Origin of the sequence: Micromonospora sp. NRRL B-16802, assembly GCF_001279555.1 — a bacterium.
In the GTDB taxonomy this organism is placed as follows: Bacteria; Actinomycetota; Actinomycetes; order Mycobacteriales; family Micromonosporaceae; genus Micromonospora; species Micromonospora profundi.
In genome coordinates, this window is the sequence record NZ_LGEB01000053.1 from 399416 (window position 1) to 455178 (window position 55763).

The following is a 55763-nucleotide window of genomic DNA, read 5'->3' on the forward strand; positions in this document are numbered from 1 at the left end:
GACCCCGATCAGTACGTTCCGGGCCCCCTGCGGGTCCTCGCGCTGCACGCAGCCGGCGGAGTCGGCGGTCCGCAGGTTGACCCCAGCCCGTTGCCACGCCTCCTGCCCGGTCGCCGGGTCGCGGGCGGAGATGGCGTAGTAGCAGGTGCCGTCCTGGGATCGGGCGGCGATCCGCAGCATCCGGCCGCCCACCACGGAGAGCCGCTCCTCCCGACCCGGCTCGACGTTCTGGAGCACCCGTCCGGTGGCGGTGTCCACGACGTGCACGCGGCCGTCGACAGGGAAGCCGAGCAGCGGTGGCACCGGCTCGGGACCGGCCACCCCGTCGTCGATGCGGGTGGCGGTCAGCCGGCGGGTGCCCCGCAGGCCCGGGTTGTCGGCGAGCAGACCGCTGTGCACCCCGGGCAGGAAAGCCGTCCACAGTGGCTTGGTGCCGCGCGGGTCCCAGGCGCTCAGGGTGCAGTCGGTGGCATCCGTGCAGCGGGCGTCAAGCAGCAGGTTGCGGTACGTCCACACGGCCACCGCGTCGTCGTCGCGCCGCCGGGTCGCGCCGGTGGTCGGGTCGAGCAGCTCGTACCCCTTGACCAGGAGCTTGCCCACGGCGACGACCGGGTCCCGGTCACCGCCGGCGACCGCCGACCAGTCCGCCTTGCGCTCCCAGAGCTGGGTGCCGGTGGCGAGGCTGCGGGCCTCGACCCGGGTACGCTGCTCGACCACGACGGCGTCGCCAGCGATTGTCACGCTGCGCGGGGTGCCACCGACCCGCTGCTGCCAGACGACGTCCGGCTCGGAGATGGGCTCGCTGCGGTCCACCCAGTCCCAGATGGCCGGAAACGGGTTCCACACGCCGGTGGCGGCGAGGGCCACGACCACGGCGAGGCCGACAAGCAGCCCACCGCGCACGCTCCCCTTCGCCACACCGCACACCGTAGCCACGATCACGGATCTTCCGTACGCCCGCGCCGCCGTGTCGCCGCGCTTTCTGGGCCCGGAGGTGTTACGCGGTGGATCGTCCCTCGGTGCGGACGGCGCTGCGCACCAGCGGAAGCGTGCGGTAGGGAATCTGCTCGGCCAGCGCGATGATCGTCGAGGCGCGGGTTATCCCGGCGGAGGACACGATCTGGTCGATGACCCGCTGGAGGTCCGTGTTGGAGCGGGCCACGATCCGGCACAGCAGGTCGCTGGAGCCGGTGATGGTGTGCGCCTCCAACACCTCGGGGATCGCCGCCAGGTGCGCGGTGACCGGGTCGTGGCCGTGCCGCTGGCTGATCTCCAGGGTGACGAAACTGGTCACCCCGAACCCGATCGCCGCCGGTGAGATCTCGGGACCGAAGCCGCCGATGACGGCCCGGTCGACGAGCTTGTCGAGCCGTGCCTGCACGGTGCCCCGGGCGACGCCGAGTCGGCGGGAGCACTCCAGCACGCCGATCCTCGGCTCCTCGGTGAGCAATTCGATCAACCGAACGTCGAGCACGTCGAGCTGTACATTCTGCTCACCATTCATGGGTCGACACCATACCGAATGCGCAACCTGACCAGCATTTATCGCAACGGTTGCCCAGCCATGGCCCACACCGCGATCCTCGCCACAAGACAGAGACCACGGCGGCCCACGAGGCCGGCCGGTACGCGAGGGAGGCCACCATGACCCAGGCGATCGACCGACCCCAGTCGACCGAGGACGTCGACATCGACCAGCTCGTCGGCGCTGTCGACCACGACATCAGCCACGACCCGTTCCCGGTGCGTGGTTTGGACCACGTGCACTTCCTGGTCGGCAACGCCAAGCAGGCCGCGCACTACTACTCCACGGCGTTCGGCATGACCTGCGTGGCGTACCGCGGCCCCGAGCAGGGCTACCGGGACCACGCCCAGTACGTGCTGACCAGCGGCTCGGCCCGGTTCGTGCTTACCGGCGCGGTGCGTCCCGACGCCGACGGCGCCGAGCACGTGGCCCGGCACAGCGACGGGGTCAGCGACATCGCGCTGGAGGTGCCGGACGTCGACGCCGCGTACGCGCACGCCGTCGCGCAGGGGGCCACCGGCCTCGTCGAGCCGCACGAGGTGAGCGACGAGCACGGCACCGTCCGGATGGCCTCCATCGCCGCGTACGGCGACACCCGGCACACGCTCGTCGACAGGTCCCGCTACACCGGCCCGTTCCTGCCCGGCTTCGTGGCCCGCGGCCCGATCGTGGACCGCCAGCCGATGATCGCCGCTGGCATCCAGCCGAAGCGCTTCTTCCAGGCCGTCGACCATGTGGTCGGCAACGTGGAGCTGGGCCGGATGGACGAGTGGGTGGAGTTCTACAAGCGGGTCATGGGCTTCTCCAACATGGCGGAGTTCATCGGCGACGACATCGCCACCGACTACTCGGCGCTGATGAGCAAGGTCGTGGCCAACGGCACCCGCAAGGTGAAGTTCCCGCTCAACGAGCCGGCCATCGCCCGCAAGAAGTCGCAGATCGACGAGTACCTGGAGTTCTACCAGGGCCCCGGCGCCCAGCACATCGCCGTCGCCACCAACGACATCCTGGCCAGCGTCGACGCGATGCGGGCCGCGGGTGTGGAGTTCCTGGACACCCCGGACTCGTACTACGAGGACCCGGAGCTGCGTGCCCGCATCGGCAACGTCCGGGTGCCGATCGAGGAGCTGAAGGCCCGCAAGATCCTGGTCGACCGCGACGAGGACGGCTACCTGCTGCAGATCTTCACCAAGCCGGTGCAGGACCGCCCGACTGTCTTCTTCGAGCTGATCGAGCGGCACGGCTCGCTCGGCTTCGGCAAGGGCAACTTCAAGGCGCTCTTCCAGGCAATCGAGCGGGAGCAGGAAGCGCGCGGCAACCTGTAACACTTGCGAGCGTGACGCAGCCTCCGACGTACCCGACGCCGCCGGCCGGTGGGCCCCCGCCCGCCGCCGGCGGCTTCGCGCCGCCACCTGGACAGATCCCCCACAGGTACGCCGTGCCGCCGCAGTACGCCCCGCCCGGGTACCCGCAGCCGCAGTGGCCGGTCGCCCCTCCGGCGCTCAGCCCGGCCGGGCAGCCGCTGGCCAGCTTCGGCGACCGGCTGATCGCCTGGATCATCGACACGGCGCTGGTGAGTGTCGTGGCGATGGTGCTGTTCATGCCGGCCTTCCTGGCTCTCTGGTGGTGGATATTCGCCGAGATGACCCGGGTCAACCCGGACGGCACCTTCGTGGAGCCCACCCCTTTCACATTCCTCACCGACTTCCTCGTTCCGATCCTGCTGCTGCAGTTGGTGCTGCTCGTCCTGATGCTCGGGATCTACTGGCTCTACCACGTGGAGTACCTCAAGCGCGGCGGCGAGACGCTGGGCAAGAAGATCATGAAGCTGCGTGTGGTGCCGCTCGATCCGAACGGCACGCTCGACCGGCGGATGGCCGGCCGGCGGTGGCTCGTGCAGTACCTGGCGGCCACGATGATCCCGGGCGTGAGCTACGCCGACGGGTTCTGGCAGCTCTGGGACAAGCCCTGGCAGCAGTGCCTCCACGACAAGTTCGCCGGAACCGTCGTCGTTAAGGTTGCCTCGTGAGTAAGCACAGCGAGCGACCCATCAGGCTCAGTAGCGTGGCGCCTACCTCCGGCGCGCGACGAAGCGGAGCGGCGGCGTGAGCGTGCAGCCCGGCTGGTACGTCGACCCCGCCGACCCCGAAACCAGGCGGTACTGGGACGGCGAGGGTTGGCTCGGCGCGCCCATCCCCGTCGACGCCACCCCGCCGGACGGGCCGCCCCCGGTCGAGCCGCCTCCCGTGCCGGCCACCCAGGGCGCGCCCGCCGCGACCAACGAGGTGACCGGCGCGCAGGGCTGGCCGCCGCAGTCCGGCACGACATCACAGCCCGGCGCGACACCGCAGCCGGGGCACGACCCGCAGGCCGGCCAGGGCTCAAGCTGGACGCCACCGTCCGGCCCGCCCGGCTGGACGCCGCAGGCCGGCCCGTCGGGGTGGACACCCCAGGCCGGCCCTCCCGGCTGGACACCTCCGCAGGCTGGCCCCCCGGGCTGGACGCCGGCAGGCCCGCCGCCCGGTTGGACGCCGCAGGCCGGCCCTCCCGGTTGGGCGCCGACCGGTGCGCCGCCCGGCTGGAACGGCCGGCCACCCGAGCCGCGTCCGCACGGGCTGCCGCTGGCCGGCTACGGCCGCCGGTTCACCGCCCGGCTGATCGACTTCGGCATCGTCTTCGCCTTGAACGCGGTGGTCAACGGCTGGTTCGTCTGGCGGTGGCTGAGCGAGATGCTGCCGTACTGGCGGGAGGCGTTCCGGCGCGGCCTGGAAGGCAACACCTCCACCGAGGGGATGCCGCCGATCAGCGAGCAGACCGGGCTCCTCCAGTTGGTGATCGTCATGATCGCCGCGGCGCTCTGGCTGGCGTACGAGGTGCCATCGATGGCCGCCAACGGGCAGACCTTCGGCAAGCGCGTCATGCGGATCCGCGCGGTGCCGCTCGCCGCCGACCAACCGCTGGGCCTCGGTCGGGCGTTCAGCCGGTGGAGCACGATGGGCCTGCCTACCCTGCTCTGGTACTGCGCCGGCCTCGGCCTGGTGCTGCAACTGGTCGGCGCGCTCTCCCCGCTCTTCGACCATCCGCTCCGCCAGGCGCTGCACGACAAGCGCGCGCAGACGGTGGTCGTTCAAGTCCCCGACCCCACCGACTCCGCCACCCCTGACGACGACCCCCAGCCCTCGGGAGACACCCCATGACCGATCCCGGACGCCACGAGCCGGCGCTGCGCCTGACCCGCGCCGACCTGGACGCGCTGCCCAACTACGTTCCCGGGCGCAGCCCCGCCGACCTGGCTCGCGAACTGGGCCTGCCGGAGGCGATCAAGCTGGCCAGCAACGAGGTGCCATACGGGCCGCTGCCCGGCGTCGTCGAGGCGGTCACCGAGGCGATCACCGCTTCGCACCGCTACCCGGACATGGGCGTCGTGGCACTGCGCGACGCGCTCGCCGAGCGGTACGGGGTGGACGCCGACCGGATCGCCACCGGCTGCGGGTCGGTGGCGCTCGCCGAGCACCTCGTCCGGGCCACCTGCCTGCCCGGCGACGAGGTGCTCTACTCGTGGCGGTCGTTCGAGGCGTACCCGATCATCGCGGCGACCAGCGGCGCGACAAGCGTGCGGGTGCCCAACGACGCCGGGCACGGGCACGACCTGGCGGCCATGGCGGCGGCGGTGACCGACCGGACCCGGATGGTCCTGGTCTGCAACCCGAACAACCCCACGGGCACTGCGGTACGCCGGGCCGAGCTGGACCGGTTCCTCGACGCGATGCCAGACGACGTGCTGGTGGTCATCGACGAGGCGTACCGGGAGTTCGTCACCGACCCCGAGGTGCCGGACGGCCTCGACTACCTGGACCGGCCGAATGTCGCGGTGCTGCGCACGCTGTCGAAGGCGTGGGGCCTGGCCGGGCTGCGGATCGGCTGGCTGGTCGCCCAGCCGGCGGTGGCAGCGGCGATCCGCAAGGTGGCGACCCCCTTCTCCACAAGCACTGCCGCCCAGGCCGGGGCGCTCGCCGCGCTGACTCAGGTCAGCGAGATGGAGCGCCGCTGCGCGCTGGTCATCGCCGAACGGGACCGGGTCACCGAGGCGCTGCGCAAGTTCGTGCCGGACGTGCCGGCCAGCCAGGCCAACTTCGTCTGGCTGCCGCTGGGCGACCGGGCCGTGGCGTTCGGCAAGTCGTGCGAGGCGCGCGGCGTGATCGTCCGACCGTTCCCCGGCGACGGGGTCCGGGTCACCATCGGCACGCCGGCCGAGAACGACGCCTTCCTCGCGGTCGCGGAGACGGCACTGGCCTGACCAACTGACCGATATGCGACATAAGCGTTGTTTGCGGGGGTCTGCGTAGTTTCTGCCCTAACTTCCGAAGTAAGCCGGTCGTGCCGAGGACGCACGCCGGCTCACTTCGAGAAACGGGGTAACGAACAGTGCGTACAGCCAAGACCTGTCTCGCCGCAGCGGCCGCCGCCGCGATGGTGGGCTTCCTCGCCGCGCCGGCCGCCGCCGCGCCCGACGACACCACGACGACCACCTTCGAGGTACTCGCCGGCACGCTCGACGTCGTTGCGCCCACCACCGCCGATCTGGGCTCCGGCGCCCCCGGTGGCACCATCACCAGCCAGCTCGGCGACGTGACAGTCACCGACTCCCGGGCCTCCGACGACGCCTCCTGGACCGCCTCGGTGACGGCCACGGTCTTCCAGGCCGGCGGCGGTTCCCCAGCCGAGACGGTCCTCCCCGAGGAGATCGACTACTGGTCCGGCGCCGCGACGGCGACGAGCGGCAACGGCACCTTCACACCTGGGCAGGCCACCGCCGGCGACGCAGCAGCGCTGTCCAGCGGCACCCAGCTCACCGCGTTCACCCACTCCGGCGGGACCGGCGGCAACAGCGCCACCTGGAACCCCACCCTCGTAGTCAACGTCCCGCTGGACAGCATCGCGGGCGTCTACACCGGCACGGTGACACATTCGGTGGCGTAGTCGCCGGGGGCGGTCGACCATCGCGGTCGCGCTCGCCCTGTTCTGCCTCGCCGGTCCGGGTCAGTGGACCCGGGCCGGCGCGGCCGAGCCGGCGTCGGACGAGGGCAGCATCGGGATCCGGTTACTGGAGGCCCCGACCGACCGTCGCACCGACCCCCGGGCGCTGCGCTACATCGTCGACCACCTACCGCCGGGAACGACAATCAAACGGCAACTGCTGATCGTCAACCGAACAGCCGGAACCCGCCACATCGACGTGTACCCGGCCGCGGCGACCCTGAACGATTCGGCCTTCCAGTTCGGCGGAGACCGCGAAGCCAACGAGCTGACCTCCTGGATCACCCTCGACCGCGCCGCGTTCACGCTGGAGCCCTGGGGTCAAGCTCGGGTCCGGGCGACAATCACTGTGCCGCCGGACGCCTCACCCGGCGAGCGGTACGGCGTGCTCTGGGCGGCCACCGCCTCCGCGCCCAGAGCCACCGCCTCCGCGTCCAGTGCCACCGGCGAGATCAAGCAGGTCCACCGGGTCGGCGTCCGGATGTATCTCGACATCGGCCCCGGCGGCGAACCGGCCTCCGACTTCACGATCGGCGACATACACCCGGCCCGTGGCCCGGAGGGCGAACCGTCGATCACCGCCCAGGTCACCAACACCGGCGGTCGCGCCGTCGACCTCACCGGCACGGTCACCCTGACCGACGGGCCGGCCGGCAGCCAGGCCGGACCGTTCCCGATCCAGCAGGGCGTCACGCTGGCGCCGGGGCACTCCGGGCAGGTCATCGCCCGGTTGCCGGTCGAGCTGCCGAACGGCCCGTGGAAGGCCGAGGTGAACCTGGAGAGCGGCCTGGTGAAGCGCAGCGTCACAGTGCAGGTCCAGTTCCCCGACCCCGGTCAGGTCGGCACACGCGCCAGCGTCGTGTCCCGGGTGGTGTCGGCCTGGAGCATCGGTGCGGGCATCGTGGTCGTACTGCTGAGCGCCGGTCTCGTGCTGGCGTTCCGCCTCCGCCGGCACCCTGCCGGGCAGCGCCGGGAACGCGTCGCGGCCGGGCGGTGAAAGCGCCGCGAGCAGGTCGATGCGTCTTTCTCGGACAGAGCGCGGGAAGGTTCGGTTATCAAGGGCGAGTGGCTGCCAGGATCACAGCCTCGGCCGTCAGGTAGTAGCGCTGGTCGTCGCCCTCCGGATCGACCGGCTTCCGGAGCCGCTCCACGGCGACGTAGCCGTCCTCGGCGAACACCGCACCGGGCGCCCAGCCCGTGCCATCGGAGCCGACGTTCATCGAAAAACGGGACAGCTGCCTGCCGGTCACCGGATCCAGTGTCACCAGGTCGTTCGCCTCGGTCAGCAGGTGCACCAGGCCGGGCTGCGCCGCGAGCACCCGCGCCGATCCGAGCGCCGGCGACCGCCACAACTCGATGCCGTCGCGCGCCGAGCGACCCACCGCCACGCCGTCGTCGACAATTGTGACGGCCTGCTCGCCGACAAGCGTGGCACCAGCCGGGTCCAGCGCGGGAGCCGCAAGCGGCTCGCCAGCGCCCAGCAGCCAGCCCCGACCTCCCGCGTCCCCGGGCCCGGCAGTGCGCAGCCCCGAACAGTCCGAACGGCCGGTACGGCAACCGAGCGGAGTCGCCACCAACTCGTCCGAGCCGCCCGGCGGGCGCCAGCGCGTACCCACCGCGCCCGTCGCCGCGTCCCGGAACTCGACTGTGGCCGGGCCGGCGCAGCCGTCCAGACCGATCAACTGCCCGGACGCGGTGGTGCCGATGTCACGACGGCAACTGCCGGGCAGGTCGACCCGCCACAGTTCCCGTCCGCCGTTCACCTCCACGGCACCGGCCTGGGTGTCGCCGGTGGCCACCAGCACCGTACGGCCGTCTGCGAGGTCGGTGAGGTAGAGCCCGCGCGGCTCCCAGACCGTGGCGGCTCCGGTCCGCCGCACCACCGCCGGGCTCTTGGCGGGCACCGGACCGTCGGCCCGCCACAGCACCCGCCCGGTGGGTGCGTCCAGCGCGACCAGTTGGCCGTCCGACCAGCGGCTGACCACCGTGCTGCCGCTGGCCACCACCCCGGTGAGTTCCGCCGGCCACCGCCGGTACGACCAGTAGGGGCTGGTGCGGTGCCGCCCGTCGACCGGCCGATCGGCATAGACCTGGCGGTGTGCGGCGTACACCCGCAGTCTTTCGTCCACGATCAGCGGGGCGACCGGCAGCCGACCGATCACGCCGACGGCCGGTTGGGCCGCGGCCGGATATTCACCCCTCGCCACAGTGCTCACCTCGGCCGGCGCGAGCACCCGGTGGACGATGACCGCGGTGGCCGCCGTGGCGAGCAACGCCACCACCGCCAACGCGAACCGTCGCCGACCTCTCGGGAACCCCATGCCGCACCTCCGCCCGGCACCCTACCCAGCGGAACCTGCCAAACGCCGGTCAGGTCGCACGGTCGCGCCGATCGCGGGCGGTGCCGGCTCTCGGCTGCCAGGCCGGCCTTCGGCTGCCGGAGACCGACCGCCGGCTGCCGGTCAGCGGTCAGGCGGCTTCGGCCGAGCCTGTCGCACGTGCCGCCACGGCCAGGTCGGCGAGGTCACGCCGGAGGGCCACCTCCACCGCCCGAGCGGCGAGCCCGCCGAGCAGCAGCGCCACCACCCGGCCGTACGGGTCGGTCGGCACCGCTTCCTGGGTGATGGTGACCGCGGTACGAGTCCGGCGGCGACGGCGGACCGGCCGCAGAGTCCAGGTGATGCGGTAGTCGGCACCGGCGCCGGAGGAGCAGAGCACCAGTCGCTGCGGGGCGAGCGCCTCCACCACCAGGAACTCCTCGATGAGCGTGCCGCCGCCCGGCTGGGCGCGCTCCTCACGCCAGGCGGTGCCCGGCCCGAACGGACCCGGGGTGAGCAGCTCGACCGGCCCGGCAACCGTCGGCCGCGCCGCCCGGCCGGGCAGGTCGGTCAGCAGGCGCCAGACATCGACAGCGTGCGCCTCGATGAGCCCGGAAACCGTCACCGTCGACATGCCACCCTCCCGTGTCGTCGACGGTACGCGCGGTGAGGGCCGGACGAGGCCCCCGGGACGGAATTTCCACCGCCCGGAGGCCACGCTGTCCGTTTCGGCATTCGCCGGGTACCGGTCGTCGACCGGTGCCGGCGCGCCGGTCAGCGGTCGAAGCGACCGTCCCGGATGCCGCCGATGAACGCTGTCCACCCCGGCGGGCTGACGGCCAGTGTGGGACCGGACTGGTCCTTGGAGTCGCGAACCCCGACTACGCCGAGGGCGTCGACCAGGTTGTCCGCCACCTCCACGCAGAGTCCCTGGTCATTTGAGCGGCTGCTGGTACGCCAGATCGCTCCCGCAAGATCGTGCATCGTCGTTACCTCCGTGTGCGATGGGTTGCCCCACCGCCGGCGAAAGGGCGGAGACCCGATGCGTACCGGTCGGCGGGGCGACATGATCCGCGTCAACCAACGGGGTAACGACGCTTGGTGATCGCACATCCGGTGCGATCACGAGTCGCATCGGTGAGACGGCCCGATGGGCGGGGGATCGGACCACCGCCAGGGCGGGAAGAAGGCCCTACTCACCCACCTTTGCTCTGCTTCAACGGGCGCAACAGAAAGGGGCCGCAAGCGTTGCGTGGAGTGCAGCAGAGCAAAGGAGCCGAGGCAGGTTGATGGGGGAGCTTGGCGGACAGGCCCGAGCCACACGCCCAACGCGCCAGACAGCAGCGCGCCAGCCACCAGGGCAACGGGCCGAGGCGGCGGGGCGGCGGGGCCGAGGGCGCGGAGCCGAGGCGGCGGGGCGGCGGAACGGCGGGGCCGAGGGCGCGAAGGCGCGGCTGCCGGGGCCGCTCAGCGGGCCGGGTGGATCGTTCCGGTGACCTCGCCGAGAGCGATCGTGGTGCCGTCCGGGCCGGGTGCCGTGGCCGTGATGGTCACCGTGTCGCCGTCGGCGAGGAAGGTGCGGCTCTCGGCGCCGACCTTCGCCGGTTCCGCCCCACCCCAGGTCAGCTCCAGGAACGAGCCGACCTGCGTACGGTCGGGGCCGGAGACGGTGCCCGAGGCGTACAGATCGCCGGTGCGCACTGACGCGCCGTTGACGGTGAGGTGCGCCAACTGCTGTGCCGGCGTCCAGTACATGCCTGCGAACGGCGGCTCGCTCACCCGTTCCCCGTTCCACTCGACGGCCAGGCGAAGGTCCAGGCCCAGGTGCGGTACGTCGCGCAGGTAGGCGGCCACCGGCGGGTCCTGGTCGGGGGCCGGCACGAAGGCTTCGGCCAGCGCGTCCAGCGGCGTCACCCAGGCCGAGACGGAGGTGGCGAACGACTTGCCGAGGAACGGGCCGAGAGGCTGGTACTCCCACGCCTGGATGTCCCGGGCCGACCAGTCGTTGACAAGCACCACACCGAACACGTGGTCGGCGAAGTCGTCGACGGAGACCCGCGCGCCCAGGTCGCTGGGTACGCCGACCACGAAGCCGACCTCGGCCTCGATGTCGAGGCGTACCGACGGGCCGGTGATCGGGCCCTCGGCGGACGCGCGCTGACCTGTCGGACGGGTCACCGGCGTGCCGGAGACGACGACGGTGCCGGCGCGCCCGTGGTAGCCGATCGGCAGGTGCTTCCAGTTGGGCAGCAGCGGTGGCTGGCCGGGGCGGAAGATCTGCCCGACGTTCGAGGCGTGGTGCTCGGAGGAGTAGAAGTCGACGTAGTCGGCGACCTCGAACGGGAGCAGCATCTCCACCACGTCCAGGGGCACCAGCAGCGGCTCCACGGCGGCGCGGTGCTCCGGGTCGGTCAGCAGCTCGGTGATCCGCTGCCGCACCGATGTCCACTGGGGACGACCGAGCGCCATGAAGTCGTTGAGTGTGGGTCGACCCAGCGCTCCGGCGGCCAGCACCAGCTCACCGGCCTCCGCTGCGGCCAGGTCGAACACCCACGACCCGATCCGTACGCCGATGCGCGCCTGCCCCCCGTCGGTTCGGAACACCCCGTACGGCAGGTTCGTCACCCCGTACGGCGAACCGTCAACGCCTGTCACCCAGGTCATGCGTCGTAGCCCCCGTTCACCAGCCCCAGCCGGATCAGATCGGTAAGTGGTTCAAGGATGCTGCACGAGCCGAAGCCGACCCAGAGCGGACGCGGCGCGTCCAGCCCCACGGTGGCACGCTCCAGCAGCGGGCGCGGGTCGAGCACTGTCAGCAGCTCGGCGACCGTACCGACGCTCTCCCCGGCGGCGGCCGCCAGCGTCGCGGCCAGCACGTTGGCGTAGCCGTGGTGGGTGAAGCCGGTCTGCGGGTCGAGGTGCCGGACGGCCTGGTGCAGCCCCGCGGTGAGCTTGAACGGTAGCTCCCGGTCCCGGCAGGCGCAGATCACGGCGGCCAGCTCGGCGGGGGTGGGGAAGAGCTCGGCTGCCAGGCCGCCGGTGCGGAACTTGGCGGCGATGGGCACCCCGTCGGCGCGGGCGGCGGCCAGTGCGTCGAGCGCGCCCATCAGTCCGAAGGTCAGCGGCAGTTCGGCGTAGACGGCCTCCACGCCCGGCAGATCGTCGGTCAGCCGCAGCAACTCGGCGACGCCGGGCAGCGGATCCTCACCGCGCTTGGCGACCGCCACCTCGACCTGACGGGCCGTGACACCGTCCGGTGCCAGGAACGAGAGCGCGAACGGTAGGGCCCCGATCCCGGTGTCACCGATCAGGCCGATCACCAGCCCCTCGCCCGGGTCGACGAGACCGCTCAGCTCACCGGCCGCGACTGTCGAGGCGGGGACGAGCAGTGGGCCGACCATGTCCGCGTACCAGGCGGCGCGGTGCCGGCGGTGGGCGGTCAGCGCGTCGTGAAGCTCGGCGCTGCCCGGTGGGAAGACGGCAGCGTCGTCCACCAGGCCGTCGAGGAGTGCGGGCACCTGCGTTGACACGGAACAAGAATGTACGGGACGCTACAAGGAACGGACAACAGCGTCCGATTATCGGACGCCTTCGGCCGATGGACGGGGCATATCGGGAGGCGAAGATGCCGTACTACCGCAGCGTCGGCGAAGTGCCGCGTAAGCGCCACACCCAGTTCCGCCAGCCCGACGGCAGCCTCTACGCCGAGGAGCTGATGGGTCAGGAGGGCTTCTCCTCCGACTCGTCCCTGCTCTACCACCGGTACGCGCCCACAGCGATCCTGGCCGCCGACGAGTTCACCCCGCCCGCATTCACCCGGGCGCCCAACCTGCCACTCAAGCCCCGCCACCTGCGCACCCACAAGCTCGACGCCGGCAGCACCGACCCGGTCCTCGGCCGGCAGTACCTGCTCGCCAACGACGACGTCCGCATCGGGTACGTCCTCGCCGACCGCCCGTCGCCGCTGTTCCGCGATGCCACAGGCGACCACTGCCTCTACGTCGAGGCGGGCACGCTGCGGGTCGAGTCCCCGTTCGGGGTGCTGGAGGCGGTGGCCGGCGACTACGTAGTCATCCCCACGTCGACCATCCACCGGCTGGTGCCCACCGGCGAGCAGCCCGTTCGACTGCTCGCCGTCGAGGCGTCCGGTCACATCGGCCCGCCCAAGCGCTACCTCTCCGTACGCGGGCAGTTCCTGGAGCACTCGCCGTACTGCGAGCGTGACGTCCGCGGTCCGGACACGCCGTTGCTCGTCGACGGCGAGGAGGTCGAGGTGCTTGTCCGCCACCGGCGCGGTTGGACCCGCTACGTCTACGCCAACCACCCCTTCGACGTGGTCGGCTGGGACGGGCACCTCTACCCGTGGGCGTTCTCCATCCACGACTTCGAGCCGATCACCGGGCGCATCCATCAGCCGCCACCGGTGCACCAGACCTTCCAGGGCCCCAACTTCGTCATCTGCTCGTTCGTGCCCCGCAAGGTCGACTACCACCCCGACTCGATCCCGGTGCCCTACAACCACCACAACGTCGACTCCGACGAGATGCTCTTCTACACCGGTGGCAACTACGAGGCGCGGCGCGGCTCCGGCATCGAGCAGGGCTCGATCTCGCTGCACCCGTCCGGGTTCACCCACGGCCCCCAGCCGGGTGCGGCCGAGCGGTCCATCGGCGCGGACTACTTCGACGAGTTGGCCGTCATGGTCGACACGTTCCGCCCGCTGGACCTCTGCGATGCGGCCCGCAACTGCGAGGACGACGGCTACGCCTGGACCTGGGCGCGTCGCGGCTAGTCACCGGATCGCGGTGCGGGTGAACACTGCGAACTCGGCGATCGTGGTGACGGCGATGGCCAGCACCAGCGGCCACGGCGAGCCGACCATCGCGTACACCAGCAGCAGCACCGGCGCGGCGGCCACCGCGTAGACCGCCAGGGCGAGCGTCCGGTCCGAATGCAGCAGGGTGGGCAGGATGGTCCGGGTCAGACCCGGCAGTCGCGCCGCGAGCTGCCAGACCACGACGCCGCCGGTGAGCGCGGCGAGGACCGCGACGATGCGCGACAACCCGCCGTTCGCGGCGGCCGCAAACGCCACCACCACCGCCGCGATGAGCGACCAGCCGGCACCGTAGAGCACCAGCCGGTGCAGGCCCTGGGCGACGGTGCGGCCCGAATCCATCCGGCTGGGACCGACCGGAACCGCCTCGGCGACCTGCTCCAACGCCTGCGACCAGCGGCGCTGCTCCAACCGGAGGACTCCGACGTCCTGGCGGACGTCGGCGAGACGCGGGTCCAGCCGCAGCGCCTCCCCGTAGGCGCGCTCGGCCAGGTCGAACAACCCCAGCCGGGCAGCCACCAGGCTGAGCACCAGATGCGCCTGCGGCTCCTGGGGCGCCAACTCGACCCCCCGCCAGGCCGCGTTCAGCGCCGGCTGGCCGTTGCGTGCGTCGGCCAGGATCGCCGCCGCGCTGCGCTGGGCGTACGCGTCGGCCGGGCCGAGCGCCAACAGCCGGTCGGCTGCCGCTGCCGACTCGGCGTAGCGCTCCAGGTCGGCAAGCGCCATGGCCCGGACCACCAACGGTGGCAGCGCCTCCGGGGCGGCAGCCACGGCAGCGTCGGCGGCGGTGAGCGCGTCCGCAGGACGACCGGCGGCCAGGTGCACCCGGGCCAGCATTGTGAGCGCCTCCGGATCGGCCGGCTTCAGGGCAAGCCCATAGGTCAGCTCGGTGGCGGCCTCGTCGTGGCGGCCGAGTTCGGCGAGAAGCTGGGCCCGATCGAGGTAACCGTCGGAGGCGGATCGGTCGGAGGCGGGGTCGCTGGACATCGCGGCGAGCCTAGGCGGCTGGCGCGTCGTACACCAGGGCCACCGCGATGCCGGTCAGCCCTTCTTCACGGCCGGTGAAACCGAGCCCGTCGGTGGTCGCGGCCGAGAGGGTGACGGGGGCGCCGACAGCGGCGGAGAGCACCTGCTCGGCCTCCTCCCGACGCCGACCGATCTTGGGCCGGTTGCCGATGACCTGCACGGACACGTTGCCGATCTCAAGGCCGGTGGCGCGCACCCGGCGGGCGGTCTCCGTCAGCAGCGCAACGCCGGACGCGCCGGCCCATTCGGGCTCGCCCACCCCGAAGGCGGAGCCGAGATCACCGAGACCTGCGGCGGAGAGCAGGGCGTTGCAGGCGGCGTGCGCGGCGACGTCCGCGTCCGAGTGCCCGGCGAGACCGTCCTGGTCGGGCCAGAGCAGACCCGCCACCCAGCAGGGCCGGCCGGGCTCGAACGCATGTACATCAGTCCCGATGGCAACCCGAGGAACGATCATGATCCGAGGGTACGCGTCAACCGCCGGCGGCAAGCAGATGCTCCGCGAGCGCAAGGTCGAACGGGCGGGTGATCTTCAGGGCGTACTCCGAGCCGGGCACGCAGCTCACAGCGACGCCCTGCTTCTCGACGAGCCCCGCATCGTCGGTGAGCGCGTCGCCGCCCACGGCGTGCGCGGCGGCCAGCACGGCCCGGCGGAAGCCCTGCGGGGTCTGCACCGCACGGAGGGCGGACCGGTCGACGGTGCCGAGCACCACCTCGCCGGCGCCGACCTCCTTGATCGTGTCGACGACCGGCAGGACGGGGATCACAGCGTCCCGACCGCCGCGGACGGCCGCCGCGACGGACTCGACAAGCTCCGGTGGGGTCAACGCGCGGGCGGCGTCGTGCACAAGGACGATCGTCGGACCGTCGGGCACCGCCGCCAGCGCGGCTGCCACCGACGCCTGCCGCTCGGCGCCGCCGGGCACCACGATCACCGGTGCCACCGGGGCCAACAGGCCACGGACGGCCGCCACCTCGGCGGGCGGCGCGGCCACCACGATCGTGTGCACCGACGCGGCGGCGGCCAGCCGACGCACGGCGTGCACCAGCAGCGGCTCGCCAGCGAGCAGGCGCAGCGCCTTGGGTCGGCCGGGGCCGAGCCGTACGCCAGCGCCTGCCGCAGGCACGAGGACCGCGACGTCACCGCGCGGATTGAGCTGCGCGGTCACGTCGCGGTCCTCGGTGGTTTCTTCGCTACGAAGTGGGTACGACGATGCTGTTGACTAGGCCTCGGTGAGCACCTTGTCGAGCAGCGTCTCCGCCTCGTCCTTGGTGCTCTTCTCCGCCAGCGCGACCTCGCCGACGAGAATGTCGCGGGCCTTGGCGAGCATCCGCTTCTCGCCCGCGGAAAGGCCCCGCTCCCGCTCCCGGCGCCACAGGTCGCGCACGACCTCGGCGACCTTCAGCGGGTTTCCGGAGGCCAGCTTTTCCAGGTTGGCCTTGTAACGCCGCGACCAGTTGGTCGGCTCCTCGGTGTGCGGAGCCCGGAGAACGTCGAAGACCTTACCGAGGCCCTCTTCGCCAACCACCTCGCGGACACCCACGATCTCGGCGTTCTCGGCCGGCACCCGGACCGTCAGGTCACCCTGCGCGACCCTCAGGACGAGATATTGCTTAGGCTCGCCCTTGATGACCCGAGTCTCGATTGCCTCGATGAGTGCGGCCCCGTGGTGGGGGTAGACAACGGTCTCGCCGACACTGAAAACCATAGGTTCGAAACCCCTTTCGCTGTGTCTAGGGTAACACGCTCAGGCAACGATGTCTCACCGATGTCCTGACCGTTGGCGCAGCTCAGGGGCCCTGTGAGAGGTCTTTCTTCAGCTTGACAGGCAGTCAAGCTGATGGTTCGAACACTCTCCGTAACCGTGGGATAACCTCCCGGTACGGGTGAACGGAACGCTGAGATCAAGGGCTATGCGCTCCTCCCATGGTATCCCGCCCGGCGGGACTCCGCCCAGATGTAGCGGGAGGTGCCCCCGGTGCGGGACCCTTGAGTACGAGCCACACTCCGCTCTCGAGACGCTTCCAGGGGGTCCGATGGGCAAGCCGGATGCAGAGGGCCACGGGTCGTCCGACGGGCTGCCCGACCTGCCACCCGAGTGGGGCCGCATCGTGGTACCCGACGACGCGTCGGCACTCGCCGGCGAGGCAGCCCAGATCCGCCGCGAGTTGCGCCGGGCCGCCGGCCAGCACGCCGGGCAGCCAGCCTTCGCCCTCCCACTACTGGTGCTGTTCGTGGCGGTGCTCACCACGCTTGCCGGCCTCCTGGCCGTGACCTGGCCGCGCGCCACCCGGGGCACCGCCGACCGACCAGCCCCGAGCCCGTACGTGCCACCCGCGACCGTCACCGGGCAGGCGTTGCCCGCGCTTGATCTCGTCGACGCCGCCCAGGCACCCGTGGCGCTGCGCGGCCTGCTCCCTGCCATGATCATTCTGGTGGACGGCTGCCCCTGCCCCGAACGGGTGGCCCAGGCTGCGGCTGCCGCCCCCGACGGGGTCGCCGTGATCACCGTGGCCGGGCGTTCGGTCACTGCCACACCACCGGCCGGCGGATCAGTCCGGACGTTGGCCGACCCCGCTGGCGGGCTGCGCTCGTTCCTGGGTCAGCCGGTGCGCCCCGGCGCGCTCACCGCGTTACTCGTCGACCGCACGGGCGTGGTGACCCAGGTGCTGCCCGACCTCGGGCCGGCCGAGACGTACCGGGATGAGCTGGCCGCCCTCGCCCCGTGACCTGAACCTCGCTCAGGGCACCGTGACGAGTTGCGCTTGGACGTCAACGGGCTGCCCGGCCGTCGACACCAGCGACACCCGGATCCGCCCGCCGTCGGGAAGCACCACGGCAGTGGCGATCGTGCCGTCGCAGTCGATGCGGGGCGAGCCGGCCAGCCGGGCGCCGGTGACCTTCACGGCCAGGGAACCGAGCCTGGTGCAGCGGACCTGGAGCAGGTGGCGGGCGCCATTGTCGGCGGACTGCCGGATCACGGCCTCCCCCGGGGTGAGTTCCCGCCGTTCCCGCCAGACCGTCTCCTTGAAGAGCGGCAGGTCACCCGTGCCGAAGCCGTCGCCCGGCGGGCCATCGATGTCAATGATCATGCCGGTCGCCGGGTCGATCACCACCCTCGACCTGGTCTGCGCCTCGCTGACCTCGCCCGTCTCGGGATCGATCCGCACCCGCACCGGCCCGTCGGCCATCCCGGAGGCCACGACACGTTCCATGACGGTGCTGACGGACGGCTCCGCGCTCGGCTCGCCTGTCGGGCGAGCCGGACCGGCCGTTGGCTCCGGAGCGGTGGCCCGCCACCACCAGCCACCGACCACCAGGGCGGCCACGGCCACCCCGGCCAGCACCGCCGACCCCAGCCGATCGTCTGCCCCCGCATCCATGCGGGTGAGCGTACCGGCCGGGTCGTGGGCGGTCAGCCCTGTCGGTCGAGCAGGGCGGCGTACAGGGTGAGGCCGGGACCGAACGCCAGCATGACGACACGCCTCGCCGGAGGCGTCGCGCGCGCCAGCCGGTCCAGGATCAGCAGCACCGTCGGCGAGGAGCAGTTGCCGTGCTCGTCGAGCGTCGCCCGGGACGCCGCCAGCGCCTCCGGCGGCAGGGCCAGCTCCCGCTCGACCACGTTGAGGATCCGCGGACCGCCAGGGTGCACGGCCCAACCATCCACGTCGGAGATGGTGCCGCCGTGCCGGGCCAGCAGGTCGGCCACCAGAGTGCGTACGTGCCGGGAGAGCACCTGCGGCACCTTCGGCGACAGCCCCATCCGAAAGCCCGCGTCGGTGACGTCCCAGGTCATGTGGTCGGCCGTCGAGGTGTCGGTGACCGAGGCGACCTCGCGTAACGCGTACCCCGGACCACCCGGCACCACCACGGCGGCCACTGCGGCGTCCGAGAAGAGCGCGTGCGAGACGATCTGCTGGGTGTCCACCCGGGCGCTGGACGGCTGGATGTGCAGGCTGGTCAGCTCCGCGCAGAGCAGCAGCGCCGGGCGGCCCCGTGCGGTGACGAAGTCACTCGCCGCGCCCAGGCCCGGCAGCGCCGCGTAGCAGCCCATGTGGCCCACGAACATCCGCTGGGTGTCCGGCGCCATGCCGAGGTCCCGGGCGAGCAGGATGTCCAGGCCCGGAGTGGCGTACCCGGTGCAGGAGCAGACGATGAACATGCCCACGTCGCCAGCGCCCATCCCGGCGGCCGTCAACGCCCGCCCGACCGCCTCCTTGCCCAGCGGCAGCGCCTCCACCTGGTAGCGACGCATCCGGCGCTCGGTCGGCCAGTCCGAGACGTCCTCCAGCAGGGGGTTGACCGCGGCCTGGCGCCGGGTCACACCCGAGTTCGCGAAGATCCGCTGGGCCAACGACCGGGTGGTGCCGGAGAAGTGCCGGGAGAAGAAGCCCTCCCACAACTCGGCCTGCGATGCGGACGGCGGGTGCGCCGTCCCGAGCCCCGCGATCACTGGTACGGGCACGATCCCCACCTCTCCTCAGACGCTGTCCTCCCCCTTGCCGTCCCACCGGCCCCCTCGGCCGGCCCATCCCCCGCGCCGAACCCGCACAGCCGGCTCACCAACGTGGCGCCGATCCGTCACGGTCCGGGTCGCCGCCCAACGCGGCGATGCCCAACCAGTCGGCGCAGACGTCCGACGTGGCCGGGTGCAGCGAGCCGCAGCGGGCGTCCCGGTAGAGCCGCTCCAACGGATGGCCGCGCCGTGTCGCCGAGGTGCCTGCCGCCTCCAGCATCGACGCGGCCACCTCGGCAGCCGTGGTGCCCGCCAGCAGCTTCGCCCGCCACACCCAGCGGTTGGTCTCCGCGTCGCCCGGCGCGTCGTCCACCCGGCGGGCCGCCTCGGCCACCACCAACTCGGCCGCCGCCGTCGCCGCGTCCGCCCGGCCCAGCCGCGCGCGTACCGCCGGCAGGCCGGCCAGGTTGCGGGCGTTGAGGTGCTCGGCAGCCGCGTCGATCGCCGCGCGGGCCACCCCCACGTAGACGGCGGCGTAGCTGGCCACCAGCCAGTGCGGCATCAACTGGGCGACCACCAGGGCCAACCCCTCCACCCCGCCCAGCAACCGGTCGGCCGGCACCGCGACGTCCAGGTGCAGGTCGTGCGAGGAGGTGGCGCGCATGCCGAGCGCGTCCCAGGTCGGCTCGACGGTCAGACCATCGCCGGCCGGTACCAGGAACTGCGAGACCACCGACTGGTCGGCAGAGCTGCGCGCGGCCACCAGATAGCCGTCGGCGTGCCCGGCGCCGGAGCAGAAGGTCTTGCTGCCCTTGAGGTGCCAACCGTCGTCGGTCGCCTCGTAGACGGTGCTCAGCTGGGACAGCCGGGCCCCAGCGCCACGCTCGCTCATCGCCACCGCGTACCAGGAGCCCTGCGCCGCGGCCTTGAGCAGCCGGTCCCGGGCGGCCAACGCCTCGTCGGGCACACCGAGCGCCTCGGCCAACTCCTCCGTCACCGCTCCAAGCGCGCCGGTCACCGAGGCGTGCATGTTGAACACCAGGGCGGTCGCGCCGTTGCCCCGGGCAAGCTCCGTGGCCACTGCCGCGTACTCGGCGAAGGTGGCACCCATGCCGCCGAGCGCGGGCGGCACCATCAAGCCGAACAGGCCGGCCTCCCGCAGGTCACGGAAGTCCTCGACCGGAAAGGAGCCGTCCCGGTCGTGCTCCGCCGCCCGCGCGGCGAACCGCGGCGCCAACCGGCGGGCCGCCTCAAGCGCGTGCACCGTCATATCGCCCCCTCCTGGCGTCCATTACCCCCGCCACGACCCGACTATCCGTTACGGACACCCCAGCCCTGGTACAACACGGCCGTCGACCGGATCGGCACGATGCGCGGGGCACGGCCGCCAGGCGCCACACCTCCCGTTCGGGTAGCCCGGACGCGGCGCCACAACCAGGCGACCAGGCCCCCGACCTGCGGCCGGACGCCCTGCACGCGCAACTGAACGCCGTACCGGGCGCACTCGGCGACCAGCTCGCGAGCGTCCACGAACAACCGTGGATCGTGGATGCCGCGCGGAACGGTCGGCAGCCGCTCGCCGATCCGTACCGCGACCAGCCGGGCCAGCGCCGTGTCGTTGAGGGTGTCCAGCACCAGCAGGCCACCCGGCCGCAACAGCCGACATGCCTCGGCCACCACCTGTCGCCAGGCCGGCACATGCTCCAGCAGCTCACCCGCCGAGACCACGTCGGCACAGCCGTCGGGGAGCGGCACCGCGGTGGCGTCGCCCTGCACCACCCGTACGCCGTGCTCGGCGGCCTGCACCAGCGCCGAGCGGGTCAGGTCGACACCGATGTGCCGGTAGCCCTTGCCGGCCAGGTGCGGGGCGAGCAGGCCGGCGCCGCAGCCCAGGTCGACGAGGACCGCGTCCGGACGGTCCGCCGGTGGCACCAGCGTCGCGCGAGCCTCGGCCAACCAGTGCAGCATCGCAAACGCGCCATCCGGCCGCCACCACTCGTCGACCAGGTCGTCGTACTGGCGCGGATCGTTGGGCGGCAGCACCCGGGAGCCGGTGGACGCCGCGGCCGCAGCCACGTCTCGCATGGGACCGAGCGTGGCACGACTGCTCGGTAACGACCAGACTTCCCTTATGTCGTCGAGGGTGTTAGGGCTGGTCAGAGCGAGCCATCCGGAGCCGGCCGCCGCGGTGACCACGGTGGCCGGTCTGCTCGCCTGGGGAGTTGGTCACCGGCCAGCCGGAATCGTCTCGGTGGTGCTCGCCGTACTCGCCAGCCAGCTCGCCGTCGGCTGGACCAACGACGCGCTGGACGCCGAGCGGGACGCCACTGTGGGACGTACCGACAAGCCTGTCGCCGCCGGCGCGGTCGGCCGGCGCGCCACGGCCTGGGCTGCGGCGGTGGCCGCGGTGGCCTGCCCGCTGCTGGCGCTGACCACGAACCCCACGGCGGCGTTCTGGCTCACTGTCGCGCTGGTCTCCGCGCTGCTCTACGACTGGCCGCTGAAGGCCACCGCCTTCTCCGTGGTGCCCTACGCCGTCTCCTTCGGCGCGCTGCCGGCCTTCGTGGTGCTGGGGCTGCCCGGCCAGCCCACCCCGCCGGCCTGGCTGCTGGTGGCGGCTGCGTGCCTGGGGGCCGGCGCGCACTTCGCCAACGTGCTGCCCGACCTGGCCGACGACGCCCGGACCGGGGTACGCGGCCTGCCGCACCGGCTCGGCGCGGCAGGCAGCCGGGCAGCAGCGGCGGGCCTCCTCCTCGCCGCGACCGCGGCGCTGGTGCTGGGGCCACCCGGGCCGCCGTCGCTGGTCGGCCTGGCGGCGATCGCCACGGCCGCCGTGGTGCCACCCCTGAGCTGGTACGCCGGGCGCTCGGCGGCCCGCGCCGGTCGGCGGCCGGTGTCCGCGTTCCGAGCGGTGATGCTCGTGGCCCTCATCGACGTGGTTCTCCTGGTGGCGAGCGGCCGGGTGGTGTGAGGGGCACCCCGGAAGGTGGCATTGCCGGGTCCGTGTGCGGGCTTCGATCAGCTCCAACTACCCTGGAGCGCGGTCTGCGCGGGTATGGCCACCGTGCCCGGCGTGCGGCCGGGTGGGATCGCAACGAGGAGGACCGACGTGACGCGCTCGATCAGGGGATCCCGGCGGGCGGCCCTGTTGCTGTCCGGTATTGCGGCTGCCAGCCTGCTGGTGTCCGGATGCGGCACCGGTCAGATCGCCGAGACGGCCGAGAAGGAACCGTCGGTCCAGGGCGTCAGCCTCACGACCGCCAACGGCGCGTACGCGGTTCGTGGCCTGCTTGTCGACTACCCGGGCACCGAGGGCTACCAGGCCGGCCAGGACGCCCTGCTCAACGCCGTGATCTACAACGACTCGAAGAGCACCGTGACGGTCACGATCACCACCGAGAGCGCACGCGAGGTGGTGATCTCGAGCGGCTCGGCGAGCGCCACGCCGTCGGCCGAGGCTTCGGCCTCCGCCAGCCCGTCGGCAACCGAATCCAGCACTGCCAGCCCGTCGGCCACCCCCTCCGCCACCGGGTCGGCCTCGGCCGCCCCGTCCACCCCTTCCGCCCCGGAGTCGGCGCGGGCGTCCGGTTCCGCCAGCCCCGCCGCGCCCGGTCAGCCGGCGCGGATCGAGCTGGCACCGCAGAGCTACCTCCAGCTCAACTCCGAGGCGACCAGCCAGCTCCGGCTGGTCGGCCTGAAGGAGGCGCTGCGCAGCGGGCAGAACGTCTTCGTGACGTTCGACTTCGGCAACGGCAACACGGTGACCGGCCCCGCCCCGATCGCTGTGCCGTTCACCGCCCCGCCGGTTCCCTCGCCGATCATCGAGCGCGAGGGTGGTTACGAAGAGGGCGGCACCTCCCACGAGTGACCCGGCTTGACATCGACGAACACCCCGGCGTGGGAACCACCACGCCGGGGTGTTTTCGTCGCACCGGGCGGCTAGCGTCCTGATGTGACCACCTCCCGATCGACCTCACCGCGCGGCGGCACGGCAGGTGCCGCTCGCGGTCGGTCCGCCGCCCGCGAGCCGCGCCCGGCGTACGAGTGCGACGCCTGCGGGCACCAGCCCCCCAAGTGGGTGGGACGCTGCCCGGAATGCGGCGAGTGGGGCTCGGTGGTCGAGTCCACGGTGACCGGCCCGACCGTCTCCGGCCGGGTGGTCAGCTCCCGGCTACCGGCCGAGCCGGCCCGGCCGATCGCGACAATCAGCGCCGCCCCTGCCCGCGCCCGGCCCACCGGCGTGAGCGAGCTCGACAGGGTGCTCGGCGGCGGCCTGGTCCCCGGCGCGGTGGTGCTGCTCGCCGGGGAGCCCGGCGTGGGCAAGTCGACCCTCCTGCTCGATGTGGCGCAGCAGTGGGCGGTCGGCTCCGGCAGCCCCTCGCTGGTGGTCAGCGGCGAAGAGTCGGTCAGTCAGGTGCGGCTGCGCGCCGAGCGGATGGGCACCCTGCACGACCAGCTCTACCTGGCGGCTGAGAGTGACCTGGCCTCGGTGCTCGGGCACCTCGACGCGGTCAAACCGGGCCTGCTGGTGCTCGACTCGGTGCAGACCATCTCCACCACCGGCACCGAGGGCGTGCCCGGTGGGGTGACGCAGGTCCGCGCTGTCACCGCCGCGCTGGTCTCGGTCGCCAAGGAGCGGGGCATCGCCACGGTGCTGGTCGGCCACGTCACCAAGGACGGCCAGGTCGCCGGGCCGCGGGTGCTGGAGCACCTTGTCGACGTGGTGCTGCACTTCGAGGGCGACAAGCACTCCTCGCTGCGGCTGGTGCGCGGCGTCAAGAACCGATTCGGTGCTGCCGACGAGGTCGGCTGCTTCGAGATGCACGAGGGCGGCATCAGCAGCCTTGCCGACCCTTCCGGCCTGTTCCTGACCCGCTACTCGGAGCCCGTCCCCGGCACCTGCGTCACAGTGGCCATGGAAGGGCGGCGGGCGCTTGTCACCGAGGTGCAGGCACTGATCGGCGCGACGGTGGCCGGCTCGCCCCGTCGTACGGTCTCCGGCCTCGACTCGGCCCGCCTGGCCATGGTGCTAGCGGTGCTGCAACGGCGCACCGAGCGGTTGACGCTGCACGACAGGGAGGTCTTCGCGGCCACCGTCGGCGGCATCCGGGTGGTGGAGCCGGCGGCCGACCTGGCCATCGCGTTGGCTGTGGCGTCCGGTGGGCTCAACCTGGCCATCGCGCCGCACCTCGTGGCGATCGGCGAGGTGGGCCTGACCGGCGAGGTGCGCCGGGTGGGGGCGGTGCCGCGTCGGCTGGCCGAGGCGGCACGGCTCGGGTTCAAGGTCGCCCTGGTGCCGCCGGGTTGCGGCCCGGCCAGCACCGGCGCCGGGCCCGAGCAGATGCGCGTGACCGAGGTCACTGACGTGCGCTCGGCGCTGCACCACGCGGCCCGCGCGTCCGCCGAGTGACAGACCGTGTCGGCGCGGACGGCTATACCGGACAGGGACGGCGCAAGCGGAAATGCGTGGAAGGGGCAGCATCGTGACACATCACAGTAACCACGACAGCACCCACCGCACGGCAGTCCGTAGACTGTGCCCGTGCCGATCGACCGCGATACCACCAAGCCTGCCGGGCCACCGCCCCAGGCCCGCACCGGCGCCATGGGCTCACCAGCCCGCCCGATCAGCGTGAGCGTGTCCGCCGCTGCCGGGGGCGCCGGGGATCCGCTGCGCGCCAACCTCGCTCTGATGGCACCCGGCACCGCGCTGCGGGACGGGCTGGAGCGCATCCTGCGCGGGCGTACGGGCGCGCTCATCGTGCTCGGTTACGACAAGGTCGTCGAGGGCCTCTGCACCGGCGGCTTCCCGCTTGACGTGGAGTTCTCCGCGACCCGGGTCCGCGAGCTGTGCAAGATGGACGGTGCCGTGGTGCTCTCCAGCGACGGCACACGCATCGTCCGGGCGGCCGTGCACCTGATGCCCGACCCGTCCATCCCCACCGAGGAGTCGGGCACCCGGCACCGCACCGCGGAGCGGGTCGCGCGGCAGACCGGCTACCCGGTCATCTCGGTAAGCCAGTCGATGCGGATCATCAGCCTCTACGTCAACGGTCAGCGGCACGTGCTCGACGACTCGGCGGCGATCCTGTCCCGGGCCAACCAGGCGCTTGCCACCCTGGAGCGCTACAAGCTTCGGCTGGACGAGGTCTCCGGCACCCTGTCCGCGCTCGAAATCGAGGACCTGGTCACCGTGCGGGACGCGGTGGCAGTGGTGCAGCGACTGGAGATGGTTCGCCGGATCGCCGACGAGATCGCCGGTTACGTGGTCGAGCTGGGCACCGACGGCCGCCTGCTCGCACTCCAGCTCGACGAGCTGATGGCAGGCGTGGACGCCGACCGGACGCTCGTCATCAGGGACTACCTGCCCGTCGGCCGCAAGTCCCGCACGCTGGACGAGGCGCTTGTCGAGTTGGATCTGCTCGGCGCCACCGAGCTTATCGATCTGGTGTCGGTCGCCAAGGCGATCGGCTATCCGGCCGCCTCGGACGCGCTGGACGCCGCCGTCAGCCCGCGTGGCTTCCGGTTGCTGGCCAAGGTGCCCCGCCTGCCGGTGGCCGTGGTCGACCGCCTGGTGCTGCACTTCGGCAGCCTCCAGCGGCTGCTGGGTGCCACCGTGGAGGACCTGCAGGCCGTCGAAGGCGTGGGCGACGCCCGCGCCCGGGGCGTCCGCGAAGGCCTGTCCCGGCTCGCCGAGGCGTCCATCCTGGAGCGGTACGTCTGATCCGGCTCAGCCGGTGATGGTGAGCTTCACAGGTGCGCTGAGCTTGGTGCCGACCCTGGCGAACACCTGGTACGTCCCGACCGGCGGGAATGGCCCGGCGGCCAGCCCGCTGCCGTCGCACCTGGTGGTGTCCCGCCCGTTCCAACCCACCTGGTAGGAACGCTCGAACCCGGGCGTGAAGGACTGCACGTCCGACCCCTGCGCCTTGCCGCAGGTGTCCGACGACCACACCTTCTCGGCACCGGACTTGATGAAGATCTCCTGAAGGTCGGCACCGACGTTGCGGCTGCACGTCCGGTCCGACGTGTTCTTGATCTTCAGCTGGAGATCGACGACCGTTCCGCGTTGCACCGAGGTCGACCGCACCACCGAGCTCACGCTGATCTCCGCGTCCGTGCAGGTGCCGTCGTCCGACGACCCGCCCGAGTTCGGTGGCGGGTTGTTGCTGGTGATCTCGGGGGTCGGCTGCGTGGCCTCCGGAGCGGCCGACCCGGACGCCGGCGGCACCCCCGTCTGCGGGGTCAGCACCGGACCGGCCGGCCCTGGACTCTCGGCCGACGGGCTCGCTGTCGACGTCGGGGTCGCCCCCGCCTCCGGTTGTCGACCGCCGGAGCGACCCGAGCCGGTGCAGGAATAGAGCAGGACAATCAGGAAGAGAAGCCCCGCTCCGAGTACGACGGCGCGACGCCGCCAGTACACGGCGGGTGGCAGGGGGCCGACCGTCAGACGCATGATGCCCCCCACCGTAGCCGCGCCGCGCCCACCAGCCCGACGCGACGCGCCGGAACGTCATCCCGACGACCCACGGACACTCCACTAGGGACTGACACCCCGGTCTCCGACGTCCCGCTCAGAGGTAGACCTTTCGCTGGTAGACGGCATGCGCACCAGCCACCCGGTCCAGGAAGAGCAGACCCGCGCAGTGGTCGATCTCGTGCTGCAACGCCCGCGCCTCGAAACCGTCCGTCACCAACCGCACCGCCGCGCCGCTGCCCGGCAGCTCACCCTCCACGACCAGTCGACTGGCCCGCTTCACGTCCCCGGTCAGGTCGGGCACCGACATGCACCCCTCCCGGCCCGCCTTCCACCGGGTCGCCTCGACGACCCGGGCGTTGCAGAGCACGAACGTGCCGTGCACGGTGACCGCCTTCGGATGCCCCGTCACATCGACAGCGAACACCCGGGCACCCACACCCACCTGCGGCGCCGCCAGGCCCACACAGCCCGGCGAGACCCGCATCGTGGCGACCAGGTCGGCGGCCAACCGGACGGTCTCCTCGGCCGTCGGATCGACTTCACCTCCGGCCTGGCTCAACACCGGGTGCGGCGCGGACACCACGGCCCGCACCTCACCCGGCACCGCCAACGACTCCGGTGTCCAACCACCAAGGCCGGCGTACGCCTCGTCGACGTCCGGGCCGGTGACCGGCCCCTGCTCGCCGCTCACAACAGGTCCGGGTCCGCCGGCCGGAGCGTGACCTCCACGCCCAACTCGACGGCCGTCCGTTGCAGCCGCTCGACAAGCGTGTCGGCGACACCAGCCGGCAGCTCGACCTCAGCCAGCACCACGTAGAGCGAACCCGCCAACCGGGTGCTGAGATCCGTGACGTTGCCACCGGCGTCCACAAGCACCCGGGTCATGGCCGCGACGATGCCCATCCGGTCCGACCCGTGCACCGCCATCACGTACGGCTCCCCCACCGGTGCGACCTCGGCGTCGGGCGTGACAGCGCGTACGGTCGCCAGCAGCTGGCCCTCGGCGGTCAGCGCCACCAACGCCGCCTCGACCTCGGCGGCGGCCGGCCCGGTGCAGATGAGGGTCATCGCGAAATGCCCCCGAAGCCGGGTCATCGTGCTGTCGGTGAGGTTCGCGCCCAGACGGGCCAGGACCTCGGCGACGTCGGCCACGATGCCAGGCCGGTCCCGGCCGATGACGGTGATCGCGAGCTCGTTCATCCGCGCATTCTGCCCGATCCGCCCGCCGCCTCGACGACACCCCGCCCAAGCCGCCCATCCAGCGGGAATACATCGCGTGACATCATCGACGGCGCCATGACTCAACCCGATTTCGCCGCTCTGGTCAGCCGATGGTTCCAGCAGCACGCCCGTGACCTGCCGTGGCGCCACGCCGACGTCACCCCGTGGGCCATCCTCGTCAGCGAGGTGATGCTCCAGCAGACCCCGGTGGTCCGTGTCGTGCCGGCCTGGCACGCCTGGCTGGCCCGCTGGCCGGAGCCCGCCGCGCTCGCTGCGGACACACCGGCCGAGGCCATCCGGATGTGGGGACGCCTCGGCTACCCCCGTCGGGCCGTACGGCTGCGGGAATGCGCGGTCGCGATCGTGGAGCGGCACGGCGGCCAGGTGCCGGACCGACTGGACCAACTGCTGGCGCTGCCCGGCGTGGGCACGTACACGGCGCGGGCCGTCGCCGCCTTCGCGTACGGCCAACGGCATCCGGTTGTCGACACCAACGTACGGCGGGTGGTCTGCCGGGCCGTTGCCGGCGAACCGGACGCCGGACCGGTCACCCGCCCGGCCGACCTGGTCGCCACCGAGGAGCTGCTGCCAGCGGAGCCTGCCGCGGCGGCCCTCGCCAGCGCCGCGTTCATGGAGCTGGGCGCGGTGATCTGCACCGCCCGGTCGCCGCGCTGCCCGGCCTGCCCTGTCGAGTCGATCTGCGCGTGGCGTGCCTCCGGGCAGGAGCAACCGGCCGGGCCAACCCGCCGCCCCCAGCGGTACGCGGGCACCGACAGGCAGGTACGCGGACTGCTGCTCGGGGTGCTCCGGGAGGCCACCGGGCCGGTACCGCACCAGCGCCTGGACCAGGTCTGGACCGACGACGTGCAGCGCGCCCGCGCCCTGGCCGGACTCGTGCAGGACGGACTTGTCGAACCGGTCGACGCGGACTCCTTCCGCCTCGTCGGCGACGGCCCACCCCTCCCGACCACCCCGATCGTCACCTGACCACCTCGCGCGCTCCTGACCCTGCACCTCGTACCTCTGACCGCCCCGCGCTGCCCCGCGCCTCGCGCCCCGCGCCGAAGTTCGTGCTCGATCCTGGGTGTGGTGGCCTCGATCTGCCCGAGTACCACTAGATCCAGGATGCTGCGCGATCTTGAGGACGCGACAGCCGGGCAGACGCGCGGGCGGCAGACCGGTGGTGGCGTCGGGGTTTGCGAGGTGTGGCTCCTGGGGGTACGGAAAAGGCGGGGCCCCGGTGGCTTTCGCCACCGGAGCCCCGCCCCTGGCTGCTGGTTCTACTACTCGTCCGCGCCTGCGGCGGCGGTGCCACCGAGGTCGGCCGGCACGGCGTCCGGAACCTCGACCGGCTTCTCCGCGCCCCGGAAGACGAGCTTGGACTTGTCGATGTCGTTCGGGTCGCCTTCGCAGTCGACCACCACGATCTGACCGGGGGTCAGCTCGTTGAACAGGATGCGCTCGGAGAGGTTGTCCTCGATGTCGCGCTGGATCGTGCGACGAAGCGGACGGGCACCGAGCACCGGGTCGAAGCCCTTCGCGGCCAGGTACTTCTTGGCGTTGTCGGTCAGCTCCAGACCCATGTCCTTGTTGTGCAGCTGGTTCTCGATCCGCCGGATCATGATGTCCACGATCGAGAGGATCTCGGTCTGACGCAGCTGGTGGAAGACGATGGTGTCGTCGATCCGGTTGAGGAACTCAGGCCGGAAGTGCTGCTTGAGCTCGTCGTTGACCTTCTGCTTCATCCGGTCGTAGGTCGACTCGGAGTCCTCCGACTGCTGGAAGCCCAGCGACACGGCCTTCGCCACGTCACGGGTGCCCAGGTTGGTGGTCAGGATGATGACCGTGTTCTTGAAGTCCACGATCCGACCCTGACCGTCGGTGAGCCGACCGTCTTCCAGGATCTGCAGGAGCGTGTTGAACACGTCCGGGTGGGCCTTCTCGATCTCGTCGAACAGGACCACCGAGAACGGCCGACGCCGCACCTTCTCGGTCAGCTGCCCGCCCTCGTCGTAGCCGACGTAGCCGGGAGGGGCACCCACCAGCCGAGAGACCGTGTACCGGTCGTGGAACTCGGACATGTCCAGCTGGATGAGGGCGTCCTCGCTGCCGAAGAGGAACTCGGCCAGCGCCTTGGACAGCTCGGTCTTACCGACACCGGACGGGCCGGCGAAGATGAACGAGCCCGACGGGCGCTTCGGGTCCTTCAGGCCGGCCCGGGTACGCCGGATCGCCTTCGAGACGGCCTTGACCGCGTCCTCCTGGCCGATGACGCGCTTGTGCAGCTCGTCCTCCATGCGCAGCAGGCGCGAGGTCTCCTCCTCGGTCAGCTTGTAGACCGGGATGCCGGTCCAGTTGCCGAGCACCTCGGCGATCTGCTCGTCGTCAACCTCGCTGACGACGTCCAGGTCACCGGCCTTCCACTCCTTCTCCCGCTGCGCCTTCTGACCGAGGAGCTGCTTCTCCTTGTCACGCAGCTGGGCGGCGCGCTCGAAGTCCTGCGCGTCGATCGCGGACTCCTTGTCGCGACGCACCTGGGCGATGCGCTCGTCGAAGTCACGCAGGTCTGGCGGCGCGGTCATCCGACGGATCCGCATCCGGGCGCCGGCCTCGTCGATCAGGTCGATCGCCTTGTCCGGAAGGAAGCGGTCGGAGATGTACCTATCGGCCAGGGTGGCGGCGGCCACGAGGGCGGCGTCGGTGATGCTGACGCGGTGGTGCGCCTCGTAGCGGTCGCGCAGGCCCTTGAGGATCTCGATGGTGTGCGCCAGCGACGGCTCACCCACCTGGATCGGCTGGAAACGACGCTCAAGCGCGGCGTCCTTCTCCAGGTGCTTGCGGTATTCGTCAAGCGTCGTGGCGCCGATGGTCTGCAGCTCACCACGGGCCAGCATCGGCTTGAGGATGCTCGCCGCGTCGATCGCGCCCTCGGCGGCACCCGCACCCACCAGGGTGTGGATCTCGTCGATGAACAGGATGATGTCGCCGCGCGTGCGGATCTCCTTGAGCACCTTCTTGAGGCGCTCCTCGAAGTCACCGCGGTAGCGGGAACCGGCGACCAGCGCACCGAGGTCGAGCGTGTAGAGCTGCTTGTCCTTCAGAGTCTCGGGCACCTCGCCCTTGATGATCTTCTGAGACAGGCCCTCCACCACGGCGGTCTTGCCGACGCCGGGCTCACCGATCAGGACCGGGTTGTTCTTGGTGCGGCGGGACAGCACCTGCATGACCCGCTCGATTTCCTTCTCGCGCCCGATAACCGGGTCGAGCTTGCCCTCCCGGGCGGCCTGGGTCAGGTTACGGCCGAACTGGTCCAGCACCAGGCTGGTCGACGGCGCGGCCTCACCCGGCGCGGCGCCAGCGGCAGCCGGCTCCTTGCCCTGGTAGCCCGACAGCAGCTGGATCACCTGCTGGCGGACCCGGTTGAGGTCGGCGCCGAGCTTCACCAGCACCTGGGCGGCGACGCCCTCGCCCTCACGGATCAGCCCGAGCAGGATGTGCTCAGTGCCGATGTAGTTGTGCCCCAGCTGAAGCGCCTCGCGCAGCGACAGCTCCAGCACCTTCTTGGCCCGCGGCGTGAACGGGATGTGCCCGCTCGGCGCCTGCTGGCCCTGGCCGATGATCTCCTCGACCTGCTGACGGACGCCCTCCAGGGAGATGCCGAGGCTCTCCAGGGCCTTGGCTGCCACGCCTTCACCTTCGTGGATCAGGCCCAGCAGGATGTGTTCCGTACCGATGTAGTTGTGGTTGAGCATCCGGGCCTCTTCTTGGGCCAGGACGACAACCCGTCGCGCTCGGTCGGTGAACCGCTCGAACATGCCCTCGTGCTCCTCACGTGCCGTGCGCCTTGATGGTCAAGATCTTGGCGGGGCCGGTGCGCGAACGTCCAGGACGGGCGTCCGTGCCTCCTTACTCTATCGTCGCTGACCGACTCAGCTGAGGTCGTGTGTCTCTGGTCTGGGTCAGTTCCACGTCGTTTTGCACAACCGTGCGCGCTCAGGAGGTGTTCCGGTACCCCTGTCGCTACGCGCAGAGCGAAATCCGACCGGCGCGACGGAAGCCTTCTCCCGGCCCTCGGAGGGTCTCCGGGGCCCGTGGAGGGCGGGCCGGCGCCGGCGACGAACGCCGCGCGCGGCCCTGCGGGGGGTCGTCCACAGGCTGTGGATATCTTCTCCACCGGCTGTGGACAACGCCGGCCCGGCCCGAAAGCTTCCCGCCCCCAGGGACATCGCGCTGCCCGACCGAGGGACACCGCCGCCCGCCCGCGGATACGGCGACGCCGGCCCGGAGAATCTCCGGCCCGGCGTCGGTGTCGCCCTGCGGCGGCCAGCGGCCACCGATTGCTGAACGGGTCAGCGCTTGGCGTGGTACTCGTCGACGATCTCCTGCGGGATACGACCCCGATCCGAGATGTCCTTGCCGGCCTTCTTGGCCCACTCCCGGATTGCCTTGTTCTGCTCCCGGTCAGCGGTTGCGCCACCCCTGCCGCGGGCAGCCCGACCGCCGATGACCACGCCACCGCGACCCACCTTGGTGCCGGCACCCACGTACGGCGCGAATACGTCGCGCAATTTCGCGGCGTTGGCACCGGACAGGTCGATCTCGTACTGAACGCCGTCGAGCGCGAACTTGACGGTCTCGTCAGCGTCCCCGCCGTCCAGGTCATCGACCAGCTTGTGAATGATTTGCTTGGCCACGTCCCACATTCCTTTCGAGCAGGGTCGTCCTGCTAACGAGAGCACAATAACCCGTGCGCCGCTTGGCCCGTCAATAGGATGCGGTTACGGCACGCTGAGAGCCAGCCGAGACTACTCGGGGCGCACCAACGGGAAGAGGATGGTTTCCCGAATTCCGAGGCCGGTCAGGGCCATCAACAGCCTGTCGATTCCCATTCCCATACCGCCCGCCGGCGGCATTCCGTACTCCATCGCCCGGAGAAAGTCCTCGTCGAGACGCATCGCCTCGTCGTCGCCGCGGGCGGCGAGCTGCGCCTGGGCCAGCAGCCGTTCGCGCTGCACCACCGGGTCGACCAGCTCGGAGTACGCGGTGCCCAGCTCGAAGCCGAGCACGTAAAGGTCCCACTTCTCCGCCAGGCCCGGCTCGCTGCGGTGCGCCCGGGTCAGCGGGCTGGTCTCCTCCGGGTAGTCCCGCACGAAGGTGGGCGCCTGAAGGCCAGGGACGACCAGTTCCTCGAACAGTTCCTCGGCCAGCTTGCCCGGACCCCACTTCGGGTCCACGGCCAATCCCACCTTGTCGGCGTACTCCACGAGGCGGGAGCGTTCGGTGCGGACCGTGACCTCCTCGCCGAGCGCTTCGGAAAGGACTCCGAACAGTGTCACCGAGCGCCACTCCCCGCCGAGGTCGAACTCGCGTCCGTCGGCATGGGTCACCACCGTCGAGCCGCCGACCGCGATCGCCGCCTGCTGCACGAGATTACGCGTCAACTCGGCCATCGTGTCGTAGTCGCCGTACGCCTCGTACGTCTCCAGCATCGCGAACTCCGGCGAGTGCGAAGAGTCGACACCCTCATTACGGAAGTTACGGTTGATCTCGAAGACGCGGTCGACGCCGCCGACCACTGCGCGCTTGAGAAACAGTTCCGGGGCGATTCGCAGATACAGATCGGTGCTCAACGCATTGCTGTGGGTCACGAAAGGTCGGGCCGCCGCTCCGCCATGCAACAGTTGCAGCATCGGAGTTTCCACCTCGATGAAACCCTGCCCGTGCAGTGAATCGCGGAGGCTGCGTACGGCTGCGGCACGGGTGCGGACCATCTGCCGGGCCTGCGGCCGGACGATCAGGTCGACGTAACGCTGCCGGACCCGCGCCTCCTCGGAGAGCGGCTTGTGCGCCACCGGCAGCGGGCGCAGGGCCTTGGCGGTCATTTCCCAGCTGTCGGCCAGCACGGACAGCTCTCCCCGGCGGCTGGTGATCACCTCACCGGTCACGCCGACGTGGTCACCGAGGTCGACCAGGCGCTTCCACGCCTCCAGCCGCTCCGGCCCGACCCGGTCCAGGGAGAGCATCGCCTGCAACTCGGTGCCGTCACCGTCGCGCAGGGTGGCGAAGCAGAGCTTGCCGGTGTTGCGTACGAAGATCACCCGGCCGGTGACGGAAGCCTGGTCGCCGGTCGCGGTGTCGGTCGCCAGGTCGGCGTACTTGGCGCGGATCTCGGCGAGCGTGCTGGTGCGGGGAAAACCGATGGGGTACGGCTCGACGCCCTCGGCGAGCATCCGGTCCCGCTTCTCCCGGCGGACCTTCATCTGCTCCGGAAGGTCGTCGGCGGGGTCCACTGGCACGGCGTTCTGCTCGCTCACGGCACGCTTCCTCGTCACGAAGACTACGGGGGGTCAGGCCCGAGCGTACTCAAGCGCTCAGGTGCCCGTTAACGGATAACCTGCCCGCCATGGCGGATCACACTCAGGCACTCTCGTTCGGTATGGCCGCAGCCGACTATGACCGGTTCCGGCCCCGCTATCCGATCGAAGCCGTGCGGTGGGCGCTGGACGGGCTCGAGGACTCCGCCCGGATCGTCGATCTGGGTGCGGGAACCGGCATCCTCACTCGCGGTGTGCTCGCACTCGGCCACCGGGTGACGCCTGTGGAGCCGGACCCGGAGATGCGCGCCCGGCTGGACGCCGCCACCCCGGGCAGCACCGCGCTGGCCGGCGGCGCCGAGTCGGTGCCGCTGCCCGACGGATCCGCCGACGCCGTGGTGGTGGGGCAGGCGTACCACTGGTTCGACAGAAAGCGGGCGCACGCCGAGATCGCGCGGGTGCTGCGGCCCGGCGGGACGTTCGCCCCCATCTGGAACCTTCGGGACGATCAGGTGGGCTGGGTCGCCGAACTGGGACGGATCGCCCGCCTGGGGGACAACGCCGGCGACGTGATCGAGAAGTACACCGACTTCGGCTCCGATTTCGGAGCGATCGAGCTGGGCGAGTTCACCCACCGCGCCACGCTCACGCCGGACGAGATGGTCGCCATGCTGCACACCCGCTCGTACTGGCTCACCGCCCCGGCCGAACAGCGGGCGGCGATCGACGAGGAGCTGCGAGCCCTCTTCGCCACCCATCCGGACCTGGTCGGCCGCGCGACCGTCGACCTGCCGTACCGCACGATCGTCCTGCGCGCCCGGCGGCGCTGACCTCCGGCGGCGTCAGAGGTTGCGGTCGTAGACCATCCGCAGGCCGATCAGCGTGATCATCGGCTCGTGGTGGGTGATGCTGCGGCACTCGTTGATCACCAGGGAGGCGAGGCCACCGGTGGCGATCACGGCCTTCACCTCACCCAACTCCTCGGTCATCCGCTCGACGATCCGGTCCACCTGCCCGGCGAAGCCGAAGTACAGGCCGGACTGGAGGCACTCCACGGTGTTCTTGCCGATCACCGAGCGGGGCTTTGTCGCCTCGACCTTGCGCAGTTGGGCGGCCCGGGCGGCCAGCGCGTCGAAGGAGATCTCGATGCCCGGGGCGAACGCCCCACCGAGGAACTCGCCCCGACCGCTGATCACGTCGAAGTTGGTGGTCGTACCGAAGTCCACGACGATCGACGGCCCGCCGTAGAGGGTGTACGCGGCAAGGGTGTTCACCACCCGGTCGGCGCCCACCTCCTTCGGGTTGTCGATCGCCAACTGCACCCCGGTCCGCACGCCGGGCTCGACGATCACGCTCGGCAGGTCGGCGTAGTAGCGGCCGAGCATGGTCCGCAGCGACCGCAGCGCAGCCGGCACGGTGGAGCAGGCGGCCACGCCGGTGATCTCGACGTTGTCCCCGGCGAGCAGGCCCCGGAACTTCAGGCCCAACTCGTCCGCCGTCGAGCGGGCGTCGGTCTTGATCCGCCAGGAATGCACCAGCTTGTCACCGTCGAAGGTCGCCAGCACGGTGTTGGTGTTTCCGATGTCGATGCAGAGCAGCACGCACGCAGCCTAGACAACTACTCGGAGCGCAGGTCCAGCGCGATGTCCAGGATCGGCGACGAATGGGTGAGCGCACCCACCGACAGGAAGTCCACGCCGGTGGCCGCGTACCGGCCAGCCACCTCCAGAGTGAGCCCGCCGGTGGCCTCCAACTCCGCCCGGTCACCCACGGCGGCCACCGCCTCGGCCAGCACCTCCGGCGTCATGTTGTCGCAGAGCAGGAAGTCCGCGCCGGCCTCCACCGCCTCCACAGCCTCGGCGACGGTGGTCACCTCGACCTGCACCGGCACCTCCGGGAACGCCTCCCGCACCCGCCGGTATGCCGCGGTGATGCTCCCGGCCGCCAGCTTGTGGTTGTCCTTGATCATGGCGACGTCGTAGAGGCCCATCCGCTTGTTGGTGCCCCCGCCGGCCCGCACCGCGTACTTCTCCAGCGCCCGCAGGCCCGGCGTCGTCTTGCGGGTGTCCAGGACCATCGCCTTCGTGCCGGCCAGGGCGTCCGCCCAGGCGCGGGTGTGGGTGGCCACCCCGGACATCCGGCAGAGCAGGTTGAGCGCCGTCCGCTCGGCCGTCAACAGCAGCCGGGTCGGACCGGTCACCGTCGCCAGCACGTCGCCGCGCGCCACCCGCTCACCGTCGCGAGCCAGCTCCGACACCTCGACGGTACGCCCGAAGCCGCTCACCTCGCCCACCAGCTCGAACACCGCGGTGGCCACGGCCAGCCCGGCCAGCACACCGTCCGCTCGGGCCACCAGGTCGGCCGTGTCGCTCTGTTCCGCCGGGATGGTCGCCACGCTCGTGACGTCGAGGAAATCCGGTCCCAGATCCTCCACCAGCGCGTTCTCGATCACCCGCCGCACCTGCGCCGGATCCAGTCCGGCCGCCCGCAACGCCGCCTGCGTCGACTCCGTCATGAACGTCCCTCCCATTGCTGCGTCAACCCGCCCTGCCTCCCGACCGAGCCGACCAGGTGGCCCAGCCACCGCTCGTCGACAGTCGGGAAGTCCTCCCGCCAGTGACATCCCCGCGTCTCGGGGCGCGCGTACGCGGCGGCCACCAGCGCCGACGCCACGGTGAGCAGGTTCGTCGCCTCCCAGTCGGCGGTCCTCGGCCGACCGCGGGCGGTGCCCAGCTCGGTGAGCGTCCCCGCAGTGCCGGCCAGCGTCGCGGCCGAACGGAGCACCCCGGCGCCCCGCGTCATGGCCCGTTGCAGGTCCGGTGTCGCCTCGGCCGGCAGCAGCCAGCCCGAGCTTCCGCGCCACGCGCCGACGTTCGCCGGTTGCGCCTGCTCGGGCAGTCCGGCGGCGATGTCGTCGGCGATCCGCCGGGAGAAGACCAGCCCTTCCAGCAGCGAGTTGCTGGCCAGCCGGTTCGCACCGTGCACACCAGTGCAGGCGACCTCGCCGCAGGCGTACAGGCCGGGGATGGAGGTGCGGCCGCGCAGGTCCGTGCGGACGCCGCCGGAGGCGTAGTGCGCGGCAGGCGCGACCGGGATCAGGTCGGTGGCCGGGTCCACGCCGATCGCCAGGCAGGACGCCACGATGGTCGGGAACCGGCTGGCCAGGAAAGCCCCGCCCAGGTGCCGGGCGTCGAGGAAGACATGGTCGGCGCCGCTGGCGAGCAGCACCCGGTGGATGCCCTTGGCCACGACGTCGCGGGGAGCCAGCTCGGCCAGCTCGTGCTGGCCCACCATGAACCGCTTGCCGTCGGAGTCCACAAGGTGCGCGCCCTCGCCGCGCAGCGCCTCGGAGACCAGCGGCTGCTGCGCGTGGCCGGCACCGGGCACACCCGCCCCGGGCGGAGTGATCAGGGCCGTCGGGTGGAACTGGACGAACTCGATGTCGGTGACCGCCGCGCCGGCCCGCATCGCCAACGCCACCCCGTCGCCCGTGGACACGGCCGGGTTGGTGGTGGCCGCGAAGACCTGCCCCATGCCGCCGGTGGCGAGCACCACCGCCCGGGCCAGCAGCGCGCCGACGCCGTCCTCGCTGCCCTCGCCAAGCACGTGCAGGGTGATCCCACAGGCCGGGCCGAGGCCGTCCGGGCCGTCGCCGGGCGCCCGCAGCAGGTCCAGCACCAGTGCGTGCTCCACCAGGCGGATCCACGGGTCGCGCTGCACCGCCGCGTGCAACGCCCGCTGCACCTCGGCTCCCGTCGCATCGCCACCGGCGTGCACGATCCGGTCCGCCCGGTGCCCACCCTCACGGGTCAGCATCAGCGAGCCGTCGGGGTGGCGGTCGAACTCGGCGCCGATGCGCATCAGCTCCCGCAGCCGGGTCGGCCCCTCCTCGACAAGTGCCCGGACCGCCGCCGGGTCGCAGAGCCCCACCCCGGCGATCTCGGTGTCCCGGGCGTGCGCCGCCGGCGTGTCGGCCGGATCGAGCACCGCCGCGATGCCACCCTGCGCCCACCGCGTCGAACCGTCATCGATGTTGACCTTGGTCACGACCGTGACGTGCAGACCCGCCTCGCGCAGATGCAGCGCGGCTGTCAACCCGGCCACCCCGGAACCCACCACGATCACGTCGGTGGTCTCCACCCAGCCGGGCGCGGGCGCGGCAAGCAAAGGAGGCAGGGCCGGCAGATCGACGGTCGGGAAATCCATCCCCCCAGTCAACCCGAACCATCCTCGTCCGGGGGCGACGGGGGCGGGACAAGTGGTTTGGGCTACCCCGTCCGGCGGTCACCTCACCGCGTCGATCCAGCGTCCGCTCGTCACTTCGTCCTGACCGGCAGGCCGGCGACGCCCGCGCCGCGCAGTGAGGCGGTCACCGTACGGTCGCTGAGCCACAGGTAGCAGCGGACACCTCGGTCACCGACCCGCCAACGGCCCGCACCCGGTGGGCGCACCACCACGCCACTGCGGTACCGCAGGTCGGCGTCGTTCGGCACGCCGACGTACCGGCCGAGGACGCTGCGGCAACCGTCGTAGAGCGGCACCCAGTCGGCGTCCCGGGTCGGGTACGGCCGGTCCGGCGCACGCCACACCCCGACGAACTCGGCATCGTGCTGTTTGCCGCACTCCACAGGGACGAGCGTCTGCACACCTCTGCCCGCCCCGCCACGGGTCTGCTGGCAGCCCAACCGCAGCCCGGAGGGCGCCTTCAGCGCGTCCCGCAGACTGCCCGACCGGACCACGACAGTGGCCGCCGCCTCCACCGTGGTCAACTCGGTCAGGTCACACCGGAACCAGCGGGAGCCGGCCGCCCAACCCGGCCCGGACGGCAGCGCCACCGACAACCGCAGCCGTCCAGCCCGCCAGTCGTCGCCCACGTACGCGGAGGCCCGGGTGTCGCACTCGGCGAACGCGCCGCGCAGCTCCGTCGACCCGTTGGCCGGGACCGTGGCCCGCTCTGCCGGAAACGCCCCCACGTGCGCGGTCTCCACCCGGTGCGGGCCGGCGCAGTCGATGGGCTGGTAGCTGGCCAGCGCGACCACCTCGGTGAAATCGGCGGCCTGGCACACACCAGCGGCCGGCGTGAACGCCGTGGCCGGCGGCAACGCCGCCCAGTCGTCGGTCAGGTCGCCGTCCAGGTCACCGGACGCGCCGCAGCCGACCAGCAGCACTGCCGTGACGGCAGTGGCGAGCACGGTCGTCATGGCACGGCGCATCGCGGCCTCCCCCAGCCACCGACCAGCTTCCGACGGCGTGCCAAGGGTAACCGGAAATGACCTTCTGGTGACAGACCGGAATCGTCGCGCGCGATCAGACTCCGGACACGGCAAGCGGGCTGGGCACCGGGTCGCCCCCCGTTCCCGGGGCCGCCGCCGCCGGGTCGGCACCCAACTCGATCACCCGGTTGTGGGCGTCCACGTGCACGACCCGCGGCCGGTACGACCGTGCCTCGGCGTCGTCCATCTGCCCGTACGAAATCAGGATGACCAGGTCACCGGGGTGCACCAGGTGGGCTGCGGCACCGTTGATGCCGATCACGCCGCTGCCCCGCTCACCCGGGATCACGTACGTCTCCAGCCGGGCGCCGTTTGTGATGTCCACGATCGCGACCTGCTCGCCGGGGAGCAGGTCGGCGGCGTCGAGCAGGTCCTCGTCCACCGTCACCGAGCCGACGTAGTGCAGGTCCGCCTGGGTCACAGTGGCCCGGTGGATCTTCGACTTGAGCATGGTCCGCAGCATCGGGGCTGGCCTTTCGAAAGGTGGTGGAGAGGTGCGGCCGGGGTCAGGGGCGAGGGGCGAGGTGGACGGCCGCGTTGTCGATCAACCGGGTGCTGCCCACCCAGGCGGCGATCACCAGCCGCGCCGGCCCGGACACCGGCCCTGGCTCCAGCTCGGGGTCGGTAAGCACCAGGTAGTCGAGCTGAGCACCAGGCGTACCGGCGCCGAACGCGGCGTGCGCGGCCGTCAGCACCGCCCCCGCGTCCTGGCCGTCGTCGGCGGCCCGGGCACCGGCCCGCAGCGCGGCGGACAGGCTCAGCGCCGCTGCCCGCTCGGGCTCGCTCAGGTAGCGGTTGCGGCTGGACAGCGCCAGGCCGTCCGGCTCCCGCACGGTCGGTACGCCGACCACCTCGACCGGTACGTCCAGATCCCGCGTCATCCGCCGGACCAGGGTGAGCTGCTGATAGTCCTTCTCACCGAAGAACGTCAGGTCGGGCCGGGTGAGCTGGAGCAGCTTGAGCACCACAGTGAGCACGCCGTGGAAGAAGCCGGGACGGCTGGCGCCCTCCAGCTCCGCGCCGAGCGGCCCCGGATCGAGACGCACCTGGGGCTGACCGTCCGGATACATGTCGACCACCGACGGGGCGAGCACCAGGTCGGCCCCTGCCCGCCGGCACACCTCCAGGTCGGTGTCGAGAGTGCGGGGATAGCGGTCGAAGTCCTCGTTCGGCCCGAACTGCAGCGGGTTCACGAAGATGGTCACCAGCACGTGGTCGGCCCGTTCCCGGGCCGCACGCAGCAACTCCTCGTGCCCCGCGTGCAGGGCACCCATGGTCATCACCACGCCGACAGTGCCCTTCAGCGCGGCCCGCGCCTCGGCCAGCTCGGCCCGCGTGTGCACAAGCTGCGTCATGCCGCCACCTCCCGATCACTGTCGGCCAGTACGCCCAGCAGCGACTGCGCGTCCACCGGCCGCAGCCGGCCGGCGGCGATCGCCCGATCGGCGGTACGCCTGGCCAACGCCAGGTAGGCGGCTACGGATTCCGGTGCGGTGGCCGCCAACCGGGCCAGATGCCGCTCGACAGTGCCGGCGTCGCCTCGGGAGACCGGGCCGGTCAGGGCGTCGTCACCGAGCCGCAGCGCGTTCTCCAGGGCGGCCCGCAGCAGTGGGGCGAGCACCTTCTCCGGCCGGGCCACCCCGGCGTCACGCAGCCGGTCGGCCGCCTCGTTCACCAGGGTCACCAGGTGGTTGGCGCCATGCGCGAGCGCGGCGTGATACAGCGGGCGGTCCGTCTCGGCCACCCACTCGGGCACCCCACCAAGGTCGGCGACCAGTCGGGCGGCAAGCGGGCGCAGCTCGGTCGGGGCGGTCACCCCGTAGGAGATGCCTGCCAGCCGGGCCAGGTCGTCCGGCGTACCGGTGAAGGTCATCGCCGGGTGCAGGGCGAGCGGGCGGGCGCCGACAGCGGCGGCCGGGGCCAGCACGGCCAGCCCGTGCGCGCCGGAGGTGTGCGCGACCACCTGGCCCGGGTGCAGCGCGCCCCGCTCGGCGAGGTCGGCGACCACCCCGGCCAGCGCGTCGTCCGGCACGGCGATCACCAGCAGGTCGGTGGCGGCATGGGCGACGGTGTCGACCGGGCCGCGGGGCACCTCGGGCAGCAGCAGGGCGAGCCGGGCGCGACTGGTCCCCGAGTCACCCGTGACGGCTGCCACCCGGTGCCCGGCGGCGGCGAGGGCGGCGCCCAGCACGGCACCGACCCGGCCCGCGCCGACGACACCGACGGTCAGCAGGCGGGATGTGGTGGAGGTGCCGGTGACGGCGCGATCCCACGGTGCGGCTGGCCCAAGCTGGGCGGCCGGACGCGGGCGCAGCGGTGCGCTCATGGCGACGATCCAGTCCTCGAGAAGGGGTACCGGTCGATCGCAAGTATGCTCCCGCGCCGCAGAACCCAAACAGGTTGTGTGAAAACCTTCACCGCCTCAGGGAGAGGCTTGTCAACGCCTTCCCTCAGACGACGTGATCGCGCGCAGCTCGGTGGCCACCTCGGCGATCAGGTCGGCGAGCGAGGCATCGGCGTCGGACGCGACCCAGCGGGCGTACGCGACCCGGAAAACCGTCCCGCCGGACTCGGTGGCAAGGGTGGCAGTGGTCTCGTCGAGGCCCTTGGCGCGCAGGGCGGCGGTGACCGCGGCCATCAGTGAGCCCGTCTTGCGCAGCTCACGTTCCTGAAGCGCGTATTCGTCACAGGCGCCTCCGGCCACGTCGGCTCGGCAGTCGTGCCAGAACTCCTCTCCGCCGGACACGACGTCGTCGGCCTGGCCCGCTCCGACAGGTCCGCCGCCATCGAGAAACTCGGCGCCACAGCACGCCGCGGGGACCTGTCCGACATCGACGTGCTCCGTGCGGAAGCCGCCGCCTCCGACGGCGTGATCCACCTGGCGTTCCGCCACGACCTCATGATCAACGGCGACCTGGCCGGCGCCGCCTCGGCCGACCTGGACGCCCTCACCGCACTCGCCGACGCCCTGGCCGACTCCGGCAAGCCCCTTGTCGGCACGGGCGGCACGGCCATGCTCGTGATGGGCGGCATCGTCGGCCGCAGCGGCACCGAACACGACATCTTCCCGAGCGGCGGCTACCGGATCGACGCGGAGAATTTCGTAGCCGGCCTCGCCGCGCGCGGCGTGCGGTCCTCCATCGTCCGGCTCGCGCCCACCGTGCACAGCTCGCTCGACCACAACGGTTTCCTCACCGTCCTCATCGCCTCCGCCCGCCGGCACGGGTACGCCGCGTACGTCGGCGAGGGCACCAACAGGTGGCCGGCCGTACACACGCTCGACGCGGCCGAGCTCTACCGACTCGCCCTCGAAAAGGCACCGGCCGGCTCACGCCTGCACGGGGCCTCCGACGAGGGAGTCCCCTTCCGGCAGATCGCGACGGCAATCGGCCGGAACCTCGACATCCCGGCCCGGAGCATCAGCCCCGAGGAGGCGGACGACTACTTCGGCTTCCTCGGATCGTTCGCGCAGATGGACAACCCGACGTCGTCCGCGATCACGCGCGAACTGCTCGGCTGGACCCCAACCCGCCCCGGCCTCATCGCCGACCTTGACGAAGGGCACTACTTCCGGGAGGCATGAGCGGTACGACAGCCAGCGGGGATCACGAGCCGGCACACAAAGGTGACCGTAGGGTCGGCACGGTGACGCACCCTGACCCCGGAGTGAACTGATGTCGATCCGCTGGCGGGACGCCATGGACCAGTCCCTCTACGGGCCGGGCGGCTTCTTCGTCGCCGGCACCGGCCCGGCCGACCACTTCCGCACCAGCGTGCACGCCTCACCAGCGTTCGCCACCGCGCTGCTGCGCCTTCTCTCGCAGGTCGACGCAGCTCTCGGCCACCCTGCGCGGCTCTCCGTGGTCGACGTCGGCGCCGGGCGGGGAGAACTGCTGCTCACCCTGCAGAGGCTCGTCGTTGCCGACAGCGCCGGGCTCGTCGGACCCGCCGACACCGCTGGGCTCGCGGTAGGGGTTTCCGCCCGTGCGTCGCGATCCGAGTCGTCGTCGGGCGCGGTACGTCCGTCGCTTGCGGAGCGGGTGCGGTTCACGGCTGTCGAATTGGCGCCTCGACCCGAGCACCTGCCTGAAGAGATCGAGTGGGTATCCGAGATTCCGGCGAGGATAACCGGGCTGTTGATCGCGACGGAGTGGTTGGACAACGTTCCGCTCGACGTGGCGGTGCACACCGCAGATGGCTGGCGGTACGTGCTGGTCGACCCCGACGGTGGCGAGGAGACAGTTGGTGATCTGGTCAGCACTGCTGATCTTGATTGGCTGACAAAGTGGTGGCCCATGCCCTCGGCCGCCCCAGGTGCGGACAGCGACCCGGATGTGGCTTCGACCTGGACGGACGCGACAAGCGGAGGCGAGGCGGGGTTCCGGCAAGCGCACGGGATGCGCGCAGAGATCGGGCGGCCCAGGGACGAAGCGTGGGCCGATGCGGTGAGCAGGATCGAACGAGGGCTCGCGGTCGCCGTCGACTACGGGCATCTGCGGGACAGTCGGCCGGTGCACGGGACGCTTACCGGTTACCGAGGTGGGCGGCAGGTGCCTCCGGTGCCGAACGGGTCGAGTGATGTGACAGCGCACGTGGCGATGGACTCTGTCGCATCCGCTGGCGCGGCTGTGGCTCTGTGCGCGTACTCCCTGGTCTCGCAGTCCGAGGCGCTGCGGGCGCTCGGGGCCGACGGCGGCCGACCGCCGCTGAGCCTGGCCGGCACCGACCCGGCAGGGTACGTGCGGGCGCTGGCCGCCGCGTCGGCGGTGGCCGAGCTGACCGACCCGGCCGGACTCGGCGGGCACTTGTGGCTGCGCCAACCGGTCGGCATCGAGCTCGCGCCGGCCGTGGCACGATGACGGGCATGACCACCGACGCCGGGGACCTCCGTGAACTGACCGTCGGCACCGGGGCCGGCCTGGTCGCCGGGACCGGCGGTGAACAACTCGGTACCGACATGGTGCTGAACATCGGCCCGCAACACCCGTCGACGCACGGCGTGCTGCGGCTCAAGCTGGTGCTGGACGGCGAACGGGTGATCGCCTGCGAACCGATCGTCGGCTACATGCACCGGGGGGCCGAGAAGCTCTTCGAGGTCCGCGACTACCGGCAGATCATCGTGCTTGCCAACAGGCACGACTGGCTTTCGGCGTTCTCCAACGAGCTGGGCGTTGTGCTCGCTGTGGAACGCCTCATGGGCATGGAGGTGCCGGAGCGCGCCACCTGGCTGCGGATGGCCCTCGCCGAGCTGAACCGGGTGCTCAACCACCTGATGTTCCTCGGCTCCTACCCGCTGGAGATCGGCGCGATCACGCCGATGTTCTACGCCTTCCGGGAACGGGAGACCATCCAGGCGGTGATGGAGGAGGTCTCTGGCGGCCGGATCCACTACATGTTCAACAGGGTGGGCGGCCTCAAGGAAGAGGTGCCCTACGGCTGGACCGGGCGGGCACGGGCGGCCATCGGCGAGGTACGTCGACGACTGCCCGACCTGGACAACCTGATCCGACGCAACGAGATCTTCCTGGCCCGCACAGTGGGCGTGGGAGTGCTGTCCGCAGCCGACGCCGCCGCGTTCGGCGCGTCCGGCCCGGTGGCCAGGGCCTCCGGGCTCGACCTGGACCTCCGCCGCGACGACCCCTACCTGGCCTACGACGAGCTGGACGTGCCGGTGGTGACGAAGACCGCCGGGGACTGCCACGCCCGCTTCGAGGTGCTGCTCGACCAGGTGTACGCGTCGCTGGACCTCGCCGAGCAGTGCCTGGCCCAGGTGGACCAGCTCACCGGGCCGATCAACACCCGGCTGCCAAAGGTGCTGAAGGCTCCGGAGGGCCACACGTACGCGTGGACCGAGAACCCGCTCGGCATCAACGGCTACTACCTGGTGTCCCGGGGTGAGAAGACGCCGTGGCGGTTGAAGTTGCGCACCGCGTCGTACGCAAACGTGCAGGCGCTCGCCACGCTGCTCCCCGGGTGCCTCGTGCCGGATCTGATCGCGATCCTCGGCTCGATGTTCTTCGTGGTCGGCGACATCGACAAGTGACCCTGCGGCCGTTGTGGCTGCTTGCCGGTTGCGGAGTCAGCGCCAGCGGTCGGTGACCGGGGCGCCGCCGGCGCGTGGCACGTCGTCCTGCGGCGGGTAGCCGTACCGCTCGTCGACCCGCCGCCGACCGGCCCGCTCGGGTGCGGGTTCCGCCTCGTGGCCCCGCTGGCGGGGCGGGCGCCACTCGTCCGGCACGGGCACCCCACCCGCCGGCAGGGCCGCCCGTCCCGCCGGCTCGTCCCGGCGCGGGCCCTCCTGCCAGCGTGAGTCGTCGGGCCAGCGTGCGTCGTCAGACCGGCGGGGGGCTTCGTGGCGGCGTGGGTCGTCGGGCCGGTGTAGGTCCTCGTGGCGGCTCGGGTCCTCGTGGCGGCTCGGGTCCTCGTGGCGGACGGAGGCCCAGCGGTCGGCCATCCGGTACTCGGTGCCCGTGCCGTCGGCGTGTACCTCGGCCCGGCGCTCGCCGACGTGCAGCTCACGGCCGTGCTCGTCGTCGCGGACGGCCGCCCACCGATCGCCGGCCCGCAACTGCGACCAGTATTCGCCGGTGTCGTCCGCCCGCAGCGGAGGACCGGACCGCGGTGCTGCGGCACCGGCCCGGCCCGGCTCGGGCGACGGCGTCCAGCCGCGATCGTCGCGCTGCGACCGGGCACCCCGGCCGGGCTCCTCCGGCTGGGCGTAGGCCTCGCGCGGATCGGTCCACTGCGGCTCGTCGCGGCGGGCAGGCGCCTCCCGTTCCGGTCCCCAGCCGTCCCGTACGCCCGGCCGGGCCGGCTCATCACGGGTCACCGGCTGCCCGCCCCAGGAGCGGTCGTCGGCGGGACGGGCGCGGTCGTCGGCGTTCCAGGCGCGGTCCGGGGCGGCACGGGGGCGGTCGTCGTCGTACGCGGGCCGGGCGCTCTCCTGGTCGCCCCACGAGTGCTCGGCCGACCGTGCACGCCCCTGCGCGCCGCCACCGCCCCGGGTCCATTCCTGCGCCGGAGGGGTCCACTGGCCGGCGTACCCGCTGCCGTAGCGCCCGTCCGGCTCGGCCTGCCCGCCGTCGACAACTGTGTGCCGGGTGGTGACGTGGACCGTCTCGGTGTGCCGGACCACGCCGACCGGCCGGGGCGCCGGCTCAGGACGGTCGTGTTCGCGGGGGCGGTCCTGCTCGCGGGGGCCGGGGACCGAGCCGTACCCGGTGCGCGGCTCTGCCCCGTGCCGGCCGGCGGCGGACGGCTCGGGGCCGGCGTCCGCGACGGCGCGGCTGCGGTACGCCGGCTCGTCGTCGGGGCGGTCCTGGCCGCCCCAACGGGCGGGGGCGTCGTCCGCGACCGACACCCGGGCCCGCGCGGCCGGCGCGTCGGCGGGAACCGAGGCGCGGCTGCGGACGGGCGGAGCCTGGTCGACGGGGTCGACGGCAGGCACCCGCGCACGGCCCGCACCCGCGGGCTCGGCCGCCGGGGTGGCACCGGCGAGGGCCGCACCAGTGGCGTCCAGGCGGCGGCGGACCGCGGCGACGCCCTCCTGTGCCCGCTGCGCCTGGTCGAGAGCCTGGTTGCCGCGCTGGGCGGCGGCGACGATCTCGGCGCGCAGCTCCCGCCGGACCTCCTCGATCTCGTCCAGCAACTCGTCGGCCCGCGCCGAGGCACCGGCGTTGTCCGGCCGCAACGCGATGGAGAGACCGATCAACACCACCGCCAGGATGGCGAGTACCGCCGCGAAGCGCAGAGGACCGTTACCGTCGGCGACCAGCAGGATCAGCGCAGCCAGCGGGGCGAGGCCGACACCGGCCCAGAAGAGGACGGTCAGCAGCAGCGGTTGACGCCTGGCGTCGGGGGTGGCCGGGGCTGGCATGGATGTGCAGCCTACCGACGATTTCCACCAGATGGAACGGGCCCTACCGGACGGAGGACGCCCCCGGCCCGAGTGGGACGGGGGCGTCGCCGGCACGCCGAACGTGCGTCAGCTGGTGGCGAAGGCACCGTCCGACGAGAAGATCAGGCCAACGCTGATCTTGCCCTCACGCAGCGCGTTCTTGGTCAGCGGGCCGCCCTGGTCCAGTGAGGAGAACGAGCCCACCGAGAGCCCGTACGTCTTCTCCAGGCCCGGCTTGCAGAACGGGCGCTGCTGGCACTCCGGCGGGCCACCCAGCACGGTGGCGCTGCCGGAGCACTTCGTGGCGAACTCGGAGAGGGTCCGCACGCCGTACTTGTCGGCGAACGCCTGGGTGACAGCAAAGGCGTTCTGATCCTGCGCGGCGGCGGGGGCACCGAACGTGAGGCCCGCCTTGTCACCTTCGGCCTTGAGGGCGGTCACCGTCTTGTCGATGTCGGGCGAGGAGACCGGCTGGGCGTTCGGGCCGTTGGCCTTGGTGTTGAGGAACTCGGCCATCGTCGCCGCGTACTCCGGAACGACCTGGACCTCGCCCTTCTCCAGCGCCGGCTCGTAGAGCTCCCGGTTGCCGATCTGCTGCACCTTGACCTGATAGCCGGCCGCGGTGAGCGCGATCCGGTACAGCTCGGCAAGCGTCTGGCTCTCGGCGAAGTTGCCGGCGCCCACCACGATCTCGCCGCCCGGGCCCTTGGCGATGCCCGACGTGACGTTGTTGGCGGTCGCGAACTCCTCAGCGGCCACCTTGGGCGTCTTGCGGTCGTCGTTGACGGCCTTGTTGAGCTGGACCAGCTTCGGCGTGTCGAGCGCCGCGGAGACCTTGTCCAGTGCGGCGATCAGCTGCGGGGTGGCCACCTTGCTGTTGACCGCCGGAATGACGTTGTCGGAGTTCTGGAGCTTCTTGTCGTCCTCCAGCGCCACGAGCTGCTGGCCGGCGACCGGGGCACACCCGGCGCCGGACGCGCTCGTCTGCGGCGCGTCGGTGCCGGACGAACCGGCATCACCGCAGCCGGTGAGGAGCGCTGCTCCGGCGACGGCGCCAATCGCGCCCATCGCCAGACGTGTACGTGCGCGCATGTGCCCGCCTTCCGTGTCCCGGCGCGGCCCGTCCCGGGCCGGCCGCGTGTCCGACGGGCGATCCTGACTGTCGGCCGCCCGCGACTATCCACCCAACATGGTCCGCAACCGACCGACAACTTGAAATGGGCATCGTCACTGCATCGTCACCGAACGTCCAAGCGTCGGTCGCCGTTTCGCCGTCCGCTCATCCTGACGGGCAGACCACCGATCCCCGTGGGCGTCAGGCGCGGCCTGTGGCGTCGGCGGGCCGGGGAAGCCCTGCGCGCTGTCGCCCACGCCGCAACGGGCGGGGGGTGACCAGCCGTTCGACGATGCCGAGGAGCAACTCGGCAAGCAACGCGAGCCCGGCCACCAGCACACCACCGGCAAGGATCTGACCACCGCCGGCCGCGATGCTCAGCCCGAACCCGGTGCGGATGATCTCGCCGAGCCCGCCACCGTTGACGAACGACGCCAGCGCCGCAGTGGCGATCACCTGCACGGCGGCGGTGCGGAAGCCTGCGGCCAGGTACGGCACCGCCAGTGGCAACTCCACCCGACGCAGCACCTGCCCGCCGGACAGACCCATCCCGCGGGCCGCGTCGCGCGCCTCGGCGTCCGCCTGACGTACGCCGGTGTAGGCGTTTGCCAGCAGCGGCGGGACCGCGAAGACGGCGAGCGCCACCACCACGGGTGTACGGCCGAAGCCGAGGAACGTCAGCGGCAGGATGGTCAGCAGCGCCAGGGTGGGGATGGCCAACGTGGCGTTGGACACCAGCACCACGAGGCCACCGCCCCGACCGGCGTGCCCGAGCCACAGGCCGACTGGCCAGGCCACCAGGCAGCCGAGCGCCACCGCCAGGGCGGAGATCGTCAGGTGCTCGCCGAGCCGGTCCAGGATGCCGCCGGGGTTGGTCCAGTTCAGCGGGTCGTTGAGCCAGAGCACCGCCTGGCGCACCGGGTTGGCCGCGGCGCTCACCGGGCACCCCGGGCGGACCAAGGGGTGACCAGCCGGCCGATGAGCACCAGCAGCAGGTCCAGCAGCACCGCGAGCGCCACGCAGAGCAGCGTGCCGGTCATGATCTCGGCCTTGTAGAGGTTGTTCTGGAAGCCCGCGAAGATCAGTTGGCCGAGGCCGCCGTGCCCCACCAGCACCCCGACGGTGACCAGCGCGACAGTCGAGACGGTGGCCAGCCGCAGCCCGGTCAGGATGCCCGGGATCGCCAGCGGCAGATCGATCCGGAAGAGCCGTCGCCACCGGCCGTAGCCCATGCCCTCGGCGGCCTCGCGGACATCAGGTGGCACCTGGTTGAGCCCGGCCACCACGTTGCGGACGATCAGCAGCAGCGCGTACAGGACCAGGCCGACGAGCACTGTGGTGGTGCCGGTGCCCAGGTACGGCGCGATGAACGCGAACAGCGCCAGAGACGGGATGGTGTAGATCACGCCGGTGACGCCGAGGATCGGGCCGGCCAGCGGGCGCACCCAGTACGCCAGCACCGACAACGGCAGCGCGATCAGCACCGCGATCAGCACCGCACGCCCGGTGAGGGAGGCGTGTTCACGCAAGGCGGCGACGATCGTGTCAGAGTTGTCCCGCACGTACTGCCAGGAGAACCAGGGGTTACCCGGGTCGGCCCGGTAGCTCAGGCGGAAGGACATACGTGGACGTTACCCCGGAGGCCCCCGGCGTGGCCGGATCCCCTCGCGCAGCATCGATCTCCCTGCAGGGCATCCAGAAGCGCTACCCGAACGGCACCGAAGCCGTCCGTGAACTCAGTCTGGACGTCAAAGCCGGCGAACTGGTGGTGCTCATCGGGCCGTCCGGCTGCGGCAAGTCGACAGTCCTCCGCATGATCAACCGCCTGATCGAGCCGACCGCGGGGCGGATCATGCTCGGCGACGAGGACGTCACGGACGTCGACCCGGTGCGGCTGCGCCGCCGTATCGGCTACGTGATCCAGAACGTCGGCCTCTTTCCACACCAGACGGTACGCGCGAACGTGGCCACCGTGCCGGGCCTGCTCCGCTGGTCCCGGGAGCGGACCCGGACCCGGGTCGACGAGCTGCTGGACCTGGTCGGGTTGGACCCGGCCCAGTTCGGCGGTCGCTATCCGCACGAGCTGTCAGGCGGTCAGCGTCAGCGGGTCGGCGTGGCCCGCGCGCTCGCCGCCGACCCGGTGGTGCTGCTCATGGACGAGCCGTTCTCGGCCGTCGACCCGATCGTCCGGGCGCGGTTGCAGGAGGAGTTCCTCCGCCTCCAGGCCGAGGTCCGCAAGACGATCGTGCTGGTCACCCACGACCTCGACGAGGCCGTACGGCTCGGCGACCGGATCGCGGTGCTCTCCCAGGGCGGGCAGCTGGAGCAGTACGACACGCCAGCCGCCCTGCTCGGCGCACCCGCCACCCCGTTCGTCAGCGAGTTCGTCGGCGCCGACCGGGGCATCCGCCGGCTGGCCGTCACACCGCTCGACAGGGGTGCGCTGGAGCCGGTGCCCGGCGACGCCGACAGCGATCTGCCCACCGTTCCGCTGGACGGCACCGCGTACGACGCGCTTGCGGTGCTGCTCACCTCGGGACGGGACCGGCTCGTGGTGACCGACGCCGGCCGGCCCGTCGGCGCGCTCAGCCGGCAGCGCCTGCTCGACCTCGGCCGCCCGACGAGCTGACCCGCCCCGGCAGGTCCTCGGTCACGCCGTCACCTGGCTGCCACTGGGACCGCCGGTCGGATCAGGCACGACCGCCGAGGCTTGCGGTGCCGATGATCCAGCCGGTGAGGAAGCCGTAGCCGGCACCCGCGCTGGCGTCCTGGAGCGCGCCCAGCATCGACGGGTCCGGGCCGAGCAGCGCCGCCAGTACAGCGGCGAGTCCACCGGCGAGCACGTACGCGGCCCAGCCGGAGAAGAACTGGCTGATCGAGCCCGGCACGCGGGCTACCTGCGCGGCGGGCAGCAGGTAGAGCAACGCCACGGCGAGGACCACCAGCAGGACGGCCCGCAGGTTCGCGGCGAACAACCCGCCTGCCTGCCCGTCGGCGTCCACCAACCAGGCCGGCCACGCGAGGAGGCGGAGGTAGTAGCCGCCGGCCGAGTCCGGGCTGGTGAGCGTGTCGGCGGCCCAACGGGTGTACGCCGGGCTGCCGCAGATGCCGACAAGCAGCAGGACGGCGAGCGCCCCGGTGCCAGCGGCCGTCCCGTAGCTGCTGACCGGGCCGGAGCGGCTGACGAGCCCTCTTATCCGCCCGGGCCCGGAACCGGCCGGTCGGGTGGACCTGGGCTGCACCGAGCGGCTCAGTGCTTCATCAGGTAGTCGATGAAGGCGGCCCGCAGCAACGGCGCCGACTCCTCGTAGCCGTGCCCGGTCAGTTCCCGCCACAGCGCGTTCGCCTCGTCGATGGTCGGGCCGATCGAGTTCGGTGCGCCGTCGAGCACCGTGGCCTCGTCCGCGTTCGGCAGGTGCCGCAGCACCGACCAGAAGAAACCCACGTCACGACGCTCCCGGGCCAGGGCGAACGCCCGTTCCCGCAGTTCCTCGGTGGACAACGCGTCGAGTTCTTCGAACGAGGATCCGCCTGCGGTGGCGGCAGGTGTGTCGGTCATGTCGCCGAGCCTAACGGTCGAGATCAGCTTCGGCTCGACGGACGGCGCGGCTCACCGGTCGTCGGCGTCCCAGCGGCGCGGGCCGTCCTCCCAGCGCGGATCCCGCCACGGATCGACAGGTTGCGGGGCGGGTGGCGTCGGCAACGTCGGAGGCCAGTTGTCGGCCGGCTGTGACCGGGCCATCGTCCAGCCCGTGCTGATCGTGCCGTCGCCGACCGGTTCGAGCTTGTCGAGGTTGCCCGGCCGGGGCCGCCCGAACGTCTCGACAAGCCTGGTGACCACGAGTCCGACGCCGAACGCCACGCCGCCGACCGCCCAGAGGCTCACCGTCCAGCCGCGCTCCGGCGCGTACGTCAGGAAGACGGTGACCAGGCTGACGGCCAGCACGGTGCCGAACACCCCGCCCCGGCGGCCGTACGCGCTGGTGCCGCCCAGCAGGGACACTCCGACCGCCAGCAGACTCCAGTCCAATCCGGAATCGGGTGTCACCGGCCCCGGGTTGTTGGCGGCGAGCAGGGTGCCGGCGAGCGCGGCCAGCACGGTGGAGCAGATCAGCGCGAACGCGGTGATCACGGCGGCCAGCGCGCCCCGGCGGCGGGCCGGATCGGCGACCGGCCGGTACCGGCCGACCAGCTTGCGGATCGACCGGATCGCGCCGAACACCCCGCCGAGGACCGCGACAGCGGCGAAGCCCGCGAACAGGTAGACGGCCGACCGTGCGGGCTCGTAGTCCCCCTGCACCAGCACCGGCGCCGAACGGCGTTCGATGTACACCACCACGGCGGCGGCCCCCGCCAGGCTCGCCGCCCAACCGGGCACCTGCAACACCACAACGGCCAGCGCCAGGACGAGCCCACCCAGCGCGGCGGCCACGGCGGCCGACCCCACTGACGCCGCCAGCCCCCTGTCGCCCTGCTCCGCGTAGTGCAACGCGGCGGCCACCGCCACCGGCCCCACGGCCAGGTTCGGGGCAGCGGTACGCAGGCTCAGGCCGGCGGATAGAGCGAGCAGGCCGAGCCCGACCGCGTTGACAAGCAGGGTGCGCAGGGCCGCGCCCCGCAACACGTCCGGGTCGGCCCGCCAGAGCAGCCAGCCCAGGGCGGCCAGGCCGGCCAGCAACAGGAACTCCCAGCCCACGTGCACGCCGAGGCGGTCCCGGCCGGGCTCACCGTGCGCGGGGTCGTCGAAAACGTTCTCCAGGACGGCCGCGGGAACCCCGGATGAGGGTTCGACCGGCCGGTCCCGGCCCGATTCTTCGTACGCCATGGCACCGCCTCCCCAGTGGCCGGCCGTCCTCGGTCCCGCGCACGGACGGATCGGCGGCGGCCATTGCTCTCCGATCGCAGGCACCGTACCCGCGCCCGGAGCCGGGCGTAACCCCTCGGCTCAGCGCTGGTTTGGGTGACTCTCGCGCTGGTCGGGCTCGTGGTCGTCGTCCGGCCGCTTCGGTACCCGGCAGGAACGCTCCAGCCAGAGCGCGGCGCCGACCAGCGCCAACGACGCCAGCATTCCGCCCGCCGCAGCCGGGCGATCCTCCGTGGCGGCCCGGGTGTTCTCGACGAAGAGCCAACCGGTGAAGCCCGCGTAGAAACCGGCGAAGATGGCCCCGGCCAGCGCCGACGCCTTGGCCAGCACCACGAACCGGGCGACCAGCAACGGGTTGACCGGGTCCCGGCCAGGCTTGCGGTCGATGCGGCTCCGGGTGTTGACGGCGGCGTACGCCTCCAGCACCGCGAGCGCGGCAAGCGTCACCACCGGCAGCCAGGGCAGTTCGGGGATGCTGCTGTAGTAGAAGGAGCTGATCAGCAGCCAGGCCACCGCTGCGGCGCCGAGCGCGGCCACGACAAGGGTCGAAATGCGGGTGGGGCCCATCCGTGACCGGTCCTGGCCGGGCCCGCCCGGTGGTGGGGACTTCGCCTGCGTCATGCCGGCCGGCTCCACTCGGTCATGCCGTCGACTCTATCGCCAGTTCCGGCCGGGGACGCAGTTCCAGCGCGTCGTCGGCGACGGGACCGGCGGTGAGCAGGTCGGTCAGCCAGCCGTGACCGGGCAGCCGCCCGTACGGCTGGATGTCGATCCACGGCCGCAGCACGAACGCGCGCAGGTGCGCCCGGGGGTGCGGCAGGGTCAGTTCCTCCTCGTCGCTGAGCACCGGTTCCCCGTCGTCGTCCCAGACCGCGATCACGTCCACGTCGAGGGTGCGCGGTCCGAACCGCCGCTGCGGGTCACGGACCCGACCTGCCGCGTGCTCCGCGGCCCGCGCCCGCTCCAGCCAGTCGCGGGCGGTGGCGGCGTCGTCCTCGGCAAGCAGCACCGCGTTGAGGTACGCGGGCTGGTCGGCGTCTCCCCACGGGGGAGTCTCGTACACGCCGGAGACCACCAGCACGGCGTCGCCGAGCGTCGCGAGGGCCGTGCGCAGGTGGTCGAGCCGGTCACCAAGGTTGCTGCCGAGGGAGAGCACCGCCCGGGTCACGGGGTACGTCCCCGGGTCATGGTGACGGCCACGTCGGTGAACGTGTGCGGCACCGGCGCCTCCGGCTTGTGCACTGTGACCGTGGCGGTGGTGACCCGCTCGTCGGCCAGGCATACCGCGAGCAGTCGGTCCGCGAGTGTCTCGATCAGGTTGACCGGCTCACCGGTCACCACCGCGACCAGTTGTTCGGCCAACTCGCCGTAGTGGACCGTCGCGGTGACGTCGTCGCTGGCGGCGGCCGGGGCGAGATCCAACTCCAGTACGGCGTCGACCACGAAGTCCTGGCCCTGCGCCCGCTCGAAGTCGTACACCCCGTGCCGGCCACGTGCCCGCAGGCCGGTCAGCTGGATGCGGTCGGTCATCGCTTCCCCTCTCGCCGGCCGGCCATCCGACCGGTCGGTGCCACGACGGCGCGTAGGCGTCGGCGGCACGGGCCGGTCATGCGGGCCGCCCGTTGGTTGCCTGCGTCGCGACGAGTCGCGGGCGGCCGGTGGCGGCCCAGACGGCCAGCGCGTCGGCGGTGGCCCGCACGTCGTGCACTCGTACCCCCCAGGCTCCGGCCGCGACCGCCAGCACGCTGGTGGCGACGGTGGCCGCCTCCCGCTGCTCGATGGGTCGCGGCGTGCCGTCCCCGGCGGCGAGCAGCCGTCCGAGGTAGGACTTACGGCTGGCACCGAAAAGCAGCGGGTACCCGAGCTCCAGCAACTCCGGCAGGCGGGCGCTGAGCTCCCAGTTGTGGGTGGCCGTCTTGGCGAAGCCCAGGCCGGGGTCGACGACGATGCGGTCCGCCGCCACCCCCGCGGCGAGCGCCGCGTCGATCCGCTTGCCCAACTCGGCACGGACGTCGGCCACCACGTCGGTGTAGCTGGCCAGCTCGCGCATCTGTCGTGAGTGGCCACGCCAGTGCATCAACACCCAGGGGCAGCCGGCGTCCCGGACCACCCGGGCCATGTCGGGGTCGGCCAACCCTCCGGAGACGTCGTTGACCACCGCCGCGCCGGCTGCCAACGCGGCCTCGGCCACCCGGGCGCGGCTGGTGTCGATGCTGACCGGTACGCCGGCCGCGACCAGCTCACGAATGACCGGCAGAACCCGGTCGGCCTCGGTCGCCGCGTCGATCCGCTCGGCACCCGGGCGCGTCGACTCGCCGCCGATGTCGACCAGGTGCGCTCCGGCGTCGCGCAGACGGACGCCATGTCCGACGGCCGCGTCGAGGTCGGCGTACCGTCCGCCGTCGG

58 protein-coding genes (2 of these 58 running past the window's edge) are annotated in these 55763 nt (G+C 72.0%); 18 read left to right on the top strand and 40 right to left on the bottom strand.

Annotated elements, in window-relative coordinates; genetic code table 11:
- Both ADK66_RS12170 and ADK66_RS12175 read right to left on the bottom strand, forming a co-directional pair.
- On the bottom strand, positions 1-927 hold the 5' portion of the coding sequence (locus tag ADK66_RS12170) for a PQQ-binding-like beta-propeller repeat protein (RefSeq protein ID WP_082377430.1). It extends 531 nt beyond the left edge of the window; 927 of the gene's 1458 nt are visible here — the first part of the coding sequence; its start codon is at positions 925-927; its stop codon lies beyond the left edge, outside the window.
- 70 nt (positions 928-997) lie between these two features.
- Positions 998-1504, bottom strand: a complete 507-nt coding sequence (locus ADK66_RS12175) for an Lrp/AsnC family transcriptional regulator (RefSeq protein ID WP_053654450.1) — start codon at positions 1502-1504, stop codon at positions 998-1000.
- Positions 1505-1644: 140 nt separating this feature from the next.
- On the opposite strand from ADK66_RS12175, the gene hppD reads away from it, so the two are divergent.
- From hppD to ADK66_RS12205, 6 genes are all read left to right on the top strand, one after another.
- Entirely contained in the window at positions 1645-2850 is a 1206-nt protein-coding gene (gene hppD / locus ADK66_RS12180) for a 4-hydroxyphenylpyruvate dioxygenase (RefSeq protein WP_053654453.1), read from the top strand.
- An 11-nt stretch (positions 2851-2861) separates the two neighbouring features.
- Positions 2862-3554 (top strand): RDD family protein, encoded by a 693-nt coding sequence (locus ADK66_RS12185; protein ID WP_053654455.1) that lies wholly within the window; start codon positions 2862-2864, stop codon positions 3552-3554.
- Positions 3555-3630: 76 nt separating this feature from the next.
- On the top strand, positions 3631-4722 hold the full coding sequence (locus ADK66_RS12190; protein ID WP_053654695.1) for an RDD family protein: 1092 nt from the start codon (positions 3631-3633) through the stop codon (positions 4720-4722).
- Positions 4719-5822 carry a histidinol-phosphate transaminase gene (hisC, locus tag ADK66_RS12195; protein WP_053654696.1) on the top strand — a complete coding sequence of 368 codons (1104 nt, stop codon included), beginning with the start codon at positions 4719-4721 and terminating at the stop codon, positions 5820-5822. The genes ADK66_RS12190 and hisC overlap by 4 nt, the downstream gene beginning before the upstream one ends.
- A gap of 128 nt (positions 5823-5950) precedes the next feature.
- The gene (locus tag ADK66_RS12200; protein ID WP_082377408.1) at positions 5951-6505 is read left to right on the top strand and encodes a hypothetical protein; all 555 of its coding nucleotides are present in this window, start codon (positions 5951-5953) and stop codon (positions 6503-6505) included.
- A 256-nt stretch (positions 6506-6761) separates the two neighbouring features.
- Positions 6762-7559, top strand: a complete 798-nt coding sequence (locus ADK66_RS12205; RefSeq protein ID WP_053654698.1) for a hypothetical protein — start codon at positions 6762-6764, stop codon at positions 7557-7559.
- 58 nt (positions 7560-7617) lie between these two features.
- On the opposite strand, the gene ADK66_RS12210 is transcribed toward ADK66_RS12205, so the two are convergent.
- The 5 genes from ADK66_RS12210 to ADK66_RS12230 all read right to left on the bottom strand — a co-directional run bounded on the left by ADK66_RS12210 (position 7618) and on the right by ADK66_RS12230 (position 12410).
- Positions 7618-8883, bottom strand: coding sequence for a PQQ-binding-like beta-propeller repeat protein (locus ADK66_RS12210; RefSeq protein WP_053654700.1), 1266 nt, complete (start codon positions 8881-8883; stop codon positions 7618-7620).
- A 148-nt stretch (positions 8884-9031) separates the two neighbouring features.
- A complete protein-coding gene (locus ADK66_RS12215; RefSeq protein ID WP_053654702.1) occupies positions 9032-9514 on the bottom strand; it encodes an SRPBCC family protein in 483 nt (160 codons plus the stop codon).
- A gap of 140 nt (positions 9515-9654) precedes the next feature.
- A complete protein-coding gene (locus ADK66_RS12220; RefSeq protein WP_053654704.1) occupies positions 9655-9864 on the bottom strand; it encodes a DUF397 domain-containing protein in 210 nt (69 codons plus the stop codon).
- Positions 9865-10347: 483 nt separating this feature from the next.
- A complete protein-coding gene (fahA, locus tag ADK66_RS12225) occupies positions 10348-11544 on the bottom strand; it encodes a fumarylacetoacetase (protein ID WP_053654705.1) in 1197 nt (398 codons plus the stop codon).
- Positions 11541-12410 carry a hypothetical protein gene (locus ADK66_RS12230; protein WP_053654707.1) on the bottom strand — a complete coding sequence of 290 codons (870 nt, stop codon included), beginning with the start codon at positions 12408-12410 and terminating at the stop codon, positions 11541-11543. The genes fahA and ADK66_RS12230 overlap by 4 nt, the downstream gene beginning before the upstream one ends.
- Before the next feature lie 95 nt (positions 12411-12505).
- On the opposite strand from ADK66_RS12230, the gene ADK66_RS12235 reads away from it, so the two are divergent.
- A complete protein-coding gene (locus ADK66_RS12235; protein WP_053655048.1) occupies positions 12506-13672 on the top strand; it encodes a homogentisate 1,2-dioxygenase in 1167 nt (388 codons plus the stop codon).
- On the opposite strand, the gene ADK66_RS12240 is transcribed toward ADK66_RS12235, so the two are convergent.
- Genes ADK66_RS12240 through ADK66_RS12255 form a run of 4 tightly spaced genes read right to left on the bottom strand, consistent with a single transcriptional unit; the run spans position 13673 to position 16446 of the window.
- Complete coding sequence (locus ADK66_RS12240; protein WP_053654709.1) at positions 13673-14701, bottom strand: tetratricopeptide repeat protein; 1029 nt, start codon at positions 14699-14701, stop codon at positions 13673-13675. It abuts the gene before it with no gap.
- Positions 14702-14711: 10 nt separating this feature from the next.
- Positions 14712-15197: a 2-C-methyl-D-erythritol 2,4-cyclodiphosphate synthase gene (gene ispF / locus ADK66_RS12245; protein WP_053655050.1), complete on the bottom strand. Its 486-nt coding sequence runs from the start codon at positions 15195-15197 to the stop codon at positions 14712-14714.
- A 13-nt stretch (positions 15198-15210) separates the two neighbouring features.
- The gene (gene ispD / locus ADK66_RS12250) at positions 15211-15906 is read right to left on the bottom strand and encodes a 2-C-methyl-D-erythritol 4-phosphate cytidylyltransferase (protein ID WP_053654711.1); all 696 of its coding nucleotides are present in this window, start codon (positions 15904-15906) and stop codon (positions 15211-15213) included.
- Between the two features lie 54 nt (positions 15907-15960).
- Positions 15961-16446 carry a CarD family transcriptional regulator gene (locus ADK66_RS12255; protein ID WP_007073334.1) on the bottom strand — a complete coding sequence of 162 codons (486 nt, stop codon included), beginning with the start codon at positions 16444-16446 and terminating at the stop codon, positions 15961-15963.
- Between the two features lie 328 nt (positions 16447-16774).
- On the opposite strand from ADK66_RS12255, the gene ADK66_RS12260 reads away from it, so the two are divergent.
- Positions 16775-17467 (top strand): hypothetical protein, encoded by a 693-nt coding sequence (locus ADK66_RS12260; protein ID WP_053654714.1) that lies wholly within the window; start codon positions 16775-16777, stop codon positions 17465-17467.
- Between the two features lie 12 nt (positions 17468-17479).
- Here ADK66_RS12260 and ADK66_RS12265 read toward each other — a convergent pair whose 3' ends face one another.
- The 4 genes from ADK66_RS12265 to ADK66_RS12280 form a co-directional block, all read right to left on the bottom strand.
- Positions 17480-18121 (bottom strand): hypothetical protein, encoded by a 642-nt coding sequence (locus tag ADK66_RS12265; protein ID WP_157552410.1) that lies wholly within the window; start codon positions 18119-18121, stop codon positions 17480-17482.
- Positions 18122-18153: 32 nt separating this feature from the next.
- Complete coding sequence (locus ADK66_RS12270; protein ID WP_053654718.1) at positions 18154-19212, bottom strand: type III polyketide synthase; 1059 nt, start codon at positions 19210-19212, stop codon at positions 18154-18156.
- An 85-nt stretch (positions 19213-19297) separates the two neighbouring features.
- Complete coding sequence (locus tag ADK66_RS12275; RefSeq protein ID WP_053654719.1) at positions 19298-20464, bottom strand: acyl-CoA dehydrogenase family protein; 1167 nt, start codon at positions 20462-20464, stop codon at positions 19298-19300.
- Between the two features lie 41 nt (positions 20465-20505).
- On the bottom strand, positions 20506-21279 hold the full coding sequence (locus ADK66_RS12280; protein WP_053654721.1) for a bifunctional 2-polyprenyl-6-hydroxyphenol methylase/3-demethylubiquinol 3-O-methyltransferase UbiG: 774 nt from the start codon (positions 21277-21279) through the stop codon (positions 20506-20508).
- A gap of 46 nt (positions 21280-21325) precedes the next feature.
- Between ADK66_RS12280 and ADK66_RS12285 the strand changes: the two genes are divergently transcribed.
- From ADK66_RS12285 to disA, 4 genes are all read left to right on the top strand, one after another.
- Positions 21326-22165, top strand: a complete 840-nt coding sequence (locus tag ADK66_RS12285; protein ID WP_157552412.1) for a UbiA family prenyltransferase — start codon at positions 21326-21328, stop codon at positions 22163-22165.
- 138 nt (positions 22166-22303) lie between these two features.
- Complete coding sequence (locus tag ADK66_RS12290) at positions 22304-23062, top strand: hypothetical protein (RefSeq protein WP_053654725.1); 759 nt, start codon at positions 22304-22306, stop codon at positions 23060-23062.
- Between the two features lie 84 nt (positions 23063-23146).
- Positions 23147-24604, top strand: coding sequence for a DNA repair protein RadA (gene radA / locus ADK66_RS12295; protein ID WP_053654727.1), 1458 nt, complete (start codon positions 23147-23149; stop codon positions 24602-24604).
- A 132-nt stretch (positions 24605-24736) separates the two neighbouring features.
- On the top strand, positions 24737-25918 hold the full coding sequence (gene disA / locus ADK66_RS12300) for a DNA integrity scanning diadenylate cyclase DisA (protein ID WP_053655052.1): 1182 nt from the start codon (positions 24737-24739) through the stop codon (positions 25916-25918).
- A 6-nt stretch (positions 25919-25924) separates the two neighbouring features.
- Here the strand turns inward: disA and ADK66_RS12305 are convergent, their stop codons facing one another.
- From ADK66_RS12305 to ADK66_RS12315, 3 genes are all read right to left on the bottom strand, one after another.
- Complete coding sequence (locus ADK66_RS12305) at positions 25925-26650, bottom strand: hypothetical protein (protein ID WP_053655054.1); 726 nt, start codon at positions 26648-26650, stop codon at positions 25925-25927.
- A 118-nt stretch (positions 26651-26768) separates the two neighbouring features.
- Positions 26769-27365, bottom strand: coding sequence for a peptide deformylase (locus tag ADK66_RS12310; protein ID WP_053654730.1), 597 nt, complete (start codon positions 27363-27365; stop codon positions 26769-26771).
- Entirely contained in the window at positions 27362-27874 is a 513-nt protein-coding gene (locus ADK66_RS12315; protein WP_053654731.1) for a glycine cleavage system protein R, read from the bottom strand. Before ADK66_RS12315 ends, ADK66_RS12310 begins: the two co-directional genes overlap by 4 nt.
- A 96-nt stretch (positions 27875-27970) precedes the next feature.
- On the opposite strand from ADK66_RS12315, the gene ADK66_RS12320 reads away from it, so the two are divergent.
- Positions 27971-28882 (top strand): A/G-specific adenine glycosylase, encoded by a 912-nt coding sequence (locus ADK66_RS12320; protein ID WP_053654733.1) that lies wholly within the window; start codon positions 27971-27973, stop codon positions 28880-28882.
- 296 nt (positions 28883-29178) lie between these two features.
- Here the strand turns inward: ADK66_RS12320 and ADK66_RS12325 are convergent, their stop codons facing one another.
- From ADK66_RS12325 to lysS, 3 genes are all read right to left on the bottom strand, one after another.
- Positions 29179-31710: an ATP-dependent Clp protease ATP-binding subunit gene (locus ADK66_RS12325; protein WP_053654735.1), complete on the bottom strand. Its 2532-nt coding sequence runs from the start codon at positions 31708-31710 to the stop codon at positions 29179-29181.
- A gap of 534 nt (positions 31711-32244) precedes the next feature.
- The gene (locus ADK66_RS12330) at positions 32245-32589 is read right to left on the bottom strand and encodes an Lsr2 family protein (protein ID WP_007466057.1); all 345 of its coding nucleotides are present in this window, start codon (positions 32587-32589) and stop codon (positions 32245-32247) included.
- Positions 32590-32700: 111 nt separating this feature from the next.
- Positions 32701-34209, bottom strand: a complete 1509-nt coding sequence (gene lysS / locus ADK66_RS12335; RefSeq protein ID WP_053654738.1) for a lysine--tRNA ligase — start codon at positions 34207-34209, stop codon at positions 32701-32703.
- 89 nt (positions 34210-34298) lie between these two features.
- Between lysS and ADK66_RS12340 the strand changes: the two genes are divergently transcribed.
- Positions 34299-35039 (top strand): class I SAM-dependent methyltransferase, encoded by a 741-nt coding sequence (locus ADK66_RS12340; protein WP_053654739.1) that lies wholly within the window; start codon positions 34299-34301, stop codon positions 35037-35039.
- A 12-nt stretch (positions 35040-35051) separates the two neighbouring features.
- Here the strand turns inward: ADK66_RS12340 and ADK66_RS12345 are convergent, their stop codons facing one another.
- The 8 genes from ADK66_RS12345 to ADK66_RS12380 form a co-directional block, all read right to left on the bottom strand.
- The gene (locus ADK66_RS12345) at positions 35052-35810 is read right to left on the bottom strand and encodes a type III pantothenate kinase (RefSeq protein WP_053654741.1); all 759 of its coding nucleotides are present in this window, start codon (positions 35808-35810) and stop codon (positions 35052-35054) included.
- A gap of 17 nt (positions 35811-35827) precedes the next feature.
- Positions 35828-36724, bottom strand: a complete 897-nt coding sequence (gene nadC, locus ADK66_RS12350; RefSeq protein ID WP_053654743.1) for a carboxylating nicotinate-nucleotide diphosphorylase — start codon at positions 36722-36724, stop codon at positions 35828-35830.
- Complete coding sequence (locus tag ADK66_RS12355) at positions 36721-38415, bottom strand: L-aspartate oxidase (protein ID WP_053654744.1); 1695 nt, start codon at positions 38413-38415, stop codon at positions 36721-36723. Before ADK66_RS12355 ends, nadC begins: the two co-directional genes overlap by 4 nt.
- A gap of 110 nt (positions 38416-38525) precedes the next feature.
- Positions 38526-39422: a septum formation family protein gene (locus tag ADK66_RS12360; RefSeq protein ID WP_053654747.1), complete on the bottom strand. Its 897-nt coding sequence runs from the start codon at positions 39420-39422 to the stop codon at positions 38526-38528.
- Positions 39423-39516: 94 nt separating this feature from the next.
- The gene (gene panD / locus ADK66_RS12365; protein WP_053654749.1) at positions 39517-39945 is read right to left on the bottom strand and encodes an aspartate 1-decarboxylase; all 429 of its coding nucleotides are present in this window, start codon (positions 39943-39945) and stop codon (positions 39517-39519) included.
- 43 nt (positions 39946-39988) lie between these two features.
- Positions 39989-40837 (bottom strand): pantoate--beta-alanine ligase, encoded by an 849-nt coding sequence (gene panC, locus ADK66_RS12370; RefSeq protein ID WP_053654751.1) that lies wholly within the window; start codon positions 40835-40837, stop codon positions 39989-39991.
- Positions 40834-41808 carry a Rossmann-like and DUF2520 domain-containing protein gene (locus tag ADK66_RS12375; RefSeq protein WP_053654753.1) on the bottom strand — a complete coding sequence of 325 codons (975 nt, stop codon included), beginning with the start codon at positions 41806-41808 and terminating at the stop codon, positions 40834-40836. Before ADK66_RS12375 ends, panC begins: the two co-directional genes overlap by 4 nt.
- A gap of 111 nt (positions 41809-41919) precedes the next feature.
- Positions 41920-42186: a hypothetical protein gene (locus ADK66_RS12380; RefSeq protein ID WP_197281495.1), complete on the bottom strand. Its 267-nt coding sequence runs from the start codon at positions 42184-42186 to the stop codon at positions 41920-41922.
- 15 nt (positions 42187-42201) lie between these two features.
- Here ADK66_RS12380 and ADK66_RS12385 point away from each other — a divergent pair, with 15 nt between their 5' ends.
- From ADK66_RS12385 to ADK66_RS12395, 3 genes are all read left to right on the top strand, one after another.
- Positions 42202-43065 carry an SDR family oxidoreductase gene (locus tag ADK66_RS12385; RefSeq protein WP_231640009.1) on the top strand — a complete coding sequence of 288 codons (864 nt, stop codon included), beginning with the start codon at positions 42202-42204 and terminating at the stop codon, positions 43063-43065.
- 91 nt (positions 43066-43156) lie between these two features.
- Positions 43157-44341 carry an SAM-dependent methyltransferase gene (locus ADK66_RS12390; protein ID WP_053654758.1) on the top strand — a complete coding sequence of 395 codons (1185 nt, stop codon included), beginning with the start codon at positions 43157-43159 and terminating at the stop codon, positions 44339-44341.
- A complete protein-coding gene (locus tag ADK66_RS12395) occupies positions 44338-45525 on the top strand; it encodes an NADH-quinone oxidoreductase subunit D (protein ID WP_197281496.1) in 1188 nt (395 codons plus the stop codon). The genes ADK66_RS12390 and ADK66_RS12395 overlap by 4 nt, the downstream gene beginning before the upstream one ends.
- 36 nt (positions 45526-45561) lie before the next feature.
- Here ADK66_RS12395 and ADK66_RS12400 read toward each other — a convergent pair whose 3' ends face one another.
- The 4 genes from ADK66_RS12400 to ADK66_RS12415 all read right to left on the bottom strand — a co-directional run bounded on the left by ADK66_RS12400 (position 45562) and on the right by ADK66_RS12415 (position 50115).
- A complete protein-coding gene (locus ADK66_RS12400) occupies positions 45562-47358 on the bottom strand; it encodes a hypothetical protein (RefSeq protein WP_053654762.1) in 1797 nt (598 codons plus the stop codon).
- Between the two features lie 108 nt (positions 47359-47466).
- Positions 47467-48471, bottom strand: coding sequence for a glycine betaine ABC transporter substrate-binding protein (locus ADK66_RS12405; protein ID WP_053654764.1), 1005 nt, complete (start codon positions 48469-48471; stop codon positions 47467-47469).
- A 223-nt stretch (positions 48472-48694) separates the two neighbouring features.
- Complete coding sequence (locus ADK66_RS12410) at positions 48695-49432, bottom strand: ABC transporter permease (RefSeq protein ID WP_053654766.1); 738 nt, start codon at positions 49430-49432, stop codon at positions 48695-48697.
- Positions 49429-50115 carry an ABC transporter permease gene (locus ADK66_RS12415; RefSeq protein WP_053654769.1) on the bottom strand — a complete coding sequence of 229 codons (687 nt, stop codon included), beginning with the start codon at positions 50113-50115 and terminating at the stop codon, positions 49429-49431. The genes ADK66_RS12410 and ADK66_RS12415 overlap by 4 nt, the downstream gene beginning before the upstream one ends.
- Before the next feature lie 2 nt (positions 50116-50117).
- Here ADK66_RS12415 and ADK66_RS12420 point away from each other — a divergent pair, with 2 nt between their 5' ends.
- Positions 50118-51122, top strand: a complete 1005-nt coding sequence (locus ADK66_RS12420; RefSeq protein ID WP_053654770.1) for an ABC transporter ATP-binding protein — start codon at positions 50118-50120, stop codon at positions 51120-51122.
- Between the two features lie 61 nt (positions 51123-51183).
- Here ADK66_RS12420 and ADK66_RS12425 read toward each other — a convergent pair whose 3' ends face one another.
- The 7 genes from ADK66_RS12425 to folP all read right to left on the bottom strand — a co-directional run.
- Positions 51184-51735, bottom strand: coding sequence for a hypothetical protein (locus ADK66_RS12425; protein ID WP_369814779.1), 552 nt, complete (start codon positions 51733-51735; stop codon positions 51184-51186).
- Positions 51736-51743: 8 nt separating this feature from the next.
- Entirely contained in the window at positions 51744-52052 is a 309-nt protein-coding gene (locus ADK66_RS12430; protein ID WP_053654772.1) for a hypothetical protein, read from the bottom strand.
- A 51-nt stretch (positions 52053-52103) separates the two neighbouring features.
- The gene (locus ADK66_RS12435) at positions 52104-53318 is read right to left on the bottom strand and encodes an ABC transporter permease (RefSeq protein WP_053654774.1); all 1215 of its coding nucleotides are present in this window, start codon (positions 53316-53318) and stop codon (positions 52104-52106) included.
- Positions 53319-53438: 120 nt separating this feature from the next.
- A complete protein-coding gene (locus ADK66_RS12440; protein WP_053655058.1) occupies positions 53439-53978 on the bottom strand; it encodes a DUF3180 domain-containing protein in 540 nt (179 codons plus the stop codon).
- A 19-nt stretch (positions 53979-53997) separates the two neighbouring features.
- The gene (gene folK / locus ADK66_RS12445; RefSeq protein ID WP_053654776.1) at positions 53998-54525 is read right to left on the bottom strand and encodes a 2-amino-4-hydroxy-6-hydroxymethyldihydropteridine diphosphokinase; all 528 of its coding nucleotides are present in this window, start codon (positions 54523-54525) and stop codon (positions 53998-54000) included.
- On the bottom strand, positions 54522-54887 hold the full coding sequence (folB, locus tag ADK66_RS12450) for a dihydroneopterin aldolase (protein ID WP_053654778.1): 366 nt from the start codon (positions 54885-54887) through the stop codon (positions 54522-54524). Before folB ends, folK begins: the two co-directional genes overlap by 4 nt.
- Before the next feature lie 76 nt (positions 54888-54963).
- On the bottom strand, positions 54964-55763 hold the 3' portion of the coding sequence (gene folP, locus ADK66_RS12455) for a dihydropteroate synthase (RefSeq protein ID WP_053655060.1). It continues 70 nt past the right edge of the window; only the last 800 of its 870 coding nucleotides appear in the window; its start codon lies off the right edge, out of view; it ends in the stop codon at positions 54964-54966.

Excerpts from the sequence above, each read along its gene's own strand:
- hppD (WP_053654453.1), top strand. The coding sequence starts at position 1,645 with ATGACCCAGGCGATCGACCGACCCCAGTCGACCGAGGACGTCGACATC.
- ADK66_RS12240 (WP_053654709.1), bottom strand. The coding sequence starts at position 14,701 with ATGTCCAGCGACCCCGCCTCCGACCGATCCGCCTCCGACGGTTACCTC.
- ADK66_RS12285 (WP_157552412.1), top strand. The coding sequence starts at position 21,326 with ATGTCGTCGAGGGTGTTAGGGCTGGTCAGAGCGAGCCATCCGGAGCCG.
- nadC (WP_053654743.1), bottom strand. The coding sequence starts at position 36,724 with ATGACGGAGTCGACGCAGGCGGCGTTGCGGGCGGCCGGACTGGATCCG.
- ADK66_RS12405 (WP_053654764.1), bottom strand. The coding sequence starts at position 48,471 with ATGCGCGCACGTACACGTCTGGCGATGGGCGCGATTGGCGCCGTCGCC.
- ADK66_RS12280 (WP_053654721.1), bottom strand. The coding sequence starts at position 21,279 with ATGCGAGACGTGGCTGCGGCCGCGGCGTCCACCGGCTCCCGGGTGCTG.
- ADK66_RS12355 (WP_053654744.1), bottom strand. The coding sequence starts at position 38,415 with ATGGATTTCCCGACCGTCGATCTGCCGGCCCTGCCTCCTTTGCTTGCC.
- ADK66_RS12275 (WP_053654719.1), bottom strand. The coding sequence starts at position 20,464 with ATGACGGTGCACGCGCTTGAGGCGGCCCGCCGGTTGGCGCCGCGGTTC.
- ADK66_RS12255 (WP_007073334.1), bottom strand. The coding sequence starts at position 16,446 with ATGGTTTTCAGTGTCGGCGAGACCGTTGTCTACCCCCACCACGGGGCC.
- ADK66_RS12360 (WP_053654747.1), bottom strand. The coding sequence starts at position 39,422 with ATGCGCCGTGCCATGACGACCGTGCTCGCCACTGCCGTCACGGCAGTG.
- ADK66_RS12320 (WP_053654733.1), top strand. The coding sequence starts at position 27,971 with ATGACTCAACCCGATTTCGCCGCTCTGGTCAGCCGATGGTTCCAGCAG.
- ADK66_RS12375 (WP_053654753.1), bottom strand. The coding sequence starts at position 41,808 with ATGAGCGCACCGCTGCGCCCGCGTCCGGCCGCCCAGCTTGGGCCAGCC.
- panD (WP_053654749.1), bottom strand. The coding sequence starts at position 39,945 with ATGCTGCGGACCATGCTCAAGTCGAAGATCCACCGGGCCACTGTGACC.
- ADK66_RS12400 (WP_053654762.1), bottom strand. The coding sequence starts at position 47,358 with ATGCCAGCCCCGGCCACCCCCGACGCCAGGCGTCAACCGCTGCTGCTG.
- ADK66_RS12430 (WP_053654772.1), bottom strand. The coding sequence starts at position 52,052 with ATGACCGACACACCTGCCGCCACCGCAGGCGGATCCTCGTTCGAAGAA.
- ADK66_RS12210 (WP_053654700.1), bottom strand. The coding sequence starts at position 8,883 with ATGGGGTTCCCGAGAGGTCGGCGACGGTTCGCGTTGGCGGTGGTGGCG.
- ADK66_RS12260 (WP_053654714.1), top strand. The coding sequence starts at position 16,775 with ATGGGCAAGCCGGATGCAGAGGGCCACGGGTCGTCCGACGGGCTGCCC.
- ADK66_RS12415 (WP_053654769.1), bottom strand. The coding sequence starts at position 50,115 with ATGTCCTTCCGCCTGAGCTACCGGGCCGACCCGGGTAACCCCTGGTTC.
- ADK66_RS12215 (WP_053654702.1), bottom strand. The coding sequence starts at position 9,514 with ATGTCGACGGTGACGGTTTCCGGGCTCATCGAGGCGCACGCTGTCGAT.
- ADK66_RS12235 (WP_053655048.1), top strand. The coding sequence starts at position 12,506 with ATGCCGTACTACCGCAGCGTCGGCGAAGTGCCGCGTAAGCGCCACACC.
- ADK66_RS12220 (WP_053654704.1), bottom strand. The coding sequence starts at position 9,864 with ATGCACGATCTTGCGGGAGCGATCTGGCGTACCAGCAGCCGCTCAAAT.
- ADK66_RS12175 (WP_053654450.1), bottom strand. The coding sequence starts at position 1,504 with ATGAATGGTGAGCAGAATGTACAGCTCGACGTGCTCGACGTTCGGTTG.
- panC (WP_053654751.1), bottom strand. The coding sequence starts at position 40,837 with ATGACGCAGCTTGTGCACACGCGGGCCGAGCTGGCCGAGGCGCGGGCC.
- ADK66_RS12265 (WP_157552410.1), bottom strand. The coding sequence starts at position 18,121 with ATGGATGCGGGGGCAGACGATCGGCTGGGGTCGGCGGTGCTGGCCGGG.
- hisC (WP_053654696.1), top strand. The coding sequence starts at position 4,719 with ATGACCGATCCCGGACGCCACGAGCCGGCGCTGCGCCTGACCCGCGCC.
- folB (WP_053654778.1), bottom strand. The coding sequence starts at position 54,887 with ATGACCGACCGCATCCAGCTGACCGGCCTGCGGGCACGTGGCCGGCAC.
- ADK66_RS12325 (WP_053654735.1), bottom strand. The coding sequence starts at position 31,710 with ATGTTCGAGCGGTTCACCGACCGAGCGCGACGGGTTGTCGTCCTGGCC.
- ADK66_RS12390 (WP_053654758.1), top strand. The coding sequence starts at position 43,157 with ATGTCGATCCGCTGGCGGGACGCCATGGACCAGTCCCTCTACGGGCCG.
- ADK66_RS12340 (WP_053654739.1), top strand. The coding sequence starts at position 34,299 with ATGGCGGATCACACTCAGGCACTCTCGTTCGGTATGGCCGCAGCCGAC.
- ADK66_RS12395 (WP_197281496.1), top strand. The coding sequence starts at position 44,338 with ATGACGGGCATGACCACCGACGCCGGGGACCTCCGTGAACTGACCGTC.
- ADK66_RS12435 (WP_053654774.1), bottom strand. The coding sequence starts at position 53,318 with ATGGCGTACGAAGAATCGGGCCGGGACCGGCCGGTCGAACCCTCATCC.
- fahA (WP_053654705.1), bottom strand. The coding sequence starts at position 11,544 with ATGACCTGGGTGACAGGCGTTGACGGTTCGCCGTACGGGGTGACGAAC.
- ADK66_RS12315 (WP_053654731.1), bottom strand. The coding sequence starts at position 27,874 with ATGAACGAGCTCGCGATCACCGTCATCGGCCGGGACCGGCCTGGCATC.
- ADK66_RS12440 (WP_053655058.1), bottom strand. The coding sequence starts at position 53,978 with ATGACGCAGGCGAAGTCCCCACCACCGGGCGGGCCCGGCCAGGACCGG.
- ADK66_RS12305 (WP_053655054.1), bottom strand. The coding sequence starts at position 26,650 with ATGCGTCTGACGGTCGGCCCCCTGCCACCCGCCGTGTACTGGCGGCGT.